The sequence below is a fragment of the Methyloceanibacter superfactus genome (genome assembly GCF_001723305.1).
In the GTDB taxonomy this organism is placed as follows: Bacteria; Pseudomonadota; Alphaproteobacteria; order Rhizobiales; family Methyloligellaceae; genus Methyloceanibacter; species Methyloceanibacter superfactus.
This window is the reverse complement of record NZ_LPWF01000003.1, coordinates 1-55002: the sequence shown is the minus strand read 5'-3', so window position 1 is coordinate 55002 and position 55002 is coordinate 1. Positions and strand designations below refer to the sequence as shown.

The following is a 55002-nucleotide window of genomic DNA, read 5'->3' as shown; positions in this document are numbered from 1 at the left end:
GGTTCTCGAACTGGCCGCCCCATACAAGGCGGTATCCTTGCGGGAGCGGCACTTGCTCCGCGACGGCGCGCTGCGCATCCTCGACAAATCCAACGAGGTCGCGGCCGGAGACATAGGCCTGCACAAACGCAAACCGCGAGGCGTTTTCGCGATCGATCTTGATCGGGCCCGCCACGCGTTCGAGCCTGGCAACGTCGCCAACGCGTACAAGCCCACCATCGCCGGCGGCGAACTGCGTCACGGCGAACACGTTCGGGTCTTCGCGAACGGACGGCGTGCCGCGAATAACAATGTTCGTGCGCCTGCCCGGCTCTGCGACGAGCCCGGCCGGTGCGCCCTCAATGATCGAGCGCAACTCGTCCTGCAGGCGGGTGACGGAGAGGCCCGTGCGTCCCGCCGCTAGACGATCGACGTCGATTTGCATGTACTCGACGCTGTCGTTCGCCACCGTCGAAACCTCGGCGGCACCGGGCACCTTACGCAGCGTCCCCTGTATCTTGGCGGCGAGGTCGGACAGGGTTCCGAGATCAGGCCCGAAGATCTTGATAGCCAGATCACCCCGCGAACCCGTCAGCATCTCGGCGGTGCGCATCTCGATCGGTTGAGTGAAGGCAAACTCGTATCCTGGGAGGTCGGCCAAGGTCATCCGCAGTTGCTCGATCAGCCACTCCTTGTCCGGCACGCGCCATTGATCCTTAGGCTTGAGAACCAAGAACGTGTCGGTTTCGTTCAGACCCATGGGATCGAGACCGAGTTCGTCGGACCCCACGCGCGCAAAGACGCGCTCGATCTCCGGGACCTTGTCCTTGAGGGCGCGCTGGATAAGCAGATCGCCGTCGACGCTCGCTTGCAGATTGATGGAGGGGTGCTTGGTGACCTGTATGATCGTTGCCCCCTCGTCCATGGTCGGCATGAAGGTCTTGCCGATCGCGCCGTAGGCGACGACGAGCAGTCCGAGCCCGGCGGCTGCAAGCAGGTACACCGGCAGCGGAAAGCGCAGGCAACCCTTGAGCAGCGCACGGTAGCCGCGCGTCATCACGCGCATCAGCCACGGATCGGCATGTGCACCTGATTTGAGGACAAGGGACGACAGGACCGGAATGAGCGTCAGTGACAGAATGAGCGAGCCGCTCAGCGCGATGATCATCGTCAGCGCCACGGGACCGAACATCTTGCCTTCCAATCCGGTGAGCGAAAGGAGGGGGAGGAACACCAAACAGATGATGACGATGCCCGCGGCCACGGGCGTGGCAACCTCGCTGGCCGCGCGGTAGACCTCATGAAGCTTGGGCACGCGAGAGTCGGACTTGGCGTGCTGAAGCCGCTCGACCGTGTTCTCGACCACGACCACCGCTCCATCGACGATAAGACCGATGGCGATGGCGAGCCCGCCGAGGCTCATGAGATTGGCGGTCATGCCGAACCACTGCATCATGACAAACGTCATGAGCGCCGCGAAAGGCAGCGTGACGGCCACGACGAAAGCGGCGCGCAGGTTCCCGAGAAATGCCACCAGAAGGATGACAACCAAAACAGTTGCTTCCATGAGCGCCTTGCTTACCGTTCCGACGGCGCTGGAGATCAGGTCGGAGCGGTCATAGAACACGTTGATGCTGACGCGCGGGGGAAGACTCGGCTTTAGCTCGTCGAGCCGAGCGCGGACCGCCTTGACGATGGCGCTGGCATCGGCGCCGCGTAGCGACAGCACCAGTCCCTCGACAGCCTCACGCTTGCCATCCTCGGTCACGGCGCCGTAACGCGTCAGGTTGCCGATCTTGACCGTGGAGACGTCGCCGAGGCGAAGCACGCGCTCGCCGTCCATCTTGAGGACGATCTGCTCCAGATCGCTCGGGGTGGTGATGGCGCCCTCCGAGCGCACGACCAGTGCTTTCTCACCCTCGCTGAGCCGACCTGCGCCGTCATTGCGGTTGCTGGCCTCGATGGCCGTCACCAGATCGGAAACACCGAGGCCGGCGGCGGCGAGCGCCGCGCCGTTAGGGGTGACCTCGAAGGTGCGCACCATGCCGCCGAGCGCGTTCACGTCCGCCACGCCCGGTATGGTGCGGAGCGCTGGCCGGATGGTCCAATCCAAGAGGCTGCGCCGATCTTCGAGCGACAGGTCGCCACCTTCGATCGTGAACATGAAGACCTCGGACAGCGGGGTGGAAACGGGCGCGAGGCCGCCGGTTACGCTGGCAGGGAGGTCGCCGCGAACGCCAGCGAGCCTTTCCGCAACCTGCTGGCGGGCCCAGTAGATGTCGGTGCCTTCCTTGAAATCGAGGGTGATATCGGCCAAGCCATATTTCGCAGCCGACCGCAGGATGGTCTGTCCGGGAATGCCAAGCAGTTCCATCTCGATCGGGGTAGTGACGCGCGTCTCCACCTCTTCTGGCGTCATCCCCGGCGCTTTCAGGATCATCTTCACCTGAACGGGCGAAATGTCCGGAAACGCGTCGATGGGAATCGTGCGGAAGGCATAGACGCCCGCACCTGCCACGAGCGCGTACACGAGCAGAATGAAGACGCGCTGCGTCAGGGAGAATTCGATCAGGCGGCGCAGCATCGTCTATTCCCCCTGCAGCATCTGTTCGAGCTGTGGGAGGCCGCTTGCTGCGACCTGCGCATCCGGCGGTAAGTCGCCGACAATCGTGGCGACTTCCATAGACTTGCCGCGCAACTCGACCATTTTGATCGTGAAGCCGGTGTCGCTGCGTACAAACACGGCGCTCTTGCCCGCAATGCGGGCGACAGCTTTGGCTGGAACGGAAACGGCGCCAGGCACCGCGGGCCGTTCGAGCTGGATCGACACCAGCTGACCCGCCATGAGTCCGCTGGAGGCGGGGATCGACGCGTAGAGAAGCGCAGATCGTGTCATCCCCTGGAGCGCGGTGCCGACCGACACGACGCGCCCTCGGGCCCACCAACAACCTGAATGACGGTGCCTGGTTGATAAGCGGAACGATGCTGGCCGGTACTTGGGCTTCAACCCACAGCTCGTTGCTCGTATCGACCGTCACCACGGCGTCCATCGCGTCGATCATGTCGCCGGGCATGGCGTTGACCTCGACGACCACGCCGTCCTGGGTGGCTGGAATAGAGTATTCCCCGTTCTGTCCCAGCGAGATGCCGTTGAGCGATAGCGTCTTCTTGTGCTGCTCGATGACGGCTTTGATCTTGGTGACCTGGGCCTCGGCTTCTTCAGCGACGACCGGGTTCTGGAACTTCTTGTCGGCGAGCAGCCGTTTGCGCCGTGCGATCGCATCGGCCATTTGCAGTTCGGCCTCGGCCTGCGAGAGTTGGCTCTGGACGTCGAGCAGCTCGCGGCTGGAGATCGTGGCCACGGTGGCCCCCTTGCTCACAGGCTGTCCGGGCAGCGCGTGAACCTGCGTCACGGTTCCCGCAAACGGGGCTGTCGCAACGATGCGCGAGTTCAGGGGCGGAATAACGGTTCCCGGAAGTACCGCTATTGCCTCGACCTTGGCGGGGCGCACGGGCTCCACCTTGATGTCGAGGCTCCGCACCTGCTCCGCTGTCAGGGCCACGGTGTCGGTTTCAGCTGAAGCTGAAGCGGTGCTGGCCGCGATGACGGCTAAAATGAAAATCCTCGTTAAGGACAACACGCGCATGACCTGCTCCGTCCCGGCTGCGAATCTCTTGGCTAAAGGGGTGTGGAGCACCTACTGAAACCAACCTGAACGGAAGCTTGCGGCTCCCTGACAGGACTTTTCAGGTTCATTTCAGCTACCGCGTGCTAGACGGACGGCGCACTCAAAGCGCGAGGACGCCCCATGCGCATCCTGCTCGTCGAGGATGATGAGGATATTGCCCAACGACTGAGCGCCGGCCTGACCCAGGCCGGCTTTACGGTCGAGCGCGCCGATAACGGTGCAGACGGCTACACGATGGGATTAGACGAGACATACGCGGCGGCGGTTCTCGATCTCGGATTGCCGCAGATGCAGGGCATCGACGTGCTCAAGCGCTGGCGATCGGCCGGTCGCAAGCTGCCCGTCCTGATCCTCACGGCGCGCGGCACCTGGGCGGAGAAAGTCGACGGGCTGAATGCCGGCGCTGACGACTACGTTACAAAGCCGTTTCACGTACCAGAGGTCGCCGCACGCCTTAAGGCACTGATCCGCCGCTCATCCGGTTTGGCGAGTGCCGTCCTCACCCATCGCGATATCGAGCTAGATGCAGGTTCGAACCGCGTCATGCTGAACGGGACGCCCGTCGAGCTCACGGCCAGCGAACTAAAGATTCTGACATACTTCCTGCATCGTATCGGCCGCATTGTCTCCCAGGCGGAGCTGATCGACCACCTTTACGCACTCGATGACAGTCGAGAGTCGAACACCATCGAAGTCTATGTCAGCCGCCTTCGGCGAAAGCTGGGAGCAGACCTCATCACGACGGTCCGCGGTCTCGGCTACCGGTTGGACTAGAATGCTCAGGACCAGCCTCAAGAGCCGCTTGATCGCGGCCGCCGTGTTGTGGATCGCGATTGGCATGGTTGGCGCCGGCGTGATGCTGTCAGCGGTCTTCAAGCATCATGTCACCGAGCAGTTCTATGACGAGCTGCATGTCCATCTCGCCGAGCTGCAGCGGCTTTCGGAATTCCATACGGACGGCAGTCTACATTTGCAGCACCCCCTGAGCGATCCGCGCTACGACGTTCCTCTTTCTGGTTTTTATTGGGAAATCCAAAAGAAGGGTGACGTCCTGGCCCGGTCAGCGTCGCTCGAAGGTCCACCGCTGCACATGCCACCCGACACGCCAAAGGATGTCGGGGTGCACACTCATTTGATTGAAGGGCCAACTGGCCCTCTCATCGTGGCGGAGAAGGCGGTTTGGACCAATCCCAGCGCGGCGCCCGATAGATTCATTATCGGGACAGATGAACGCCATCTCGACGCGGTGGTCTCGAGCTTCAATACGACGCTCGCCGTTTCCTTGGCTGCCTTCGGCTTGTCACTGGTCGCCGCTGCCACGCTTCTGATTCTGTATGCGCTCAGGCCGCTGGGGCAGCTACGAACGGCCTTGTTTGAGGTCCGCCACGGAAAAGAGAAACAGCTTAGCGGCCGGTTTCCTGCCGAGGTCGTGCCTTTGGTGGACGACCTCAATACGCTTCTCACATCGACGGCCGACCTCATCCAGCGCGCCCGAACGCAGGCCGGAAATATGGCTCACGGTTTGAAGACACCGCTCGCCATCATCACGGATGAAGCCTATCGCCTGGAGGATCAGGGGCTCGACCAAGCGTCCTCGACGATCCTGAAAGAATGCCGGAAAATGCAATCGCACATCGACTACCAGATTACCCGCGCGCGGGCTGTCGCTATGCGCTCAGCGCCTGGAGTCGTCGCCGGTGCGCGCAAGGCGGCTCTCGAGGTCGCTTCGGCGCTCGGCCGGCTCTACGCGCACAACAACACCAAGATGGACGTCGATGTCCCCGAGGGCCGCTCTTGGCCTGCGATCCCGCCGATCTCAACGAGATGCTGGCCAACTTGGTCGACAATGCCTGCAAGCATGCCAAATCGACGATCAGAATCGGCTGGACCGATGGCATGGATGCTGCGTTTGACAGTCGACGACGACGGTCCGGGCCTTCCTCCGGAGGCCCGGGAAGTGGTCTTCAACATTGGCGAGCGTTGGGATTCCCGTGCGGCGGGATCCGGATTGGGTCTTGGGATTGTGCGCGACTTGGCGCGTCTTTATGGCGGCGATGTGAGACTTGGAGAGTCAAGCTCGGAGGACTGCGCGTAGAGCTGGTCCTGCCATTGAAGAATTGAACTTTGCAGACTCAGTGAGTGACGCCGGACCTGCCGTCTCGTGGTCAGACTTGCACACTACAACGATATTTGTATCATAGCAGGATGAGAGATCATGCCGCTGTCGAAATGCTCAGTGCCTTGGCGCACGAGCACCGCGTCAAAATCGTTCGCCTCCTGGTCAGGGCTGGTCCCTCGGGGGTGCCTTCGTCAGAGATAGCCAATGCTGTCGGAATCAGCCCAACGGGAGCATCGTTTCATCTCAAGGAGCTGGATCGGGCCGGGCTCATCGCGTCGACGCGGCAGGGGCGGTTTATCCGCTACGCGATCCATGACGGTGGCATCCGCCAATTGCTCGCCTACCTCACCGAGGATTGCTGTCAGGGGCAGCCCGAGCTTTGCGGCGATGCGTTCAAGAAATCAAAGACGATGTGCAGATAAGGGTGGAGCGCTCTCGGCGGCCGGCATTGTCCGGATGCCTAAAGGGGTGTCCATCAAGTCAGCGAGACACGCTGGTGAACCTGACGGAGTACAGCCATGTCGATCACTATTTTTCACAACCCGGCCTGCGGCACCTCCCGCAACACACTGGCCATGATCCGTCAGAGCGGCGAAGATGTCCGTGTCATCGAGTATCTCAAGACACCGCCGAGCCGGGACGCGTTGATCGGCTTGATCCGCGCCATGGGGATTTCTCCGCGTGCGCTTCTGCGCCAGAAGGGCACGCCCTATGACGCCCTCGATCTCGGCAATCCCAAATGGAGCGACGACGAGCTTATCGACGCCATGCTCAAGGATCCGATCCTCATCAATCGCCCGATCGTGGTGACTCCGCTCGGCACGCGGCTTTGCCGACCGTCTGAGGCCGTGCTCGATATCCTGCCGAATCCGGACATCGGCGCGTTCACGAAAGAAGGCGGCGAAGTCGTCATGGATGAGAAGGGCGAACGCGTGTCCGAACTTGATCTCAGCCTGCCCAATATCCGCACGGATGCGTTTCCGGGGTCCGGCACGGACACGCTTCGCAACCCGCTGCTGTCGACCCACAAGCCCCGCATTCTCATGCTCTATGGCTCCGTGCGGGCGCGCTCCTACAGCCGCTTTCTCACTCAAGAAGGCGCGCGGCTGCTTCATCATCTGGGCGCGGAACCACGCATTTTCGACCCGAGCGGGCTGCCTCTGCCGGACGACGCGCCCGAGGATCATCCGAAGGTGCGCGAGCTCCGCGATCTCGCCGCGTGGTCGGAGGGTCAGGTGTGGACGTCGCCGGAGCGGCACGGGTCCATGAGCGCGATCCTGAAAACGCAGATCGACTGGATCCCCCTCCGCTCCGGCGCGATCAGGCCGACCCAAGGAAGCGCTCGCCGTCATGCAAGTCAGCGGCGGCTCGCAGTCTTTCAACGCGGTCAACCAGATGCGCGTGCTGGGCCGCTGGATGCGGATGCTGACCATCCCCAACCAGTCGTCGGTGGCGAAGGCCTTTCAGGAATTCGACGAGGCGGGACGCATGAAGCCCTCGGCGTTCTACGACCGCGTGGTCGACGTGATGGAGGAGCTGGTCAAGTTCACCTTGCTCACGCGCGACGTCTCCGACCATCTGACGGACCGCTACAGCGAGCGGGTCGAGACGGCGGAGGAACTGTCGGCGCGGGTGAACCTCAACCGGGCCGCCGCTGCGAATAAATAATAATGAAAATGGTGCCGGCTGGAGGATTCGAACCCCCGACCTACTGATTACAAATCAGCCGCTCTACCAACTGAGCTAAGCCGGCTTTCTGGCGATGCCGGGACGGCACGGCCTAGATGGGATCGCGGGCCCCGGCGATCCTGAGCCTTTATCCTCGCTTTCCCGCATGCACTCAAGCGGCGGCTCCTGGGCCCGGGCCAGACGGGGATCGGGCTAGAAGGTGTCGAAGCGATAGGTGACGTTGCCGAAGACGCCCAAGCGCTCGGAGGTGAAATCCTCGAGCTGCGAGGTGACGTTGAGATGGACGAAGTCGGAGTCGCCGTTGGTCTCGGCGTACCAGTAGCGGACGCCGGCGCCGAAGGCCCAATGCCGGGTGAGATCGAGCCGCACTTCCCCTTCGAGCTGATAGCCCCAGCCGGTGCCGCTATCGACGATATTGGGGGTGGACCCGAGATCGGCGCGCAGATGGTGGCTGTCCTCGTTCCACAGATAGGCGGCCGGGATGATGGCCGCGTCGCCGCGCAAGGTGAGGCGGTCCCAGAGCTTCGCCTTGAGCTCGGCGCCGAGCCGGAGCGAGGCCCAGCTCTGCTTGTTGGTGATCACCTTGGTGGAGAAGGGAACGGCGGTCGAGCCGGTCGGCCCGCAGAAGAAGCCGCCCACATCGTCGGCGTTGCAGCGGGCGCCGTAGCCCTCCACGGTCTCTTCCCAATAGTTGAAGCCGACGAAGGGGCTGAGCACGACCCTGGCGCGATTGTCGATCAGGGTGAAGTCCTGGCCCACGTCGATGGTACCGTAGACGAGGCCGTCGCCGTCGAGTTTGCTGTAGGTGTCGGAGAACTTGATCTGGCCGGCGAAGAAGTCCTCGTCGTCGAGGCTGCCGCCGTCGAGCCAACCGCCGCCGACAAAGCCCTTGGCGAAGGTATCGGTCTCGTTGCGGGCGCTCCACACGAATTCGAGCGCGTTGGCGCTGATGTCGTCATAGGTGAGCGTCGAGGTGGGATTGCCGTAGATGGCGCCCAGCCGACTCGAGTTGAGGTCGAAGCGCGTCGAGCCTTCGCTCCACCAATAGCGCATCCCCAGTTCCCATTGCGGCTCGTCGTTGGCGTTCGGGGGCAGGGGAATGGCGTAAGGGCGCGGCACCTCGGCGACTTGTGCGTGAGCGCCGCCCGCGATGCAGGCGGTGGCCAGCAACATCAGACACAAGCCTCGCAGCATGATCGGCCGCCTTGCCCTTGGGTTGGAAGAATGAGCTCTTCGCTTTCCCCAAGGGTGCAAGGCGTGTGGTTAAGACAGGATTAAGATGCGTCCCGGAATGGGACGTTCCCTAGGTCAGCGGCGCCGGCTGGCGAGCAGGCCGGCGGCGAACGCGACGGCCAGCAGCGTGAGCGGGCCCACCTGCTTCATCGCCTTGCCCACGCCCTGATCGATCATGGCCATGCCTTCGGCGGGCGCGTTGACGAGACTTTGCGTCTGCTCTTTCGGCCGGCTGACGAGGGGCAGGAAGGCGAGGACGATGAGACCGAGCGCGACCAGCGCGCCGGCGACGATGCCCGCGGCCTCAAGGGACGTGAAGTCGTAGACGATCAGCGCCTGATAGGCGGCGACCAGTCCGAAGGCGATGGCGAACAGAAACACCACGGCGGCGATGGCGATGACGACCGCCTTCTTCACCGAGCGTTCGATCGCATCCTTGATGCGCGCCCCGATCTGAAGAGACGAGACGAGCGACAGGACGATGCGGAGCATGGATCTATCCTAGCGGCGGGTGAAGACGCCGAACAGGAAGCCGAGACCCGCGGCGATGGCGACGGCTTGCAGCGGATTGCGCTTGATGGCGTCCTCGGCTTCTTGCGCGGTTTCCATCGCCTTGCCTTGCGCCCGGTTGATCTGGGTGTTGGCAATGCGGCTGACGGTCGAGCTCAAATTCTGCATGTCGGCGCGGATCGCATCGATCTGATCGGCCAAGGCTTCGGCTTGGGCGCTGCGCTTGCCAGCGGTGTCGGCCATGGGGGGTCTCCTTCCTGAAAACGATTGTTGGGCGGGTACAGAAGCAACCCAATACCAAGGGCTTTCGTTCCGCGCACCGGTTGTGACACTTGCGACTCTGCCCGGTTTCCGAGTTGAGGGACCGGCGCGCGTCGCTGTCAAGACATGTCGCGCGAACTTCACATTGCGCGACCATTCGTTGCCGGAGCCTTGCGTTGATTGGGGTCCTCTTTTTGTTTAGAGTCTGATTGCTTAACAGGGGTGCCCGAGGGGGAATCGGCATGAGCGACTTCAGGCTTTGGCTCGCTGCATGCGCGGCCGTCGGCCTATTTGCGGCCGTCCCGCACGGACCGGCACAGGCCACGATGGCGGCGCGGCCCTTGGCTCTCGCGGGCGCTGATTCGCAGCTGGTCGTCGATGCCGCCCAAGACGGCGCACGCTTTCACGGCAAGCGGGCGCAAGCCATGTACTGCTTGAAGCGGAATTATTGGTGGTTCTATCGGCCCTACACCACGGCGCCGGAGGACTTCCCGCGCTGCGAGCCCTATTTCCATTATCTCGAGCCGGTCGACGGCCGGCGCGGTGCCCGGACCGAGAGATACATCAAATAAAGCTGCATAGCTGAAGACCAAGTCCGCGAAGACTCCCCAAAGTCTCTCTGCGCGAATTACTCCGATCCCATCGTTCTGTCCCATTTTGTGTCAGTGGTTAGGGACTTTGTAATGTCTCGGCTTGGGTAAACAGGGCTTCATTAACTTAGACGATACTTGCGCTCCCTTAGGGTTGGGCAAGCCTTCGCTGGCCGGAGACGCGCCAGGAGGGGTACCCCTAGCCCGAGTGGAGTCCCAAGATGAAAGTCCTGTTGAGTGTTGCTGCCGCCCTGGCGCTGGCGGTTGGCTTCAACCTTACGGTGGTCGACGACGCGACGCATGGTGCGGCGGCGGTTGGCGCTGCAATAGCGCCGTGATGGTTCCCGCACCGAATCCGATTCCGTTGCGCCGCGCGCGCCGCGCCGTCATCGTGGCGCCTGCGCCGTGCGTGTCGCCTTGCGGTGCGCCCGTCGCTGTGGCCCCGCCGCCTTGCGTTTCGCCCTGCGGTCTGCCGCCGGGGCCGACCGCGTATCGCTACCGGTCGCCGAACTACTACGCCTATTACAAGCAGCCGGCTTACGCGGGCGAGTGCGGTCTCAGCACTTGCAACACCTATTGGCGCCGGAACTGCTGGTACGATTCGTTCGGCCGCCGCTTCTGCAACTGAGTTTTCGATCTTCCGGCGCATGCCGGCTGATTTCCCGGGAGCGAGGGGGAAGGGGCGCGCCTCTTTTCCCTCGTTTTCGTTCGAGGACTCTATTCGGTGCCTCGCGCCTTGAGGCTCGCCCAATGCATGGCGATGGCGGCGGCGTTCGACACGTTGAGGCTCGCCAGCGCGCTCGTCGTCGAGATGCGGCAGATGCGGTCGCACCGTTCGCGGGTGAGATGCCGCAAGCCTTTGCCTTCGGCGCCGAGCACGAGCGCCAGCGGTTGGGTGAGGCGGGTGGCTTCGAGAGGCTCATCGCCATCTTCCGCCAAGCCGATGCGCAGCACGCCGCGCTCGCCGAGCTCGGTGTGAGCCGCTTGGCTCAGATTCTTGACCAGCACGATGGGCACGAGGTCCAGCGCGCGCTGGGCCTTGGCCAGCACGCCCGAGAGCGGCGGGCTGTGCCGCTCGGTGAGGACGAGACCGGACGCTCCGAAGGCCGCGGCCGAGCGAAGCGCGGCGCCGACATTATGCGGGTCGGTCACTTGGTCGAGCACGAGCAGGGTGCCGTTCGTATCGACATCGTCGAGGCCGATGGGCTCGAGCGGCCCGGCTTCCAGCGCCACGCCTTGATGCACGGTGTCGGGGCCGAGCAGCCGGTCGAGATCCTTCGGGGTGGCGGGCTCCGGTGTGAGCTTGCGTTTGGCGATGAGCGGGGCCAGGCGATGGGCAGCATTGTCGGTGGCGAGCAGGCGCAAGACGGGCCGGTCCGGATTGCCGAGGGCGGCTTCGACGGCGTGCAGGCCGAAGATAAGGATGCGGGCGGTGTCGGCGCTGCGCCCGGAATGCCGCGGCTTGCCCCGCGGCGCTTGGGTGAAGGGCTTGGAATGGCTCGGTTTTTGGCGCCGCATGAGGGGGGTGGCCTTTTCGCAAGGGGTGGTGGTAAATGCGCGGGCGGTGGGATAAAACCAAGGAATTCCAGCCCGCTCGCCCTGATTTACAGTTGACAGAGACCAAATGGCTACCCATAAACGCGGCTATTGCGGACCCTGCCGGCCGACGGCGGGGTGTTTTTGCTTGGTTACAATCACCAGTCAATCCATCTGAGCTCTCAAGGAGGGGTGCCCGAGTGGCTAAAGGGGACGGGCTGTAAACCCGTTGGCTATGCCTACGTTGGTTCGAATCCAACCCCCTCCACCACCACTCTGTTGAGCCGGATGGATGCGGGTGTAGCTCAATGGTAGAGCAGCAGCCTTCCAAGCTGAGGACGAGGGTTCGATTCCCTTCACCCGCTCCAGCAAGTTAGGCCGCGAGGCGATTGATTTGGAATTGAAATTTTATTTTGAAGGTGAACTAGAGCAGGCCTTAGGAGTGTAGCTCAACTGGCTAGAGCACCGGTCTCCAAAACCGGGGGTTGGGGGTTCGAGTCCCTCCACTCCTGCCACGGTTGGGGCCATGAGTGCCGCGGTTAGGAGCTCGAGACGAAAGAAGCGGCGCCGGAAGTGCCCGCGGCAAGGACAGAGATGGCGAGAACGAATCCCTTTGTGTTTCTCCAGCAAGTGCGCACCGAGGTGTCCAAGGTCACCTGGCCGTCGCGCAAGGAGACGGTGATCACCACGATCATGGTGCTCATCATGTCGGTTGCCGCCGCGCTGTTCTTTCTCGGCGTCGATTGGGTGTTGAGCACGGCAGTCCAGCTCATCTTGGGCATGGGCCGCTAGGAGGTCGAAACTACAATCCGATGGCTATGCGCTGGTACATTGTTCACGCCTACTCGAACTTCGAGCGGAAGGTCGCCGAATCCATCAAGGAGCGCGCTGTCGCTGCGGGTCTCGGCGACAAGTTCGAGGACGTTCTCGTGCCGATGGAAGAGGTCGTGGAGATGCGGCGCGGCCGGAAGGTCGCCTCGGAGCGGAAGTTCTTTCCGGGCTATGTGCTCGCCAAGATGGAGCTCAATGACGAGACCTACCATCTGATCAAGAACACGCCGAAGGTCACTGGCTTTCTCGGCACCGACAACAAGCCGATCCCGATCACCGAGGAGGAGGCGGGACGCATCCTCCAGCAGGTGCAGGAAGGCGTCGAGCGGCCGAAGCCGTCGGTCACCTTCGAGATCGGCGAGCAGGTTCGCGTCGCCGACGGTCCGTTCGCTTCGTTCAACGGCCTCGTGGAAGAGGTCGACGAGGAGCGGGCGCGGCTCAAGGTGGCGGTGTCGATTTTCGGCCGGGCAACGCCGGTCGAGCTTGAATATGCACAGGTGGAGAAGCTCTGAGGTTTGAGCTTCCCGAAGTTAAGCGGAACACGCGGGACGAGTAGGCATGGCGAAGAAGATTGACGGTTACATCAAGCTGCAGGTGCCGGCGGGGCAGGCGAACCCTTCGCCGCCGATCGGGCCTGCGCTCGGCCAGCGCGGGGTGAACATCCCCGAGTTCTGCAAGCAGTTCAACGCGGCGACGCAGAAGCTCGAAGCGGGCTCGCCCATTCCGACGGTGATCACGGTCTATGCGGACCGCTCCTTTACTTTCGAGATGAAGACGCCGCCGGCGTCCTTCCTCCTGAAGAAGGCGGCGAGCATCGGCAAGGGCGCCAAGGAGCCGGGCCGCGGTGTCGCGGGGCGCGTGACGCAAGATCAGCTGCGTGAGATCGCAGAGGTCAAGATGCAAGATTTGAACGCCAATTCCGTCGAGCAAGCGATGAAGATCATCGCCGGATCCGCCCGCTCGATGGGTCTTGAGGTCCAGGAGTAGACGATGAGCAAGCCCGGCAAGAGGTTCCGCGCCGCATCCGAGACGGTGGAGCACGACAAGCTCTACGACATCGAAGAAGCGGTGAAGCTGGTCAAGGACGCGGCGAAGGCCAAGTTCGACGAGACCATCGAGGTCGCCATGAATTTGGGCGTCGATCCGCGCCACGCCGATCAGATGGTGCGCGGCGTGTGCGCGCTGCCGCACGGCTCGGGCCGCAAGCTGCGCGTCGGCGTGTTCGCCAAGGGCGACAAGGCCGACGAGGCGAAGAAGGCCGGTGCCGATGTGGTCGGTGCCGAGGATCTCGTCGAGCAGGTGCAGAAGGGCGTGATTGAGTTCGACCGCTGCATCGCCACGCCGGACATGATGCCGCTCGTCGGCCGTCTCGGTAAGGTGCTCGGGCCCCGCGGCCTGATGCCGAACCCGAAGGTTGGCACGGTGACCACCGATGTCGCCGCCGCGGTCGCCGCGGCCAAGGGCGGCGCCGTGGAGTTCCGCGTCGAGAAGGCCGGCGTGATCCATGCCGGCGTCGGCAAGGCGAGCTTCACCGAGGACGCGCTGGTGGCCAACATCCGGGCCTTCACCGATGCGGTGATCAAAGCCAAGCCGAGCGGCGCCAAGGGCACGTTCGTGAAACGTATCGCCGTGACCTCGACCATGGGTCCTGGCGTCAAGGTTGAGCCTGCCAGTCTCGGCAGCGCTTAGGTGCAAGAGTTTCGGGACCGGCGTTCGGTCCCGGAGGATCGCTTGGCAGACCAAGCGGTCCAAACCTGTCCGAGATTGCAGGTGCGGGAAACCGCTTAAGCCTTTTGGGCCTGCATGAGACGGGAGACGAACGGTTCGATGGTAGCGGGAACACCGCCGCAACCTGGAGATCGGTTTGAACCTCGTATGTGGCTCTAGCGTATTTCGCGCGCGAGCGGGACAGGCAACAGAGCGCCGCGCGAATGCGCGGGGTGGCTTTTTGCTTCGCCCCGCACTTCTCGTGGCTCGTGTGGCCTAAGGCCGCGAGCGTTGCTTGCGGCTTATTGAGAGACGGAGTGAGCATGGAAAGAGCTCAGAAGCGCGAAGTTGTGACGGCGCTTCACGATGTCTTCGCCAAGACCGGCGTGGTTGTCGTGGCTCACTATGCGGGCCTTTCGGTTGCCGACATGACCAAGCTGCGCAGCGACATGAGAGACGCTGGCGGGCAGGTCAAAGTGGCGAAGAACAAGCTCGTGAAGCTCGCGCTCGATGGTACCGACGCCAAGGGAATTTCGGATCTTATGACGGGGCCGACCTGCCTCGCTTATTCCGACGATCCCGTCGCGGCGCCGAAGGTGCTCGTCAAGTTTGCCAAGGCCAAGGACAAGTTCGTGATCCTTGGCGGCACGATGGGCACCACGGTACTCGATGCAAAGGCGGTGAGTTCGCTCGCCGACCTGCCTTCGCTCGACGAACTCCGTGGCACGCTGATTGGCCTCCTTCAGCGCCGGCGACGAAGATCGCCCGCACCGTGAAAGAGCCCGCCGGTCAGCTGGCGCGTGTGTTCGCAGCCTATGGCAGCAAGGAAGCAGCGTGACGCTGGAAACCCAATACGAGAGTTGAACGTACAAGGATAAGACAATGGCAGATCTTCAGAAAATCGTAGACGACCTTTCGGGCCTGACGGTGCTCGAGGCGGCCGAGCTCGCCAAAATGCTCGAAGAGAAGTGGGGCGTTTCCGCCGCCGCGCCGGTGGCCATGATGGCCGCGGGTGGTGGTGGTGCCGCCGAGGCCGCCGAGGAGCAGACCGACTTCACCGTCGTTCTGACCGCAGCCGGCGCCCAAAAGATCAACGTCATCAAGGAGGTGAGGGCGATCACCAGCCTTGGCCTGAAAGAGGCCAAGGACCTTGTCGAAGGCGCGCCGAAGCCGGTGAAGGAAGGCGTTCCGAAGGACGAGGCCGAGAAGATCAAGAAGCAGCTCGAGGCCGCAGGCGCGACCGTCGAACTGAAGTAGCCTGGGTTGAAGTAAGTCCGGGCGGATACCATATATCGGTGTTCGCCCGGGCTTCCGACCCACCTAAATCGAGTGACGTGACAGTTCACCAGAGACCCCGCCGCAAGGCGGAGTTTCCGGCGAGCCGTCGCGACGAGCCTTGAGAGGACCACATGGCGCAGCAGACTAACGGTCACAAGCGATATCGTAAGTTTTTCGGTCACATCCACGAAGTGGCTGAGATGCCGAACCTCATCGAGGTTCAGAAGCAATCCTATGATCAGTTCCTGATGGTCGACGAGCCGGAGGGCGGCCGCCTCGACGAGGGGCTGCAGTCCGTGTTCCGCTCCGTGTTCCCGATCCGGGACTTCGGTGAGCGCGCCCAGCTCGAGTTCGTCCGCTATGCCTTCGAGCAGCCGAAATACGACGTCGAGGAGTGCCAGCAGCGCGGCATGACCTTCGCCGCGCCGTTGAAGGTGACGCTTCGCCTGATCGTGTTCGATGTCAACGAGGAGACCGGCGCCCGTTCGGTCAAGGACATCAAGGAGCAGGACGTCTATATGGGCGACATGCCGCTGATGACCATGAACGGCACGTTCGTCATCAACGGCACCGAGCGCGTCATCGTCTCGCAGATGCATCGCAGCCCGGGCGTGTTCTTCGACCATGACCGCGGCAAGACCCATTCGTCCGGCAAGCTGCTGTTCGCCGCGCGCATCATTCCCTATCGCGGCTCGTGGCTCGATTTCGAGTTCGACGCCAAGGACGTCGTCTATGTGCGTATCGACCGCCGGCGCAAGCTGCCGGTGACGACGCTGCTCTATGCGCTTGGCCTCGACGACGAAGAGATCCTGTCGACCTTCTACGATCGCATCGTGCTCAAGGCGAGCAAGGAGGGATGGCGCATGCCGTTCCGCCCCGATCGCATGCGCGGCATCAAGCCGAGCACCGATCTCATCGACGCCAAGACCGGCAAGGTGGCGATCGAGGCCGGCCGCAAGGTGACGGCGCGTCTCGCCAACAAGCTCGCCGAGGAAGGCCTCAAGGAACTGCTCATCAGCGACCAGGATCTTTATGGGCGCTACCTGGCGCAGGACATCGTCAATCTGGAGTCCGGCGAGATCTATGGCGAGGCCGGCGAGGAGATCGAGGAGAAGCTGCTCGAGACGCTGAAGGATCTGGGTCTCAAGGAGATTCCGATCCTCGACATCGACCACGTCAATGTCGGCGCCTTCATCCGCAACACGCTCGCCATCGACAAGAACTCGAACACCGACGAGGCGTTGCTCGACGTTTACCGGGTGATGCGCCCGGGCGAGCCGCCGACGCCGGAGGCGTCGCAGACGCTGTTCAACGGCATCTTCTTCGACTCCGAGCGTTACGACCTGTCGGCCGTGGGCCGGGTGAAGATGAACATGCGCCTCGACCTCGATGCGCCGGACACGATGCGCACGTTGCGCCGCGAGGACATTCTCGCGGTCATCAAGACGCTCGTGGGCTTGCGCGACGGCCGTGGCGAGATCGACGATATCGATCATCTCGGCAACCGCCGGGTGCGCTCGGTCGGCGAGCTCATGGAGAACCAGTATCGCGTCGGCCTGCTGCGCATGGAGCGCGCCATCAAGGAGCGCATGAGCTCGGTCGATATCGACACGGTGATGCCGCAGGATCTGATCAACGCCAAGCCGGCGGCCGCCGCGGTGCGCGAGTTCTTCGGCTCCTCGCAGCTGTCGCAGTTCATGGACCAGACCAACCCGCTGTCGGAGATCACCCATAAGCGGCGCCTGTCGGCGCTCGGGCCGGGCGGTCTGACGCGGGAGCGCGCCGGCTTCGAGGTGCGCGACGTGCATCCGACGCATTACGGGCGCATCTGCCCAATTGAAACGCCGGAAGGTCCGAATATCGGCCTCATCAACTCGCTGGCGACTTTCGCGCGCGTCAACAAATACGGCTTCATCGAGAGCCCGTACCGCCGCGTGGTGAAGTCCAAAGTGACGGACGAGGTGGTCTATCTGTCGGCCATGGAAGAGGCGCGCTACGTGATCGCCCAGGCCAACGCCCAGCTCAATCCGAATGGCACCTTCGCCGAGGATCTCATCGTCTGCCGTCATGCGGGCGACGTGGAGCTGTACCCCCGCGAGAAAGTGGACCTCATCGACGTGTCGCCGAAGCAGCTCGTGTCGGTGGCCGCGGCGCTCATTCCGTTCCTCGAGAACGACGACGCCAACCGCGCGCTGATGGGTTCGAACATGCAGCGTCAGGCCGTGCCGTTGATCACGGCGGAAGCGCCGCTGGTCGGCACCGGCATGGAAGAGGTCGTGGCGCGCGATTCGGGTGCCGCCATCGGCGCACGCCGCACCGGCGTGGTCGATCAGGTGGACGCGACCCGTATCGTCATCCGGGCCACGGAGGAGACCGATCCTTCGAAGTCCGGCGTCGACATCTACAATCTGCGCAAGTTCCAGCGCTCGAACCAGAACACCTGCATCAACCAGCGGCCGCTGGTGCGCGTGGGCGACAACGTCCAGGCCGGCGAGATCATCGCCGACGGCCCGTCGACCGATCTCGGCGAGCTGGCGCTGGGCCGCAACGTGCTCGTCGCGTTCATGCCGTGGATGGGCTACAACTTCGAGGACTCCATCCTCATCTCCGAGCGCGTCGTGCGCGATGACGTGTTCACCTCGATCCATCTCGAGGAGTTCGAGGTCATGGCCCGCGACACCAAGCTCGGGCCGGAGGAAATCACCCGCGACATCCCGAACGTCTCGGAAGAGGCGCTCAAGAATCTCGACGAGGCGGGCATCGTCTATATCGGCGCCGAGGTGCAGCCGGGCGACATCCTGGTGGGCAAGATCACGCCCAAGGGCGAGAGCCCGATGACGCCGGAAGAGAAGCTGCTGCGCGCCATCTTCGGCGAGAAGGCCTCCGACGTGCGCGATACGTCGCTGAAGCTGCCGCCCGGCGTCGCCGGCACGGTGGTCGAGGTGCGCGTGTTCAACCGCCACGGTGTGGAGAAGGACGAGCGCGCCATGGCGATCGAGCGCGAGGAGATCGAGCGGCTCGCCAAGGACCGCGACGACGAGCTCGCGATCCTCGACCGTAACGTCTATGGCCGTCTCCGCGACGTGCTCCTGCACAAGCAGGTGTCGAAGGGTCCGAAGGGGCTCAAGAAGGACGCCAAGATCACCGAGGCGATCCTCGACGATATCCCGCGCAGCCATTGGTGGGAGATCGCGCTCAAGAACGACAAGGCGATGAGCGAGGTCGAGGCCATTGGCCGTCAGTACGAAGAGGCCAAGAAGCGGCTCGAGCAGCGCTTCGTCGACAAGGTCGACAAGCTGCAGCGCGGCGACGAGCTGCCGCCTGGCGTGATGAAGATGGTCAAGGTCTTCGTCGCGGTGAAGCGCAAGATCCAGCCCGGCGACAAGATGGCCGGCCGCCACGGCAACAAGGGCGTGATCAGCCAGATCGTGCCGATCGAGGACATGCCGTATCTCGAAGACGGCACGCCGGTCGACATCGTGCTGAACCCGCTCGGCGTGCCGAGCCGCATGAATGTGGGGCAGATCCTCGAGACGCATCTCGGCTGGGCCTGCCGCGGCTTGGGCGTCAAGGTGGGCGACGCGCTGCACGAGTATCAGGAATCGAACAAGCCGAAGCCGTTGAAGGATCTGCTCAAGACCATCTACGGCGACGACAAGGCGGTCGCGGCGCTCAGGGACGATCAGCTCATCGAGGTGAGCCAGAGTCTGTCGGCGGGTGTACCGGTGGCGACGCCGGTGTTCGACGGCGCGCATGAGGGCGACGTCTCCGAGCTGCTCGAGCTCGCAGGGCTCGATTCCTCGGGTCAGGTGACTCTGTTCGACGGCCGCTCGGGCGAGGAGTTCGAGCGCAAGGTGACCGTGGGCTACATCTATATGCTGAAGCTCCACCATCTCGTGGACGACAAGATCCACGCCCGTTCGATCGGACCGTACAGCCTAGTCACCCAGCAGCCGCTGGGCGGTAAGGCGCAGTTCGGCGGTCAGCGTTTCGGCGAGATGGAGGTGTGGGCGCTCGAAGCCTATGGCGCCGCCTACACGCTGCAAGAGATGCTGACGGTCAAGTCCGACGACGTCGCTGGCCGTACCAAGGTGTACGAGGCGATCGTCCGTGGCGACGACACGTTCGAGGCCGGTATCCCGGAGTCATTCAACGTTCTCGTCAAGGAGATGCGGGCGTTGGGACTGAATGTCGAGTTGGTGCAGCCGAAACCCGAGGAGCAGCAGCCGCAACGGGCGCGGCTGCCGCGACCCGCGGCCGAATGAGCTTAGGCCTTATCGGCTCACGTTAAAGACGGACACGATCAACCGAAGGGCGGCCAGCCCGCCCGGTGGGAGACACCAGAATGAACCAAGAACTGACCAATCTCTTCAGTCCTCAGGTCCAGCAGCAGAATTTCGACCAGATCCGCATCGGCATCGCCAGCCCCGAGAAGATCCTGTCGTGGTCGTTCGGTGAGATCAAGAAGCCGGAGACGATCAACTACCGGACCTTCAAGCCCGAGCGCGACGGCCTGTTCTGCGCGCGCATCTTCGGGCCGGTGAAGGACTACGAGTGCTTGTGCGGCAAGTACAAGCGCATGAAGTACAAGGGCGTCATCTGCGAGAAGTGCGGCGTCGAGGTGACTCTCGCCAAGGTGCGGCGCGAGCGCATGGGCCATATCGAGCTCGCCGCGCCCGTCGCCCATATCTGGTTCCTGAAGTCGCTGCCGTCGCGCATCGGCCTTCTGCTCGACATGACGCTGAAGGATCTCGAGCGCGTCCTTTACTTCGAGAACTACATCGTGCTCGAGCCGGGCCTGACCTCCCTGAAGCCGCTGCAGCTCCTCTCCGAGGACGAGTATATGCAGGCGCAGGAGGATTTCGGCGAGGACAGCTTCACCGCTGCGATCGGCGCCGAGGCCATCCGCGAGCTGCTCAAGGGTCTCGATCTGGAGAAGATCGCCGCCGACCTGCGGGTGGAGATTGCCGAGTCCACGACGGAACTTAAGCCCAAGAAGCTCGCCAAGCGTCTGAAGGTGGTCGAGGCCTTCATCCAGTCCGGCAATAAGCCGGAGTGGATGATCCTGACCGTGGTGCCGGTGATTCCGCCGGAGCTTCGGCCGTTGGTGCCGCTCGACGGCGGCCGCTTCGCCACGTCGGACCTCAACGATCTGTATCGCCGCGTCATCAACCGGAACAACCGCCTGAAGCGGCTGATGGAGTTGCGCGCGCCGGACATCATCATCCGCAACGAGAAGCGCATGCTGCAGGAGTCGGTCGATGCGCTGTTCGACAACGGCCGCCGCGGCCGCGTCATCACCGGTGCCAACAAGCGTCCGCTGAAGTCGCTCGCCGACATGCTCAAGGGCAAGCAGGGCCGGTTCCGTCAGAACCTGCTCGGCAAGCGCGTCGACTATTCGGGCCGCTCGGTCATCGTGGTCGGGCCTGAGCTGAAATTGCATCAGTGCGGCCTGCCGAAGAAGATGGCGCTCGAGCTGTTCAAGCCGTTCATCTATTCGCGGCTCGACGCCAAGGGCCACGCCGCCACGGTGAAGCAGGCGAAGAAGCTGGTCGAGAAGGAGAAGCCGGAAGTCTGGGATATCCTCGATGAGGTGATCCGCGAGCATCCGGTGATGCTCAACCGCGCGCCGACGCTCCATCGCTTGGGCATTCAGGCCTTCGAGCCGGTGCTCATCGAGGGCAAGGCCATTCAGCTGCATCCGCTCGTCTGCGCGGCGTTCAACGCCGACTTCGACGGCGACCAGATGGCCGTGCATGTGCCGCTGTCGCTCGAAGCGCAGCTCGAGGCGCGCGTGCTGATGATGTCGACCAACAACATCCTGCATCCGGCCAACGGCTCGCCGATCATCGTGCCGTCGCAGGATATCGTGCTCGGCCTCTATTACCTGTCGCTGATCATGGACAACGAGCCGGGCGAGGGCATGATCTTCGGCAACGTGGCCGAGATCCATCACGCGCTCGATTCCAAGGCGGTGACGTTGCACGCCAAGGTCAAGGGCCGCTACATCACCCGCGACGAGGACGGCAATTGGGTGTCGTATATCTACGACACGACGCCCGGCCGCATGCTGCTCGGCGAGCTGTTGCCGCGGAAGGCGGAGGTCAGCTTCGACCTGGTCAATCGGCTCCTCACCAAGAAGGACATCTCCAACATGATCGACGTGGTCTATCGCCACTGCGGTCAGAAGGAGACGGTCATCTTCTGCGACAAGATCATGGGCCTCGGCTTCCGCTATGCCTGCCGCGCCGGCATCTCGTTCGGCAAGGACGACATGGTGATCCCGGAGACCAAGGACGAGATCATCCACAAGACGACCGAGCTCGTGCGCGAATACGAGCAGCAGTATAATGACGGCCTCATCACCCGGGGCGAGAAGTACAACAAGGTGGTCGACACCTGGACCGAGTGCACGGAGCTCGTCGCCAAGGAGATGATGAAGCGCATCTCGTCGGTGCAGATCGACGAGGAGACCGGCCGCGAGAAGCCGATCAACTCGATCTTCATGATGTCCCATTCGGGCGCGCGTGGTTCGCCCGCCCAGATGAAGCAGCTGGCCGGCATGCGCGGTCTGATGACCAAGCCGTCGGGCGAGATCATCGAGACGCCGATCATCTCCAACTTCAAGGAGGGGCTGTCGGTGCTCGAGTACTTCAACTCGACCCATGGCGCCCGTAAAGGCTTGGCCGATACGGCGCTCAAGACGGCGAACTCGGGCTACCTCACGCGGCGTCTCGTCGACGTGGCGCAGGACTGCATCGTCACCGAAGAGGATTGCGGCACCAAGGAGGGCATCACCGCCCGCGCCATCCTCGAGGCCGGCGAAGTCACCGTGTCTCTCGGCCATCGCGTGCTGGGCCGGACCCCTTGCGACAACGTCAAGGACCCGTCCACCGGCAAGGTGATCGTCAAGGCCGGCGATCTCATCGGCGAGGAAGACGTCGAGGCGATCGAGAATGCGCGGGTGCAGGAGATTCGCATCCGCTCGGCGCTGACCTGCGATACCCGCAACGGCATTTGCGGCAAGTGCTACGGGCGCGATCTCGCCCGCGGTACGCCCGTCAACATGGGCGAGGCCGTCGGTGTCATCGCGGCCCAGTCGATCGGCGAGCCGGGGACCCAGCTCACCATGCGCACCTTCCATCTGGGTGGCGTGGCGAGTTCCAAGGTCGTCGATCAGTCGTCGCTGGAGTCGAACTTCGAAGGCACCGTGAAGATCAAGCAGCGCAACGTCGTCGAGGACTCTCAGGGCCGGATGATGGTCATGGGCCGGAACACCGCCATCGTCGTCGTCGATGAGGACGGCACGGAGCGTGCGGTCCATCGGGTGCCGTACGGCACGCATCTGCGGGTCGACGAGGGCGCCCATGTGAAACGCGGTGATCGTCTCGCCGAGTGGGATCCCTATACGCGCCCCGTGCTGACGGAGATCGAGGGCATCGTCGAGTTCGAGGACCTGGTCGAAGGCGTGTCGGTCTCCGAGCAACGCGACGAGTCCACCGGCATCACCAACAGCGTGATCATCGACTGGCGCGCTTCGCCGCGCGGCGCCGATCTCAGGCCGGCGATGGTGATCAAGGACAAGAAGGGCAATATCGGCAAGCTCAGCCGGGGCGGCGAGGCGCGTTACCTGCTTCCCGTCGACGCGGTCCTGTCGGTCGAGCCTGGCAGTGAGGTGAAGGCCGGCGACGTGTTGGCCCGTATCCCCATGGAGAGCGCCAAAACCCGCGACATCACGGGCGGTCTGCCGCGCGTGGCGGAGCTGTTCGAGGCGCGGCGTCCCAAGGATCACGCCATCATCGCCGAGATCTCGGGCGTGGTGACGCTCGGCCGCGACTATAAGAACAAGCGGCGCATCACCATCACGCCGGACGACGAGACCCAGGAGCCGGTGGAGTTCCTGATTCCGAAGGGCCGGCATCTGACCGTGCAAGAGGGCGACCGGATCGAGAAGGGCGAGTACCTGCTCGACGGCCATCCCGCGCCGCACGACATCCTGGCCATCAAGGGCGTGGAGGAGCTGGCCAACTACCTGGTCAACGAGATCCAGGAGGTCTACCGGCTGCAGGGCGTGACCATCAACGATAAGCATATCGAGGTCATCGTCCGGCAGATGCTCCAGAAGACGGAAGTGGGCGATCCGGGCGACACCGAGTTCCTCAAGGGCGAGCAGGTCGACCGTATCGACTTCGAGGATGCCAATATCGCGGCCGAGGCCGCCGGCGGCCGCAAGGCCGAAGGCCAGCCCGTGCTGCTCGGCATCACCAAGGCCAGCCTACAGACGCGGTCGTCATCTCTGCGGCCTCGTTCCAGGAGACCACGCGGGTGCTCACCGACGCCGCCGACGGCAAGTCGGATGCTGTGGAGGGCCAGGAAGAACGTCATCGTCGGCCGGCTGATCCCGGCAGGCACCGGCGGCATGCTCACCAGGCTCAACCGGATCGCCACCCATCGTGACGAGCTGATCCTCGAGGAGCGGCAGCGCGCCAGCGACGAGGCGCTCGCTCACGAGGAGGCCGAAGCCGCGCCTGAAGCCGGAGATGACGATTCGACGGCGGAAGAGGGGGCCTCGGCGTAAGAGGCCGGATCAAAATCGGGGCTGGGTGCCTCTGGGATGCTCAATCTGGCGCTCAGCCCCTGAAATCCGGCACTTCTGCCCTTGACGTTATGAGAAACCGGCTGGTAAAACGCGCCAGCTTTCTCGGCAGGCGGTAGCCCAACTTTTTGGTTGCCCTACGGGCGCGGGTTAGACGCTGCTGGACTAACCGGGATTAAATCGGGGTCAAGATCTTGGGGGTGAAACCCCTCCAAGATCCTCTGTATGAGGCGCTGAAGGACGCGGGGGTCACCTCGCACACTTCGGCTCTAGTGATGTGGGCATTCGCCCACCTGGATGATTGGACGTAAGGGCGCACATGCCGACGATTCAGCAGTTGATCCGCAAGCCGCGCAAGCAGCCGGTGAAGCGCAACAAAGTTCCCGCCATGCAGGCCTGTCCGCAGAAGCGGGGAGTTTGCACGCGCGTCTACACCACGACCCCGAAGAAGCCGAACTCGGCGCTTCGTAAGGTTGCTCGCGTGCGGCTGACCAATCAGCTCGAAGTCACGAGCTACATCCCCGGCGAGGGTCACAACCTGCAAGAGCATTCGGTGGTGATGATCAGGGGCGGCCGCGTCAAGGACCTTCCGGGCGTGCGCTACCACATTATCCGCGGCGTGCTCGACACCCAAGGCGTCAGCGCCCGTCGGCAGCGGCGTTCGAAATACGGAGCCAAGCGGCCCAAATAGTTGGGTCGTTTTTGCGTTTTTACAGAGACGGATAGGACGATATGTCGAGGCGGCACAAAGCGGAAAAGCGCGAGATCATTCCCGATCCCAAGTTCGGCGATATGGTGCTTACCAAGTTCATGAACAGCATCATGAAGGAAGGCAAGAAGTCCGCCGCCGAGCGGATCGTCTATGGCGCGCTCGACCAGATGGAGAGCAAGGCCAAGCAGAACCCGATCGAGATGTTCCACCAGGCGTTGCAGAACGTCATGCCGGCGCTCGAGGTTCGCTCGCGCCGCGTCGGTGGCGCCACCTATCAGGTTCCGGTCGAGGTCAGGCTGGACCGCCGTCAGGCGCTCGCCATTCGCTGGATCATCTCCGCGGCGCGCGGGCGTAACGAGAACACCATGGTCGAGCGGCTCTCGGGTGAGCTGCTGGACGCCGTCAACAATCGCGGGACTGCGGTTAAGAAGCGTGAAGACACGCACCGCATGGCGGAGGCGAACCGCGCCTTCTCGCATTACCGCTGGTAAGCAGTTCAAGGATTCCTACGATGCCCCGAGTCACACCCCTCGAGGACTACCGCAATATCGGGATCATGGCGCATATTGACGCCGGCAAGACCACGACCACCGAGCGTGTGCTCTACTACACGGGTAAGAGTCATAAGATCGGTGAGGTCCACGACGGCGCCGCGACCATGGACTGGATGGAGCAGGAGCAAGAGCGCGGCATCACGATTACGTCCGCCGCGACGACTGCGTTCTGGAAGGACAAGCGCGTCAACATCATCGACACGCCCGGCCACGTGGATTTCACCATCGAGGTCGAACGGTCCCTGCGCGTGCTCGACGGCGCGGTCGCGCTGCTCGACGCCAACCAGGGCGTAGAGCCGCAGACCGAGACGGTGTGGCGTCAGGCCGACAAGTACCACGTGCCGCGCATGATCTTCGTCAACAAGATGGACAAGATCGGCGCCGACTTCTTCATGTCGGTCAAGATGATCAAGGAGCGCCTCGGCGCGAAGCCGCTGGTCATTCAGCTGCCGATCGGCGCGGAGACGGATTTCCTGGGTATCGTCGACCTCGTCCGCATGAAGGCGGTCGTTTGGGACGACGAGTCCCTCGGCGCGACGTTCCGTGACGAGGAGATCCCGGCCCATCTCGTGGACCAAGCCAAGGAGTATCACGGTCAGCTCGTCGAGATGGCCGTCGAGCTCGATGAGGCCGCCATGGAGGCCTATCTCGAGGGCAAAGAAATTTCGGTCGAGACGCTGCAGGCTCTGATCCGCAAGGGCACGATCAATCTCGATTTCGTTCCCGTGCTGTGCGGCTCGGCGTTCAAGAACAAGGGCGTGCAGCCGCTGCTGGATGCCGTGGTCGATTACCTGCCGTCGCCGCTCGACGTGCCGGCCATCAAGGCGATCGACGTGAAGACCGAGGAAGAAGTAGCCCGGCCGCCGTCCGACGACGCGCCGCTCTCGATGCTCGCCTTCAAGATCATGAACGACCCCTTCGTCGGCTCGCTCACCTTCTGCCGCATCTATTCGGGCAAGGTCGAATCCGGCCAGACGCTGTCGAACACGGTGAAGGACAAGAAAGAGCGGATTGGCCGCATGTTGTTGATGCATGCCAATCACCGCGAGGATATCAAGGAAGCCTTCACGGGCGACATCGTGGCCATCGCCGGCCTCAAGGACGTGACCACCGGCGATACGCTGTGCGATCCGAACAAGCCGGTGATCCTGGAGCGCATGGAGTTCCCGGAGCCGGTCATCGAGGTCGCCGTCGAGCCGAAGACCAAGAGCGACCAGGAGAAGCTCGGCGTGGCGCTGAACCGTCTCGCCCAGGAAGATCCGTCGTTCCGCGTGTCCGTCGATCACGAGTCCGGCCAGACCATCATTAAGGGCATGGGCGAGCTGCATCTCGACATCATCGTCGATCGCATGCGCCGTGAGTTCAAAGTCGAGGCCAATGTCGGCGCGCCGCAGGTCGCTTATCGCGAGTCCGTGTCGAAGAAGGCCGAGATCGACTACACCCACAAGAAGCAGACCGGCGGTTCGGGCCAGTTCGCCCGCGTCAAGCTCACTATCGAGCCGAACGAGCAGGGTGCCGGCTATGAGTTCATCAACAAGGTCGTCGGCGGCAATGTGCCCAAGGAGTACATCCCGGGCGTGCAGAAGGGCGTGCAAAGCGTCATCGATGCAGGCGTGCTGGCCGGCTTCCCGATCCTCGATGTGAAGGTGACGCTCACGGACGGCGCCTATCACGACGTGGATTCGAGCGTTATGGCGTTCGAGATTGCGTCCCGCGCGCTCCTCCGCGAGGGCGCTTTGAAGGCCGGGCCGAAGCTGCTCGAGCCGATGATGAAGGTCGAAGTGGTGACGCCGGAAGACTATGTCGGCGGCGTTATCGGTGACCTGACAAGCCGTCGCGGGCAGGTGCGGGGCCAAGAGAGCCGGGGCAATGCCGCGGTGATCAACGCCATGGTGCCGCTCGCCAACATGTTCGGTTACGTGAACACGCTGCGTTCGATGAGCCAGGGCCGCGCCCAGTTCACGATGCAGTTCGATCATTACGCGCAGGTGCCGCAGGCGGTCGCCGAAGAGGTGCAAGCCAAGTTTGCCTGAGGCGTCAGGTATCTAGATTTCGCTTTTGGTGAGAAGAATGGAGAGCCAACATGGCTAAGGCAAAATTCGAGCGGAACAAGCCGCATTGCAACATCGGAACCATCGGTCACGTCGATCACGGCAAGACAACGCTAACGGCCGCGATCACCAAGACCCTGGCCGAGACGGGCGGCGCGACGTTCACCGCCTATGACCAGATCGATAAGGCGCCGGAAGAGAAGGCGCGCGCAATCACGATCTCCACGGCCCATGTGGAGTACGAGACGCCGAACCGGCATTACGCCCACGTCGACTGCCCCGGCCATGCCGACTATGTGAAGAACATGATCACGGCGGCGGCGCAGATGGACGGTGCCATCCTCGTGGTTTCGGCCGCGGACGGTCCGATGCCGCAGACCCGCGAGCACATCCTGCTCGCCCGTCAGGTCGGTGTGCCGGCTCTCGTGGTGTTCATGAACAAGGTCGACCAGGTCGACGATCCGGAGCTCCTCGATCTCGTCGAGCTCGAGGTGCGTGAGCTGCTGTCCAAGTACGAGTTCCCCGGCGACGATATTCCGATCGTCAAGGGCTCGGCTCTGGCCGCGCTGGAAGGCAAGGATGACGAGATCGGCCAGAAGTCGATCCTGGCGCTGATGGAGGCCGTGGACTCTTACATTCCGCAGCCCGAGCGTCCGAAGGATCAGCCCTTCCTGATGCCGATCGAGGACGTGTTCTCGATCTCCGGCCGCGGTACCGTGGTCACCGGCCGTATCGAGCGTGGCGTGGTCAAGGTCGGCGAGGAAGTCGAGATCGTCGGTATCAAGCCGACGACCAAGTCGACCGTCACCGGCGTCGAGATGTTCCGCAAGCTGCTCGATCAGGGCGAGGCGGGCGACAATGTCGGCTGTCTGTTGCGTGGTGTCGATCGCGAGGGCGTGGAGCGCGGCCAGGTGCTGTGCAAGCCCGGCTCGATCAAGCCGCACACCAAGTTCAAGGCCGAGGCCTATATTCTGACCAAGGAAGAGGGCGGCCGTCATACGCCGTTCTTCGGCAACTATCGTCCGCAGTTCTACTTCCGCACCACCGATGTGACCGGCGTCGTTCAGCTGCCGGAAGGCACCGAGATGGTGATGCCGGGCGACAACATCGCCATGGAAGTGACGCTGATCGTGCCGATCGCCATGGAAGAGAAACTCCGTTTCGCCATTCGCGAAGGTGGCCGCACCGTCGGCGCCGGCGTGGTGTCGTCGATCATCGAGTAACGAAAGACCCTGGAGCGCGTCGCGAGAAGCGGCGCGCTCCTTAATTTGAGGCCGTCGAGATGCAGAGCCAGAACATAAGAATCAGGCTGAAAGCCTTCGATCATCGGATTCTCGATGCGTCGACCAAGGAAATTGTCAACACGGCCAAACGCACGGGTGCGGAGGTGCGCGGGCCTATTCCGCTGCCGACCCGCATCGAGAAATTCACCGTGAACCGCTCACCTCACATCGACAAGAAGAGTCGTGAGCAGTTCGAGATGCGCACCCATAAGCGGCTGCTCGACATTGTCGATCCCACGCCGCAGACCGTCGATGCGCTGATGAAGCTCGATCTCGCCGCCGGCGTTGACGTCGAAATCAAGCTCTAGTCGGGCACGGGACGAGGCAAGGAACAAGTTCGATGCGATCAGGTGTCATCGCGCAGAAGGTCGGCATGACCAGGATCTTCACCGATGCCGGGGAGCACATTCCCGTCACGGTGTTGCGTCTCGACAAGTGTCAGGTCGTCGGCCAGCGCACCGCCGAGAAGAACGGCTATACGGCCGTGCAGCTCGGCGCCGGTCACCGCAAGGTGAAGCGGCTCACGCGCTCCGAGCGCGGCGGGTTCGCCGTGGCCAATGTGGAGCCGAAGCGGAAGGTCGCGGAGTTCCGCGTGAGCCCGGAGAACCTCATCGACGTGGGCGCGGAGATCACCGCCGACCATTTCGTCGAGGGCCAGTTCGTGGACGTTTCCGGCACCTCGATCGGTAAGGGCTTTGCCGGCGCCATGAAGCGTCATGGCTTCGGCGGCTTGCGGGCCAGCCATGGTGTGTCGGTCAGTCATCGCAGCCACGGTTCGACCGGTAACAGCCAGGACCCCGGCAAGGTGTTCAAGGGCAAGAAGATGGCCGGCCATATGGGCGATGTCAGCGTCACCACGCAGAATTTGCGGGTGGTGAAGACGGACCCGGAGCGGGGCCTGATCATGATCCGCGGCGCGGTGCCCGGTTCGAAGGGCGGCTGGGTGCTGTTGCGGGATGCCGTGAAGCGCGCGCTTCCCGACGCGGCGCCGAAGCCTGGTGCGTTCCGCAAGGGTGCGGGCGACGAGTCGAAGCCTGCAACGGAGGCTCAAGCCGCGCCGGCCGATGATACGGCGGCCGAGGCGCAGAACGCCGAAGTGCAGAGCGGGGATAAAGAGTGATGAAGGCGGACGTAACAACGCTCGACGCCAAGAAGGCGGGCACGGTGGATCTGTCGGACGAGGTGTTCGGCCTGGAGCCGCGCGCGACCTGCTCCATCGCATGGTGCGCTATCAACTCGCCAAGCGCCGGAGCGGCACGGTCTCGGTCAAGGACCGCTCGGAGATCAACGCGACCACTGCCAAGATGTACCGGCAGAAGGGAACGGGCCGGGCGCGTCACGGCAGCAAGAAGGCGCCGATTTTCCGCGGCGGCGGCAAGGCTTTCGGGCCGAAGCCGCGCAGCCACGCGATCGAGCTGCCGAAGAAGGTCCGGGCGCTGGCGCTGAAGCATGCGCTGTCGTCCAAGGTGAAGACCGACATGCTGGTCGTCCTCGACAACTGCGAGCTTAAAGAGGGCAAGACCAAGGAGCTCAAGTCGCGCTTCGCCAAGCTTGGCTTTCAGTCGGTGCTGATCATCGACGGCGCGGCGGTGCAGGACGAGTTCGCCCGCGCGGCGCGCAACATTCCTCGCGTCGATGTGCTGCCGGTGCAGGGCATCAATGTGTACGACATTCTGCGGCACGATAAGCTCGTGCTGACCAAGGCCGCCGTCGAGGCGCTGGAGGCACGGTTCAAATGAGCTCTCTTGCTGCATATGACGTGATCCTCTCGCCGGTCATCACCGAGAAATCGAGTGAGGCCTCGGAGGCGAACCAGGTGGTGTTCAAGGTGCGCCGCGATGCCACCAAGCCTGAGATCAAGAAGGCGATCGAGACGCTGTTCGGCGTCAAGGTGCTGGCGGTGAACACGCTGATCCGCAAGGGCAAGACCAAGCGCTTCCGCGGCATCAAGGGACGCCAGCAGGACGTGAAGAAAGCCGTCGTCAAGCTCGCCGAAGGCGACAAGATCGACGTGACGACGAGGATTTGACGACATGGCGCTGAAAACATTCAAACCCACGACGCCGAGCCAGCGGTCGCTGGTGCTCGTCGACCGCGGTCATCTGTGGAAGGGCAAACCCGTCAAGGCGCTCACCGAAGGCTTGAGCAAGTCGGGCGGACGCAACAACACGGGCCGTGTGTCGGTGTGGCATCGCGGCGGCGGTCACAAGCGCACCTATCGCATGGTGGACTTCAAGCGCCGCAGCAAGTTCGGCGTGCCGGCGACCGTGGAGCGGCTGGAATACGATCCCAATCGGACCGCGTTCATTGCCCTGATCAAATACGCCGACGGCGAGCTGTCCTACATCCTGGCGCCGCAGCGTTTGGCCGCCGGCGACACGGTGATCGCCGACGAGAAGACGGACGTGAAGCCCGGCAACGCGATGCCGCTGGCCAGCATGCCGATCGGCACCATCGTCCACAACGTGGAGATGAAGACCGGCAAGGGCGGCCAGATCGCGCGCGCGGCGGGTACCTATGTTCAACTCGTGGGCCGCGATGCGGGCTATGCGATTCTCCGGCTGAATTCCGGCGAGACGCGCATGGTTCAGGCGGACTGCATGGCGACCGTTGGCGCGGTCTCCAATCCCGACAACTCCAACGTATCGTTCGGCAAGGCCGGCCGCATGCGGTGGAAAGGGCGGAAGCCCGTGGTTCGTGGCGTGGTCATGAACCCTGTCGACCATCCGCATGGTGGTGGTGAGGGCCGCACGTCGGGTGGCCGCCATCCGGTCACCCCATGGGGCAAGTCGACCAAGGGCAAGAAGACGCGCACGAACAAGGCCAGCAGCAAGTTCATCCTGCGCAGCCGCCATCAGAAGAAGAAGGGGTAACGCACGTGGCACGCTCTATCTGGAAAGGCCCGTTCGTCGACGGTTATCTCTTGAAGAAGGCGGAGAAGGCGCGCGGCAGCGGGTCCAACGCCATCATCAAGATGTGGTCGCGTCGCTCGACCATCCTGCCGCAATTCGTGGGGCTGACCTTCGGTGTCCATAACGGCCAGAAGCACATTCCGGTGCTCGTGACCGAGGACATGGTGGGGCACAAGTTCGGTGAGTTTTCGCCGACGCGGACGTTCCACGGCCATGTCGCCGACCGTAAGGCGAAGAGGACCAAGTAATGAGCAAGCCGCAGCGCGAGCGCGCGCTCAAAGACACAGAGGCGAAAGCCGTGACGCGACTCATTCGCGTGAGCCCGCAGAAGCTCAACCTGCTTGCCCAGCTGATCCGCGGCAAGAAGGTTGACCGTGCGCTCGCCGATTTGACCTTCTCGCGGAAGCGCGTGGCCCAGGACGTCAAGAAGACGCTCGAGTCGGCCATCGCCAACGCCGAGAACAACCACGACCTCGATGTGGACGCGCTCGTCGTGTCCGAGGCCTATGTGGGCAAGAACATGGTGATGAAGCGGCTTCGCGCGCGGGCGCGCGGACGAGGCGCTCGCATCGATAAGCCTTTCGCGCAGATGACGGTAATCGTGCGCCAAGTTGAGGAGTCCGCCTGATGGGACATAAGGTCAATCCGATCGGGCTTCGGCTCGGTGTGAACCGCACCTGGGACTCTCGTTGGTTTGCCAGCGGCGCCGAGTATGCGCAGCTCCTGCACGAGGATCTGAAGATGCGCGAGCATATTCTCTCCTCGCGCAAGCAGGCCGGCATCTCCAAGGTGGTTATCGAGCGTCCGCACAAGAAGTGCCGCGTGACCGTGTACACCGCGCGTCCGGGCATCCTAATCGGCAAGAAGGGCGCGGACATCGAGAAGCTGCGCCGCGAGCTGGCCGCGCTGACGGATTCCGACGTGCATCTGAATATCGTCGAGGTGCGCAAGCCCGAGGTCGACGCCACGCTGGTGGCGGAAGGCATCGCGCAGCAGCTGGAGCGCCGCATCGCGTTCCGCCGCGCCATGAAGCGCGCCGTGCAGTCGGCCATTCGCATGGGCGCGCTCGGTATTCGCATCAATTGCTCGGGCCGGCTCGGCGGCGCGGAGATCGCGCGCATGGAGTGGTACCGCGAGGGCCGCGTGCCGCTGCACACGCTGCGCGCCAATATCGACTACGGCACGGCGCTGGGACGTACGGCGTACGGCATCATCGGCATCAAGGTTTGGATCTTCAAGGGCGAGATCATGGAGCACGACCCCATGGCCCAGGAGAACAAGGCCCTTGAGGCGCAAGAAGGCGGCCGTTCGACCGGGCGCCGCGAACCCGCTCAGGCGCAGGGCTAAGGGCGAGGGCAAGGCTTAAAGTTATGCTGCAACCGAAAAGAACAAAGTTCCGGAAAGCCCATAAGGGCCGGATCAAAGGCACCGCCAAGGGTGCGACGGACCTCGCGTTCGGTACGTTCGGGCTGAAGGCGCAAGCGCCGGCCCGCATCACCGCGCGGCAGATCGAGGCGGCGCGCCGCGCCATGACCCGCCAGATGAAGCGCGCGGGCCGTGTGTGGATCAGGCTGTTCCCCGACGTGCCGGTGTCGAAGAAGCCGACGGAAGTGCGCATGGGTAAGGGTAAGGGTACGCCGGAGTTCTGGGTGGCCAGGGTCAAGCCGGGCCGCATCATGTTCGAGATCGACGGCGTGACCGAGGCGACTGCGCGTGAGTCCCTGCGGCTTGCCGCCGCCAAGCTGCCGATCAAGACGCGCGTTGTCGCGCGCATCGAGGGCTAAGCGATGAAGGGAAGCCAGGTGCACGACATGACGCCGGACCAGCTCAACGACGAGTTGGTCAAGCTGAAGAAAGAGCAGTTTAATCTGCGCTTCCAGGCGGCCTCCGGGCAGCTTGAGAACACGGCGCGGGTGAGACAGATCAGGCGCGATATCGCGCGCATCAAGACGGTCGCGCGGGCGAAAAGCGCCGCGGCGAAGGCATAAGGGTCAGTTCGATGCCGAAAAGAATTCTGCTTGGGGTCGTGGTCAGCGACAAGAACGACAAGACCGTGGTGGTCAAGGTCGAGCGCCGCTTCACGCATCCCCTGTTCCGTAAGACGGTGCGCCGGACGAAGAACTATCACGCCCATGACGAGATGAACGAGTTCAAGGTGGGCGAGAAGGTTCGGATCGAGGAATGCGCGCCGATCTCGCGACAGAAGAAATGGAAAGTGCTGCCGCGTGAGCAGGCAGCGGTTTAGCGAAGTTAGATGTGCTGGCCCGGTTAGGGCCTGAGCAAGGGCAAATGCCATGATTCAGATGCAGACCAATCTCGATGTTGCCGACAACTCCGGTGCAAAGCGTGTGCAGTGCATCAAGGTGCTCGGCGGCTCGAAGCGCAAATACGCTTCGATCGGCGATACCGTCGTGGTCAGCGTCAAGGAAGCGATCCCGCGCGGCCGCGTGAAGAAGGGCCAGGTCATGAAGGCCGTGATCGTGCGCACCGCCACGGGCGTGCGCCGTCCGGACGGCTCGGTCATTCGCTTCGACCGCAACGCGGCGGTGCTGGTCAATCCGCAAGGCGAGCCGGTCGGCACGCGTATCTTTGGCCCGGTCACCCGCGAGCTCAGAGCCAAGAAGCACATGAAGATCGTGTCTCTCGCGCCGGAGGTTCTGTAGATGCCCAAGTTGAAGATCAAGAAGGGCGACCACGTCGTGATGCTCACCGGCAAGGACAAGGGCAAGAAGGGCGAGGTGCTGAAGGTGATGCCGGCGGAGAACCGCGCCATCGTCAAGGGCGTGGCCATGGTGCGCCGTCATCAGCGTCAGACCGCGAGTCAAGAGGGAGGCATCATCAACAAGGAAGCCCCCGTTCATATCTCCAATATCGCGCTCGAGGATCCCAAGGACGGGAAACCGACGCGCGTCGGTCACAAATTTCTAAAGGACGGGCGCAAGGTGCGTTTCGCCAGGCGCTCGGGTGAGGTTATCGATGTCTGAGCAGGCTTACATTCCGCGGCTCAAGACGCAGTATCTGGACGTCATCAAAGGCGAGCTCACCAAGGAGTTCGGCTACAAGAACGTCATGCAGGTGCCGCGCCTCGACAAAGTGGTGCTCAACATGGGCGTGGGCGAGGGTGTCGCCGACTCCAAGAAGGTCACGGCGGCCGCCGCGCATCTGGGGCTGATCGCCGGCCAGCGGCCGGTCATCACCAAGGCGCGCAAGTCCGTCGCCACCTTCAAGCTGCGCGAGGGCATGCCGGTCGGCGCCAAGGTCACGCTGCGCAAGGACCGCATGTACGAGTTCATCGACCGGCTGGTGAACATCGCCCTGCCGCGCGTTCGCGACTTCCGTGGGCTGAACCCAAAAAGCTTCGACGGAAGAGGCAATTATTCGATGGGGTTGAAGGAGCACATCATCTTCCCCGAGATCGATTACGACAAGGTCGAGGACGTGCTCGGCATGGACATCATCGTGTGCACCACGGCGCAGAGCGATGACGAGGCACGCGCCTTGTTGAAGGGTTTGAACTTTCCGTTCCGCAGCGAAGGCAAGTGAGCTTGCCCGAGCGGCGACAGGAGGACTGAATGGCTAAGACGAGCATGATTGAGCGGAATAAGAAGCGGCAACGCCTCGCCAAGAAGTTCACTTCCGGCGTACGCGTTTGAAGGAGATTGCCGCGGACCGCTCTCTGCCGGCCGAGGAGCGCTTTGCGGCGAGGCTGAAGCTCGCCGAGCTGCCGCGCAACTCCTCGCCGACGCGCATTCGCAATCGCTGCGATCTCTCCGGGCGGCCCCGCGGTTATTACCGCAAGCTTCGCATGTCGCGCATTGCCTTGCGCGATCTGGGAAGCAACGGGCTGATCCCTGGCATGGTTAAGTCGAGCTGGTAAGGACGACGATGAGCATCAACGATCCTCTAGGCGACATGCTGACCCGTATCCGCAATGCGCAGATGCGGCATAAGGCCAAGGTGACGACGCCTGCCTCCAAACTGCGCGAGCACGTTCTCGAAGTGCTGGCGGAGGAGGGCTATATCCGCGGCTATGCGCGTGTCGAATATAACGGCGGCAAGTCCGAGTTCGAAATCGAGCTGAAATATTTCGATGGCGAGCCCGTGATCAAGGACATCAAGCGGGTGTCGACCCCCGGGCGGCGTGTGTATTCCTCGGTGAGGGATCTGCCGACGGTGGCCAACGGTCTCGGCGTCGCCATACTCTCGACGCCCAAGGGCGTCATGTCGGATTCCCGCGCACGTAACGAGAATGTCGGTGGCGAGATTCTCTGCAACGTGTTTTAGCGGCGGCTACTGAAGCGAAGGTTGATCAATGTCGCGCATCGGCAAGAAACCAGTGGCAATTCCCGGCGGTGTTACCGCCGCGGTTGATGGCCAAGAGGTCAAGGTGAAGGGCCCCAAGGGCGAGCTCAGGCATGTGCTCGTCGATGAGGTCATCGCCAAGGCGGATAAAGACGGCATCGAAGTCACCATGCGCGAGGATACGAAAGAGGCGCGCGCCATGTGGGGCATGTCGCGCACGCTCGTCGCCAACCTCGTCACCGGCGTGACCGACGGCTTTACCAAGACACTGGAGATCACCGGTGTCGGCTATCGCGCCGCGGTTCAGGGCCAGGCCCTGCAGCTGCAGCTCGGCCATAGCCACGATATCGCTTATGTCGTGCCGGACGGCATTCAGGTGGCGTGCCCGAAGCCGACGGAGATCGTGATCAGCGGCATCGACAAGCAGAAGGTCGGCCAGGTCGCCGCCGAGATCAGACGGTATAGGCCGCCGGAGCCTTACAAGGGCAAGGGCGTGCGGTATGCGGGCGAGTACATCCTCCGCAAAGAAGGCAAGAAGAAGTAGCGAGATAGACAATGAGCGCGTTGAATACATTTATGCGGCGTGCGCGCCGGGTTCGTCACTCGTTGAAGCGGGTGGCCAACGGACGTGCGCGTCTGTCCGTGTTTCGCTCTTCGAAGCACATTTATGCTCAGGTGATCGACGACCGCGACGGCAAGACCCTGGCGGCCGCCTCGAGCCTGGACAAGGACCTCAAGGGGGCGTTGCCCAAGGGCACCGATCTGGCGGCGGCGCAGGCCGTCGGCAAGCTCGTTGCCGAGCGTGCGGTGAAGGCCGGCGTCAAGGACGTCGTGTTCGACCGCGGCGGCTACATCTATCATGGGCGCGTCAAGGCGCTCGCAGACGCGGCCCGCGAGGCCGGTCTGAACTTCTAGGTTTCGAAGGAAAGGGTCTGACACGTGGCACGAGGTCACCAATCACGCGGCGGTCCGCAAGGCAGAGACCGGGACGATCGCGATAGCGAGTTTATCGACAAGCTCGTCCACATTAATCGCGTGGCCAAGGTGGTCAAGGGCGGCCGTCGCTTCGGCTTCGCCGCGCTTGTCGTGGTCGGCGATCAGAAGGGCCGGGTCGGTTTCGGTCATGGCAAGGCGCGCGAGGTACCGGAGGCCATTCGCAAGGCCACCGAGGCGGCCAAGCGCGGTCTGGTCAAGGTGCCGTTGCGCGAAGGCCGCACGCTGCACCATGACGTGCGCGGTCAGCACGGGGCGGGCAAGGTGATCCTGCGGGCGGCGCCGGCCGGTACCGGCATCATCGCCGGCGGTCCGATGCGCGCAGTGTTCGAGACGCTCGGCATCCAGGACGTGGTGGCGAAGTCGCTCGGCAGCTCCAATCCCTACAACATGGTGCGCGCCACTTTCGATGCGCTGCGCCATGAGGACAGCCCGCGTGGCGTTGCCGCACGGCGTGGCAAGAAGGTCAGCGAGATCGTGTCCCGCCGCCGGGATCAGGCCGGCGAGGGCGCCGAGGCGCAGGCCTAGGTTTTAAGGCCTAAGCTTGAAGAACAAGGTTGAAGAGAGATGGCCGACAACAGAAAGACAATCGTCGTGGAGCAGATCGGTAGCCCGATCCGTCGTCCCGGCGTGCAGCGCGCGACCCTGATTGGGCTCGGCCTCAACAAGATGCACAAGCGGCGGACGCTGGTCGACAGTCCCCAGGTGCGCGGCATGGTGGCCAAGATCGCCCACCTGGTGCGCATTGTTGAGGACGAGGCCGGAGCCTAAGGAAGAATATCATGCGACTGAACGAGATCAGGGATCTGCCGGGCGCGACCAAGTCGCGGAAGCGGGTCGGCCGCGGCCCCGGTTCGGGACTCGGCAAGACGTCCGGCCATGGCGTGAAGGGCCAGAAGGCCCGCTCCGGCGTGGCCATCAAGGGCTTCGAGGGCGGTCAGATGCCGCTGCATCGGCGTTTGCCGAAGCGTGGCTTCAACAACATCTTCGCCAAGGACCTGAACGAGGTGAATGTCGGCCGGGTCCAGGCGGCGATCGACGCCAAGAAGCTCGACGGCAAGACCCCGGTCACGGTCGAGGCGCTGCTGGCCGCCGGGATCATCAAGCGGGTGCGCGACGGCGTGCGCCTGCTCGGCCACGGTGAGATCAAGACAAAGCTGGCCTTCGAAGTCACGGGGGCGTCGAGTGGCGCGGTGAAGGCGGTCGAGGCGGCCGGTGGCACCGTGACGCTGACGCCGATGCCGCAGCGGGCTGCCAAGCCCGAGGGCGAGGGCAAGCCCAAGAGGCGCGCGCCGCCAAGCCGGCCAAGTCTGCGTCGGAAAAGAGCGCGCCGAAGAAGGCCGCGGCGAAGACGCCCCGCGCCAAGAAGGACAAGTCCGAGTGATCTGAGGCGGCCGTTTTCGCGGCCGCCTGATCGTTTCGGGGAAGGGAAGAGCGCCGATGGTCTCCGCCGCAGAACAGCTCGTCTCCAATCTGAACTTCGCGGCTTTCGCCAAGGCCGACGAGCTGAAGAAGCGAATCTGGTTCACGCTGGGCGCGCTCGTGATCTATCGGCTCGGCACCTATATCCCGATTCCGGGCATCAACCCGGAAGCGCTCGCCGATGTGTTCCGTCAGCAGCAGTCCGGCATCCTCGGCATGTTCAACATGTTCTCGGGCGGTGCGGTCGGGCGCATGGCGATCTTCGCGCTCAACATCATGCCGTATATCTCGGCGTCGATTATCATTCAGCTGCTGACCACTGTCTCACCGCATCTTGAGCAGCTCAAGAAGGAAGGCGAGCAGGCCCGGCGGCAGATCAACCAATATACCCGCTACGGCACCGTGCTCCTGGCCGCGCTTCAGGGCTACGGCATCGCCGTGGGTCTGGAAGGCGCCGGCAATGTGGTCGTGGACCCGGGCTGGTTCTTCCGCATCACCACCGTCATCACGCTGGTCGGCGGCACCGTGTTCCTCATGTGGCTCGGCGAGCAGATCACCGCGCGGGGCGTCGGCAACGGCATCTCGCTCATCATCTTCGCCGGCATCGTGGCGCAGCTGCCTCATGCCTTGGTCGGCACGCTGGAGCTCGGCCGTCAGGGCGCGCTGTCGGCCGGTCTGATCATCGGCCTATTCATCATGGCCGTCGCGGTGATCGGCGTCATCGTGTTCATGGAGCGGGCCCAGCGCCGGCTGCTGGTGCAATATCCAAAGCGACAAGTCGGCAACAAGATGTTCCAGGGCGATGCCTCGCATCTGCCGCTGAAACTCAACAGCGCCGGCGTGATCCCGCCGATCTTCGCCTCGTCGCTGCTGCTGCTGCCGATCACGGCGGCCAATTTCTCCGCCGGGCAAGGGCCGGAATGGCTCAACACCATCACCGCCATGCTCGGTCGCGGTCAGCCGCTGCATATCCTCATCTATGTGTCGCTGATCATCTTCTTCGCCTTCTTCTATACGGCGGTGGTGTTCAACCCGAAGGACACGGCCGACAATCTGAAGAAGTATGGCGGCTTCCTGCCCGGCATCCGGCCCGGCGAGCGCACGGCTGAATATATCGACTACGTGCTCACGCGGATCACCGTGGTCGGCGCGCTCTATCTGGCGGCGGTCTGCGTGCTGCCGGAGATCCTCATCTCTTACGCCGGCGTGCCGTTCTATTTCGGCGGGACGTCGCTCCTTATCGTGGTCAGCGTCACCATGGATACGGTGGCACAGATACAGAGCCACTTGCTCGCTCATCAATATGAGGGGCTGATCAAGAAGGCCAAGCTTAGAGGAGCGCGGCGGCGATGAACCTGGTCCTGCTCGGCCCTCCGGGCGCGGGTAAGGGGACGCAGGCGAAGCGGCTGGAAGACCGGCACGCCCTGGTCCAGCTTTCCACCGGAGACATGTTGCGGGCGGCGGTCGCCGCCGGCACGGAACTCGGCCGCCAGGCGGGCGACATCATGGAGCGGGGCGCCTTGGTGCCCGACGCGCTGGTGATCGGGCTGATCGCCGAAAGCATGGATCGTCATGAGGGCGGCAACGGCTTCATTCTCGACGGTTTTCCGCGGACCATCGGCCAGGCCGAGGCGCTGGACCGCCTGCTGGACGGGCGCGGCGAGCAGGTCGACCGGGTGATCGTGATGGCGGTGAACGACGATGCCCTGGTAGCGCGGATCATCGGGCGCTTTACTTGCGCCACGTGCGGCGAGGGCTATCACGACCAATATAAGATGCCTAAGGTCGCCGGGGTTTGCGACCGCTGCGGCGGCACCGAGTTCAGCGCCCGGGCCGACGACACCGAGGAAGTGGTGCGGTCCCGGCTCAAGGCCTATCACAGCCAGACCGAGCCCCTGATCGGATATTACCAGGGGCAAGGGAAGGTCAGGACGGTCGACGGCATGGCCGATATTGAGACAGTACAAAAGGAGATCGACGCGGCGCTGGAGGCGGCGTGAGGCTTGACTCAGGGAGGATTGGCCCATACGGCCAGTTGACCTTGTCAAGCGGAATCGCTACATAACGGCGTCACATTGCTTGACGGACTGACCGGTCCCGGGGGTAGAGCCTGTCCGCGGTCGGTCTTGTCGTGTTCCAATTTGGTAATATGGCTTTAATTTCAGCACGTTAGCACGTGCTACGCGAGGAGACGACTACGTGGCCCGAATTGCAGGCGTAAACATCCCGACCAATAAGCGGGTCGAGATCGCGCTGACCTATATCCATGGCATCGGCGATACCTTTGCCAAGGACATCTGCTCCAAGGTTTCCATCCCGTCCGAGCGGCGGGTGAACGAATTGACCGAGTCCGAGGTGATTCAGATCCGCGAGGTGATCGACCGGGATTATGTGGTCGAGGGCGATCTCAGGCGCGATGTTTCCATGAATATCAAGCGGTTGATGGACCTCGGTTGCTACCGTGGTTTACGTCATCGCCGCGGTCTTCCGGTCCATGGTCAGCGGACGCATACCAATGCGCGCACGCGCAAGGGCCCGGCGAAGCCGATCGCCGGCAAGAAGAAGTAGACAGCTCAACGCGCGGCCGAGCTCTTCCAGGCTTTCGCCGGCGCCAATTTTGAATAGCGGGAATAGAGCATGGCCAAGGAAAAGACGCGCGTCCGTCGCCGCGAAAAGAAGAACATCACGTCGGGCGTCGCCCATGTGCATGCAAGCTTCAACAATACGATGATCACCATCACCGACGCGCAGGGGAATGCGATTTCCTGGTCGTCGGCCGGTGCCATGGGGTTCAAGGGTTCGCGCAAGTCGACGCCCTATGCCGCGCAGGTCGCGGCCGAGGATGCCGGCAAGAAGGCCGCTGACCACGGCATGAAGAATCTCGAGATCGAGGTCAGGGGACCTGGGTCGGGCCGGGAGTCGGCGTTGCGGGCGCTGCAGGCCTCCGGTTTCAACATCATCTCGATCCGCGACGTCACGCCCATTCCGCATAACGGCTGCCGGCCGCGTAAGCGCCGGCGCGTGTAACGAAAAGCAAGGCCACTCCTAAATGTTGGACGAGGACATTCGGACGCCGGGGCAGGCTGCCCCGCTCCACGATCAAGAAAGGGCTCACCCGGTGCTGCAAAAGAACTGGCAAGATCTCATCAAGCCCACCAAGCTCAATATCCTTCCTGGCCGTGACCCGGCCCGGTTCGCCACGGTTGTCGCCGAGCCGCTCGAGCGCGGCTTCGGCCTGACCCTCGGCAACGCGCTGCGCCGCGTGCTGCTGTCGTCGCTGCAGGGCTCCGCCATCACCTCGGTGCATATCGATGGCGTGCTGCACGAGTTCTCGTCGATCCCCGGCGTGCGTGAGGACGTGACCAACATCGTCCTCAACATCAAAGAGATCGCCATCAGCCAGCATTCGGAAGGCGTCAAGCGCATGGTCCTCCAGAAGGAGGGTCCGGGCGTGGCCACCGCCGGCGATATCCAGGGTGGTGCCGAAGTCGACATTCTCAACCCCGAGCATGTGATCTGCACGCTCGACGAGGGCGCGGCGATCCACATGGAGTTCACCTCCTCCTCGGGCAAGGGCTATGTGCCGGCCGAGCGCAATCGTCCCGACGACGCGCCGATCGGCTTCATCCCAGTCGACTCGCTGTTCAGCCCGGTGCGCAAGGTCTCCTATCGCGTGGAGAACACCCGCGAGGGACAGATCCTCGACTACGACAAGCTCACCATGGAAATCGAGACGGACGGCTCGGTGCGCCCCGACGACACGATCGCGCTTGCCGCCCGCATCGTCCAGGATCAGTTGTCGGTGTTCGTCAATTTCGAAGAGCCGAAGAAGGAGCAGACCTACGAGCGTCAGCCGGAGCTGGTGTTCAACGCGGCGCTGCTCAAGAAGGTCGACGAGCTCGAGCTGTCGGTACGCTCGGCCAACTGTCTGAAGAACGACAACATCGTCTATATCGGCGATCTCATTCAGAAGACGGAAGCGAGAATGCTGCGGACGCCGAACTTCGGCCGCAAGTCGCTGAACGAGATCAAGGAGGTGCTTGCCTCCATGGGTCTGCATCTCGGCATGGAAGTGCCGGACTGGCCGCCGGAGAATATCGAAGAGCTGGCCAAGCGGTTCGAGGACCATTACTAGGCTGGACAATTATCCGGCGCCGATCGTCCGGCGCGCGTTGCACCCTGGGAGGGGGCGGTAAATGAGACATCGTAAAGCCGGGCGGAAGCTGAACCGCACCGCAACCCATCGCCGGGCGCTGTTCGCGGCCCTTGCCAATGCGCTCATCAAGCATGAGCAGATCGCCACGACTCTGCCCAAGGCGAAAGAGCTTCGCCGGGTGGCGGATCGGCTGATCACGCTGGCCAAGCGCGGCGACCTGCATGCGCGCCGTCAGGCTTTCGCCCGCATCCGGGACGAGGCCACGGTGTCGAAGCTGTTCGAGACGCTGGGCCCGCGCTACGCGGCACGCCCCGGCGGCTATACCCGCGTGATGAAGGCCGGCTTCCGCTACGGCGACAGCGCCCCCATGGCGGTGATCGAGCTGGTGGACCGCGACGAGGATGCCAAGGGCCTCGATTCGGGCCCGGTGCAGGAGCATGGCGGCGAGGCCGAGCACGCCGCGGCGTAAAGGCTTCCCGGTCATCCGGACAAAATTAAAGGCGCGCCGCTTCAAGCGACGCGCCTTTTTGATTCAAGGCGAAGCGTTCGAGGATCGGGACTAGTTCTTGTCCTTGTCGATGTCCTCGCGGCCCTTCATCACCGGATTGCCGGCGGCCGCTTCGCGCTTGTCGTAAGCCTCGATGGCGGCCGTCTTGATGCCGCTCACGCCGTCGTTGAAAATACCGACGATGATCTTCTCGGCCTCGGCGTCCTCGACGCCGTCCGCGTCGAACTCGGCCTCCCATTCGATCTCGACGCGGTCGTCCTCGTCGTCCTCGCCGACCTCGAGCGTCGCCGTGTAATTCTTCACCGGCAGCGGACCCTCGACGATCTCGTAGCTGTAGCTCGTGTCGTCGGACGCGGTCAGCTTCTCCTTGATCTTGCCGCCGTCCCCGAGGGTGAGGAGCCGGTAGGTGTCGCCGCCTTCTTCGATCTGCTCGCATTCCACGACGGCGGGATGCCAATCCTTGATGGCGCAGAAATCGCCGACCACGGCCCAAACTTCCGCCGGTTTGCCGGGCGCTTCGCGTCTCTTCTTGACCTCGATGGCCTCGGCCGCTGCGCTCCAGGCGAAGGTCGCCGTCACAGCAATCAGGGTCAGCTTGATTCCATGCATGCGTTTCTCTCCACTTTTTTACCGTTATGAAGGGGCAAAGATGCCGTTGGCCCGGCATCTTAGTTGAACCAGGTAGTGCGGCAACCAAGTTTCCCTTGATTCCCGCCGCAAGAAGGCCAGTTTTCTTTGGGAGACCGCCTCCCAAGGCTGGTATATCGGGGTTGCCTTTCAGCCTTCTTGTCGATCCCTAACAGGGCGAGCGATGACGCTTTTGGAAAATCTCTCCAGGAAAAATGGCATGTCTTGGGTGGTCGGCGCGGCCCTGTCCGGCGCCTGCCTTCTGGGCCTCCTGCCTGTGGCCGACGCGGGCGCCCAGCAGCGGGTCGTCCCCGAGAGCCAGGCCGCCATCAAGCAATCCTTCTCGTCCGTGGTGAAGCAGGCGGCGCCGGCCGTGGTGAACGTCTATGTGCGTCACCGGGTCAAACAGGTGGTATCGCCCTTCGCCAACGATCCGTTCTTCCGGCGCTTCTTTGGCGAGAATTTCGGGGTGCCGCGGGAGCGCATCCAGAACTCGCTCGGCTCCGGCGTGCTCGTCGCCGCCGAAGGGGTGGTGGTCACCAATTATCACGTGATCCGCGGTAGCAGCGATTCCGAGATCACCGTCGCGCTGGCCGATGGGCGCGAGTTCCCGGCGAAGCTCATCCTCAAGGACGAGCAGACGGATCTGGCGGTACTGCGGCTCGACAGTGACGGCGAGACTTTCCCCTCGATCAAGTTCGCCAATTCGGACGATCTCGAAGTGGGCGATCTGGTGCTCGCCATCGGCGATCCGTTCGGCGTCGGCCAAACGGTGACGAGTGGCATCGTGTCGGCGCTGGCGCGGACCAAGGTCGGCATCTCCGACTATCAGTTCTTCATCCAGACCGATGCCGCGATCAATCCCGGTAATTCCGGCGGCGCGCTGGTCGACATGGACGGGCGGCTCGCCGGCATCAACACGGCGATCTTCTCAAAGAGCGGCGGTTCGCACGGCATCGGATTCGCGATTCCTTCCAACATGGTGCGGCTGGTCGTTCAGTCGGCACTCAAGGGCGGCAAGGTGCAGCGTCCGTGGTTCGGCGCGTCCTTGCAGCCGCTGACGTCGGATATCGCCGAGTCCCTGGGGCTCGACCGGCCGGCCGGCGCGCTGGTCACCAGCCTGCACGACAAAGGCCCCGCGCAGCTGCGGGCTTGCAAGTGGGCGACGTGGTGATCAGCGTCGACGACAAGATCGTGCAGGATCCGGAAGCCTTGCAGTACCGCTTCGTGACCAAGGGCGTGGGCGGCACGGTGGAGCTTGGCCTGTTCCGCAAAGGCAAGACTTTGCGGGCGACGATCTCCTTGCTCGCACCGATCGAGGACCCGCCGCGCGACACGCGCGATCTGACCGGGCGGCATCCGCTCGCCGGTGCGCAAGTTGCCAATCTGTCGCCTGCCGTGGCGCAGGAGCTCGGCATGGAAGGCGACGACAGCAAAGGCGGCGTGGTCGTGCTTGGGGTGGAGCGCGGCTCGAACGCGGCGCGGCTCGGGGTGCGGCGCGGCGATCTCATCGTCGGCGTCAACAACGAGGAGATCACCTCGGTCAAGGGTCTTGCCACGATGCTCGAACTCGGCGGCGGCGCGTGGCGGCTCGCGGTCGAGCGCGGCGGCAAGGTCTTCAATCTCGCCATTCAGGGCTGATCCATGAAGAAGGGCGCGGCCACGCTGTTCGACGCCGCGGGGCTTTCCGATCAAGCGCCGCGGCCTTTGGCGGACCGTTTGCGCCCCAAGACTCTCGACGAGGTCATCGGCCAGGATCATCTCCTGGGGGACGGCATGCTGGGCCGCATGGTGCGGGCCGGGCGCCTCGGCTCCGTGGTGTTCTGGGGCCCGCCTGGCACCGGCAAGACCACGGTGGCGCGGCTTCTCGCGGAAGTCACCGACCTCCATTTCGAGCAGCTCTCGGCGATCCAGTCCGGTGTCGCCGACTTGCGCAAGGTGTTCGATCAGGCCAAGGCACGGCGGGAGGAGGGGCGCGGCACGCTGCTCTTCATCGACGAGATCCACCGCTTCAACCGCTCGCAGCAGGATGCCTTCCTGCCGCATATGGAGGACGGCACCATCGTGCTGGTGGGCGCGACGACGGAGAACCCGTCCTTCGAGCTCAACTCGGCGCTGTTGTCGCGGGCGGGCGTGCTCACCTTCAAGCGGCTCGACGACACGGCGCTGGAATCCTTGCTGGAGCGGGCCGAAGCCCATGAGGGGCGCAAGCTGCCTCTGACCGACGATGCCCGCAGCGCCCTGATCGGCATGGCCGACGGCGACGGGCGCGGCCTCATCAATCTGGCCGAGGACGTGTTCCTCAGCCAAGGGCCGGACGCGAAACCGCTCGATCGCGAGGCGCTGGCGACGCTCGTGCAACGGCGCGCGCCGCTCTACGACAAGGGCCAGGACGGTCATTACAATCTCATCAGCGCCCTGCATAAATCGGTGCGCGGCTCGGACCCGGACGCGGCGCTCTATTGGCTGGCGCGCATGCTGGCCGGCGGCGAGGACCCGCTCTATATCGCCCGGCGGCTGGTGCGCATGGCGGTGGAGGATATCGGTCTCGCCGATCCGGCGGCGCTGCTCCAGGCAAACGCCGCCAAGGATGTCTACGACTTTCTCGGCAGCCCTGAGGGCGAGCTGGCGCTGGCGCAAGCCACCGTCTATCTCGCCTCCGCGCCGAAATCGAATGCCGCCTACATGGCGTTCAACGCGGCGATGCGCGTGGCGAAGGAGGGGGGATCGCTTCTGCCGCCGAAGCACATCCTCAACGCGCCGACCACGCTGATGAAGCAAGAAGGCTATGGCCGCGACTACGCCTACGATCACAACGAGAAGGAGGCGTTCTCGGGCCAGAACTATTTCCCGGAAGGGATGGAGCGGCAGCGCTTCTACACGCCGACCGGGCGCGGCTTCGAGCGCGACATCAAGGAGCGGCTGGACCGCTGGGCCGAGATCAGGGCCAAGAAGGGAGCCGGCCGGTGAGAGCTTGGGGGGACTCGGTGTGAAGACTCTGCTGTTCGTGGCTGCCGGCGGGGCGCTTGGTGCCTCCGCGCGCTATTTGGTGGGCGTCGCGTCGGGGCGCCTGCTCGGCTTCGGCTTTCCGTGGGGCACGCTGACGGTCAACGTGCTCGGCTGCTTCATCATGGGCCTGCTGATCGAGGCCATGGCCCTGCGCTGGTCGGTGTCGAACGAACTGCGGGCCTTTCTCACGGTGGGCGTGCTCGGCGGCTTCACCACCTTCTCCGCCTTCTCCGTGGACTTCGCCTTGCTATACGAGCGCGACGCCTATGTCAGCGCCGGCCTCTATCTCCTGGCGTCGGTCGGCCTGGCCATCGCGGCCCTGTTCGCCGGCCTCGCCATCATCCGCGCGCTTTAGCTCATGCCCCCCGTCGAGACCCGCAATGTCAGCGACGAGGAGGACAACATGCGCCTCGACCGCTGGTTCAAGACCCATTACGCGGGCCTGCCCCATAGTCGGCTGGAGAAGCTGTTGCGCACGGGCCAGATCCGCGTCGACGGCGGTAGGGCCAAGGCGAGCACCCGCCTCGTGGCCGGCCAGAGCGTGCGCGTGCCGCCGCTGCCCGACGTGGCGCCGCCGCCCGGGCCGAAGCAGGCTCTGTCCAAGGCCGACCGCGCGTTTCTCGAAGACATCACGCTCTATGAGGACGACGACCTGCTCATCCTCAACAAGCCGCCGGGCATCGCCGTGCAGGGGGGCACCAAGACCACGCGCCATATCGACCGGCTGCTCGAAGGCTTGGGCGACAGTCCCGACACACGGCCGCGGCTGGTTCACCGGCTCGACCGCGACACCTCGGGCGTGCTGGTGATCGCCAAGCGGCGCGCCGTGGCCGCCAAGCTCGGCCGCGCCTTCCAGACCCGCTCGGTGCGCAAGATCTACTGGGCGATCGTCCAGGGCGTGCCGAAGCCGCCGCAAGGCAAGATCGAGGCGGCGCTCGTCAAGGCGGCGACGCCCGCAGGCGACCGGGTGCGAAAGGCGCGGGCGGGAGAGCAGGACCGGGCGCAGAGTGCTGTGACCTATTACGCGGTGGTCGACCGGGCCGGGCAGAAGGTGGCCTTCGTGTCGCTGAAGCCGGTCACCGGGCGCCAGCATCAGCTCAGAGCCCATATGGCGATTCTCGGCTATCCCATTCTAGGGGATGAGAAATATCCGAGTGGGGTGGAGATTCCCGAAGGCATCGACCCGATGCTGCATCTGCATGCGCGGCGCATCTGCTTTCCCCATCCGAGCGGCGAGGGCGTGGTGGATGTGACGGCGCCGCTGCCGCCCCATATGGAGAAGGCGTTCGCCGCTTTCGGCTTCGCGCTCAAGGACGGCGAGGCGGACGACCTCGACTGATCGTTCTCGGCCCGGAGACCCGACGGGAACCAACGGTTGAAGCGATTGTTCATTCTCCGCCGTTAAATCCCTTTTTGGCAGGGGCTCGCAGTCTCGAGCCACAGCGGCATCGGTGATGGCGCGAGAATGAGGACGTCACATGGCTCCGAAAACCAGTTGGTTCACGCATTTCGCACAACTTGCCTCGCATATTACCGGCCGTCCGCTGAGCTTCATCCTGGCCGTGGCGGTGATCCTCGTTTGGGCGGTCACCGGTCCGCTGTTCGGCTATACCGACACGTGGCAGCTTGTGATCAACACGGGCACCACGATCGTGACCTTCCTGATGGTGTTCGTCATTCAGAACACGCAAAACCGGGACACGGCCGCCATGCACATCAAGCTCGACGAGTTGATCCGGGTGTCGCGGGGAGCACGCAATGTCTTGCTCGACCTCGAAGAGCTGGAAGACAAGGATCTGGAAGGGCTCCGGCGGGAATATGAGCTTCTGGCGGAAAAGGACAGAAGCAAAGACCCAAACCAGTCGCCGCCCGCGGCCGCGAAGCCACCACGCAAGACCGCAAGCGCGGCACGGAAAAAGCAAACGTGAGCGAACAAGAGAGCAAGGCGAACGGCGCGGCCGGACCCGGAAAGCGGAGTCTTCCCAAGCGCTTCTACAAGGATGTCACCGTCGAGGATGACGGGGGCAGGGCAGCGCTCCTGCTCGACGGCAGGCCGGTCAAGACGCCGGGCAAGGCGCCGCTGTCGGTGCCGGGACGGACACTGGCCGAGGCGATCGCCGAGGAATGGCGGGCGCAAGGCGACCATATCGACCCTCACACCATGCCGCTCACCAAGCTCGCCAACACGGCCATCGACGGCATCGAGGGACGCAGCGACGCGGTCGTGGACGACATCATGGCTCATGCGCGCAGCGATCTCCTTTGCTATCGGGCGGACGGGCCGGAGGGATTAGTGGCGGCGCAAGGCCAGCATTGGGACCCGGTGATCGCTTGGGCCAAGGACGCGCTAAAGGCGCCGCTTCTCCTGGCTGAAGGCATCGTTCATGTGGCTCAGGATGACGCCGCCATGGAAGCCATCCGCAAGCGGGTGGCGGGCTTCGATGCGTTCGGCCTGGCGGCGCTGCATATGATGACGGCGCTCACCGGCTCGGCGCTCCTGGCGCTGGCGGTCGCCTTGAAGCGGATCTCGCCCGACGAGGCGTGGGATGCGGCCCACGTGGACGAGGACTGGCAGGCCGGTAAATGGGGCGAGGACGCCGAAGCCAAGGACCGCCGCAAAGCCCGCCGGGCGGAGTTCGACGCGGCGGCGCGGGCGCTCCAACTTTCGGAGTCCTGAGAGTCGGTTACGGCCGCTCCTTGCGACGCCGGTCGAACCCCGAGGCCATGTCGGCGATCTTCTCGCAATAGGCCCACATCCCGCGGATCTCGTCGCCGCGCAGGCGTCTGGCAATGGGGTTGGCGCGCAGATCGTAGACCCGGGCGCATTGGATGGGGGCGAGGCGGATGCCCGACGTGGTGGCCGGGTCGTCGGGGTTCGCAAGCTGCTCCTCGGTGACGAGGCGGGCGCGGATGTCGTCCAACTCCTGGCCGACCCGATAATAATAGTATCCGAGCCCGGCCAGGGCGGCGGCGGCGAGCAGCACGGCGGCGGCGATCACCAGTCTCATGGGACGCCCCTCCCAAGGGCCAGAACCCGGCCAGGATGCCCCGTTTGGGGGCTTGCGGCAATCGCGGTTCAATCGCGGTTCGGAGCCCGGATTTCGCCCCGGAATGGGCCCGGCGGGGCCCGTGGCTACTTGCCTCTTTTTCGCCCCATGCTATTCACCTTCACGGCAGCGTCACCTCGGGGAGCGGTTATGAAGGAAGTCGTTGAAGAGCTTGAAATTCGCCGGGCAAAGGCCCGCGACGGCGGCGGTCAGCGGCGCATCGAGGCGCAGCATAAGCGCGGCAAGCTCACGGCCAGGGAGCGGCTGGCGCTCCTGCTCGACGACGGCTCCTTCGAGGAGTTCGACATGTATGTCGAGCACCGCTGCATCGATTTCGGCATGGAGAAGAACAAGTTCCCCGGCGACGGCGTCGTCACCGGCTGGGGCACCATCAACGGCCGCGTGGTCTATGTCTTCGCCAAGGACTTCACGGTGTTCGGCGGGTCGCTGTCGGAAGCCCACGCCAACAAGATGATCAAGATCCAGGACATGGCGCTTCGGAGTAGGGCGCCGGTCATCGGCCTGTTCGACGCGGGCGGCGCGCGCATCCAGGAGGGCGTGGCGGCGCTCGGCGGCTATGGCGAGGTTTTCCTGCGCAACGTGCTGGCCTCCGGCGTCATCCCGCAGATCAGCGTCATCATGGGTCCGTGCGCCGGCGGCGACGTCTACTCGCCGGCCATGACCGACTTCATCTTCATGGTGAAGGACACCTCCTACATGTTCGTCACCGGCCCCGACGTGGTGAAGACGGTGACCAAGGAGGAGGTGACGGCGGAGGAGCTCGGCGGCGCCGTGGTGCACACCACCAAATCGTCCATCGCCGACGGCGCCTACGAGAACGACGTCGAGACGCTGCTTCAGATGCGCCGGCTGATGGACTTTTTGCCCACGAGCAATCTCTCCGGCGTGCCGGAGCTACCGACCCGCGATCCGTGGGACCGTATCGAGCCGTCCCTCGACACGCTGATCCCCGACAATCCGAACAAGCCCTACGACATCAAGGAGCTGATCCATAAGGTCGTGGACGAGGGCGACTTCTTCGAGATCCAGGAGAGCTTCGCCCGCAACATCGTGGTGGGCTTCGCCCGCATGGAAGGGCGCACCATCGGCATCGTCGCCAATCAGCCGATGTTCCTCGCCGGCGTGCTCGACGCGGACGCCTCCCGGAAAGCGGCGCGCTTCGTCAGGTTCTGCGACTGCTTCTCGATCCCGATCGTCACCTTCGTCGACGTGCCGGGCTTCCTGCCGGGCACCGATCAGGAATATGGCGGCCTCATCAAGCACGGCGCCAAGCTGCTGTTCGCCTTCACCGAGGCGACCGTGCCGAAAGTCACGGTCATCACCCGCAAAGCTTATGGCGCGGCCTACGACGTCATGTCGTCAAAGCATATCCGCGGCGACGTGAACTATGCCTGGCCCACGGCCGAGATCGCCGTGATGGGCGCCAAGGGCGCGGTCGAGATCCTCTACCGCGCCGACCTCGGCGATCCGGAGAAGGTCAAGAAGCGCATCGACGAATACACCGAGCGCTTCGCCAATCCGTTCGTGGCGGCGGAGCGGGGCTATATCGACGAGGTGATCGCGCCGCGCGGCACGCGGATGCGGGTCGCCCGCGCGCTCCAGATGCTGCGCAACAAGCATGTCGAGAACCCCTGGAAGAAGCACGACAACATTCCGCTTTAGGGACTCTCACTGTCGTCATGGCCGGGCTTGTCCCGGCATCCACGTCTTTCAATGCAGCAGCGCCTAAATCGTGGATGCCCGGCACAAGACCGGGCATGACGAGGAGTAGGCTAGGCTTCGCGCTATTGCGCGGGCGGCTCCGCCGGTATGAGGAAGCGATCGTAGATCCAGCCGGTCGTGGAGGTCGCGGGATCGGTCACCTGCACCCACCGCCTGTCGCGCCCGGTGACCCGAACCTTGAGGCCGCCGTCGGCGACCTTCACCGTCTCCGAGGATTGCTCGGCCTTCGCGTGCATGTCGACCGCGGTCTTGGTCTCCATCCACTCGGCGGCCGGTTGCGGCTCGGCCGGTGACCCCAAGGCCATCGCGCCATCATATGGCACCGTCTCGCGCGGCGGCGCGATGGCCACCGTCTTGACGGTGTTGACCTTCACCGCTGGCCTCCGCTGCGGGGCCGGAGCCGCTTCGACGATGGACCCGGTCGCTTCGGCTTGTGCGATCTCCTCTGCGGGCGGCGCGCTTTCCGGCCCGTCGACGGCGGCATCCGCTGCCGGAGTGGGGAGGGCCAAAGACTCATCGGCCGTTGCAACCGTTTCGGGAGCGGTCCAGGCCTCGTCGGCGTCGCGACCGCTGCGGGCAATGGCAGGCTCGCGGGCATGTCGACCGTGGCGACCTGAGGAGGCTCCGGGCTGATGCTCGGCCGCGTCGCGGTCTCGACGCCGTCCGGGGCGGCGAGAGCGGCTTCCGAGGTGCTCGCGCTTTGCGCCGGTTGAACGACCGGGTCCGGAGCGGGCGCGCTCTCCACGGTCAGGATCTGGGAGGGCCCCTTATCCTGGGGCGCGGAGTCTTGCCACCACAGGAAGAACAGGAAGGATATCGGCACGAGCATGACGCCGGCCAGCACCGAGACCACGGAACCGAGGGTCAGGCGGCTCTTAGCAGTGGCCGTTGGCGCGAGCGCTGCCGCCGGCATTTTCCGCCGCCCGGCTCCGTCAGGTCTCGCCGGATCAGTGCCGCGGGGCAGCGCGGGTTGCGCTGTGAAGGGTGCCGCGCGTGCCGCCTCGCTCGGGCTTTCGTTGAAACGCTCGAGCAGTGTCGCAAGGCCCGGGCCCGAAAACCCCGGAGAGAGCTTGGCGGCCTCGTCGCGAAGCGGCGGCAATTTGTGCGCGTATTTGGGTGCGGACGGCTGCATGTCTTTCTCCTGGCGTGCCCTGAGGGCGTGCCAATTCGATCACTGTCAAGCCCGATCAATTACCCCCGAAAATGGACCGGAATGTGGGGGCCTCCAACGCCAGGAGCAGGCCGTCGGCGCCCGCGAGCAGAGACAAGAAGCACGACAACATCCCGCTTTAGTGGGATAGAGTTCCTGTCCATCGACAGGGGGGAGCGATGAGTCTCGTCACGATCTATCTGTGTCTGGCCGGCGCCATCGTCGCCGAAACGATCGCCACCATCGCGCTGGCGCAGTCTGAAAGCCTGACCAAGCTTGTGCCGAGCATCATCTCGGTGATCTGTTTCGTCGCCGCCTTCTGGCTCCTGGCCTTTCCGCTTCGGGTGATGCCGGCGGGGCTCGTCTACGCCATCTGGTCGGGGCTTGGGATCGTCCTCATCACGGCGGTCGCCTGGGTCTGGTACAAGCAGGTGCTCGACGCCCCGGCGCTAATCGGCTTGGCCTTCATCACGGTCGGCGTCGTCATCATCAACGTGTTCTCGAAATCCGTGATCGAGTAGGCGCGGCGGCCTCCGTCCATGTCGCCTGCCGGGCAAGCGGGGAGGCTCAGCGGGGGCGGGACCCGCCCAAGCCATCGTGATAGTCTCGGCCCGCACTTCACGCGGGAGAAAACGATGCGGCTGACGCCCCCAACACGGTATGTCTTCTTCTCATCGGTCGTCTTGGCAGTGGCGGCGCTCGTCCTTTACGTCCTCGGCCTCTTCCAGGTGATCGACGGCGCGGCCCATTTCGCGTTCTGGGTCGCCTTCGTGGCGTGGCTGGCGATGACGGCCGGCGTCGCGGCCAAGGGCGTCTAGGACCGGAGACCTCAAACATTCCCTGTGAGTGTTGCCCGGCTGCAATTGCTGCGGTGCAGCGCTTCCTATAACAAGACGCGACTGCAATCTGACAATACGAGGGGGATGAGATGCGTCTTGGCGCCGGTGGGTGGATTCTGGCCTGTTGCGTGGTGGCGATGTCGGGAAGCGCGTTCGCCGTCAGCCTGTCGCATTCGCTCAAGAACTACTACGCGGAGTACGAGATCGTCCTCCACTGCCAGACCCTGTCGCAACTCAGCGCCGACGACGCCGAGGCGGCCAAGTCCGCCATCGCCAAGATCGAGACTTATTATCTGAACAAGGATTCCTCGATCGACAAAGCCCCGCTGCTGAAAGCGGCCATTGCCGACAAGGACGAGGCTTCCGGATCCTGGCGCGGAGCGGCCCGTCGGGCCTGCGGCCCTATTGCCGCCAGTCGCTGCATGAGCTCTTGACCAAGGTCGAGGAGATCGGCCCGGTCGCCAGCGGGCAATAGGGACCTGCCCCCAGCGCTTCAGGTCATTTCGGGCTCCCCGGCCTTGCCGTTTCATGCGATCAAGAGGCTTGGCGCGGCAACCGAACCCGGCGGTGATCTATGAGACCTCAAGCCTGGACGTTCTCTGCGGCCTTGCTTTTTGCCGCGGCCGCATCGTCGAGCGCTTGGGCGTATCAGGCCGGCTGGCGAGCCACGGGCCTTTATGAGGCGATCGTCGCCGCCGATTGCAGCGATTGCGAGGAAGAGCTCGGCATCATCATCGCCTGCAAGGGGAACGGCCTGCCGGCCGAGGTGACCGTCAACGCCGCGGCCAGCCAGTCAGGCCAAGACGGCGCCGAGGCGCCCGTCACCTTCACCATCGATGGCGAGGATTTCACCCGCACGGCGCGGACCGTGGAATACGGCCTGATCGGCTTCACGCCGGTGTTCAGCCTGCCGCCGGACGATCCGATCGTGGAGGCGCTCCAGGGCGGCTCCCGCGCCTTCGTCTCGTTCAACGGCGCGCGCGCCAAGCTCGGCCTCAAGGGCTCGCGCGAGGCGCTCGACATCTTCAAGGCCCATTGCGGCTGGACCGAAGCCGGGTTCCTGCAAAATCAGGCGCGCGCCGCCGCGCAAGCCGCCAGCGCGCCACCGGCGCCAGCACCCGTTGGCGATGCGGGCGCAAGCCAGACGGCCACGGGCAAGCCGATCGCCACGGCGATCTATCGCTGTGAAGGAAATAAGGGGATCGACGCCACCTACTATCCCGACTCCGTCGAGCTGACGCTGACCGACGGGCGGAGCCTCGCGCTGCCGCAGGTGATCTCCGGCTCCGGCGCGCGCTATGCCAACGCGGACGAGAGCTTCGTGTTCTGGAACAAGGGCGACACCGCCTTCATCACCGAAGGCTCGGACGAGAACATCACCTTCAAGGATTGCGCTGCCATCCAGTGAGGGTGCTGGACGCGGGGAAATTCGCGCCGCTTATCCCCGCCCGCTTCTTTGTGGGCTGCCGCGCTTCTATTGGCCCTACGGGCCTTCGGCCTGTTTGAGGGCGGCGCGACTCAAACGCGGTTATCCCCGCCCTCCGAGGCTGCGGTACAATCATCCATCCCTCGTCCATGAGGACGCGAGCTGCAGACCGTCTGTGTCTCGGGGTGAGGGACGCGGCGCCCGAGGTGGCGCGGTACGCATGGGTCATCGTGGACAGGAAGAGCCACCA

Annotated in this window: 58 protein-coding genes, 4 tRNA genes and 9 pseudogenes (1 of these 71 only partly in view); 60 read left to right on the top strand and 11 right to left on the bottom strand. The window is 63.9% G+C overall.

Features of this window, described 5'->3' with window-relative positions:
* The 3 genes and pseudogenes from AUC69_RS00890 to AUC69_RS18080 form a co-directional block, all read right to left on the bottom strand.
* Positions 1-2563 carry the 5' portion of an efflux RND transporter permease subunit gene (locus AUC69_RS00890; RefSeq protein WP_069440486.1) on the bottom strand. Its footprint begins 602 nt before the window's first position, so 2563 of the gene's 3165 nt are visible here — the first part of the coding sequence; the start codon lies at positions 2561-2563; its stop codon lies beyond the left edge, outside the window.
* A gap of 3 nt (positions 2564-2566) precedes the next feature.
* On the bottom strand, positions 2567-2902 hold the full coding sequence (locus AUC69_RS18085; protein WP_244500026.1) for an efflux RND transporter periplasmic adaptor subunit: 336 nt from the start codon (positions 2900-2902) through the stop codon (positions 2567-2569).
* A gap of 166 nt (positions 2903-3068) precedes the next feature.
* A pseudogene (locus AUC69_RS18080) lies at positions 3069-3626 on the bottom strand (efflux RND transporter periplasmic adaptor subunit); the annotation flags it as partial.
* Between the two features lie 162 nt (positions 3627-3788).
* Between AUC69_RS18080 and AUC69_RS00880 the strand changes: the two are divergent.
* The 5 genes and pseudogenes from AUC69_RS00880 to arsH all read left to right on the top strand — a co-directional run bounded on the left by AUC69_RS00880 (position 3789) and on the right by arsH (position 7455).
* Positions 3789-4442: a response regulator transcription factor gene (locus AUC69_RS00880; RefSeq protein WP_069440485.1), complete on the top strand. Its 654-nt coding sequence runs from the start codon at positions 3789-3791 to the stop codon at positions 4440-4442.
* Between the two features lies 1 nt (position 4443).
* A complete protein-coding gene (locus tag AUC69_RS00875) occupies positions 4444-5763 on the top strand; it encodes an ATP-binding protein (RefSeq protein WP_244500024.1) in 1320 nt (439 codons plus the stop codon).
* Positions 5764-5873: 110 nt separating this feature from the next.
* Positions 5874-6209, top strand: a complete 336-nt coding sequence (locus tag AUC69_RS00870; RefSeq protein ID WP_069440484.1) for an ArsR/SmtB family transcription factor — start codon at positions 5874-5876, stop codon at positions 6207-6209.
* Positions 6210-6305: 96 nt separating this feature from the next.
* Positions 6306-6722: pseudogene (gene arsC / locus AUC69_RS17800) on the top strand (arsenate reductase (glutaredoxin)); the annotation flags it as partial.
* A pseudogene (arsH, locus tag AUC69_RS15805) lies at positions 6699-7455 on the top strand (arsenical resistance protein ArsH). The pseudogenes arsC and arsH, both read left to right, overlap by 24 nt.
* A gap of 9 nt (positions 7456-7464) precedes the next feature.
* On the opposite strand, the gene AUC69_RS00860 reads toward arsH, so the two are convergent.
* The 4 genes from AUC69_RS00860 to AUC69_RS00845 all read right to left on the bottom strand — a co-directional run bounded on the left by AUC69_RS00860 (position 7465) and on the right by AUC69_RS00845 (position 9462).
* A tRNA-Thr gene (locus tag AUC69_RS00860) sits at positions 7465-7540 on the bottom strand.
* A gap of 128 nt (positions 7541-7668) precedes the next feature.
* Positions 7669-8670: a hypothetical protein gene (locus AUC69_RS00855; RefSeq protein ID WP_141700511.1), complete on the bottom strand. Its 1002-nt coding sequence runs from the start codon at positions 8668-8670 to the stop codon at positions 7669-7671.
* 114 nt (positions 8671-8784) lie between these two features.
* Entirely contained in the window at positions 8785-9201 is a 417-nt protein-coding gene (locus AUC69_RS00850; RefSeq protein WP_069440482.1) for a hypothetical protein, read from the bottom strand.
* A 9-nt stretch (positions 9202-9210) separates the two neighbouring features.
* Positions 9211-9462, bottom strand: a complete 252-nt coding sequence (locus tag AUC69_RS00845) for a glycine zipper domain-containing protein (protein WP_069440481.1) — start codon at positions 9460-9462, stop codon at positions 9211-9213.
* Between the two features lie 260 nt (positions 9463-9722).
* Between AUC69_RS00845 and AUC69_RS00840 the strand changes: the two genes are divergently transcribed.
* Both AUC69_RS00840 and AUC69_RS00835 read left to right on the top strand, forming a co-directional pair.
* A complete protein-coding gene (locus AUC69_RS00840; protein WP_069440480.1) occupies positions 9723-10052 on the top strand; it encodes a hypothetical protein in 330 nt (109 codons plus the stop codon).
* A 355-nt stretch (positions 10053-10407) separates the two neighbouring features.
* Positions 10408-10698, top strand: a complete 291-nt coding sequence (locus AUC69_RS00835; RefSeq protein WP_069440479.1) for a hypothetical protein — start codon at positions 10408-10410, stop codon at positions 10696-10698.
* Between the two features lie 89 nt (positions 10699-10787).
* On the opposite strand, the gene AUC69_RS00830 is transcribed toward AUC69_RS00835, so the two are convergent.
* Positions 10788-11588: a TrmH family RNA methyltransferase gene (locus AUC69_RS00830; protein ID WP_069440478.1), complete on the bottom strand. Its 801-nt coding sequence runs from the start codon at positions 11586-11588 to the stop codon at positions 10788-10790.
* 204 nt (positions 11589-11792) lie between these two features.
* Between AUC69_RS00830 and AUC69_RS00825 the strand changes: the two genes are divergently transcribed.
* The 42 genes and pseudogenes from AUC69_RS00825 to rplQ all read left to right on the top strand — a co-directional run bounded on the left by AUC69_RS00825 (position 11793) and on the right by rplQ (position 42872).
* Positions 11793-11877 (top strand) — tRNA-Tyr (locus AUC69_RS00825).
* 23 nt (positions 11878-11900) lie between these two features.
* Positions 11901-11974 (top strand) — tRNA-Gly (locus AUC69_RS00820).
* Between the two features lie 70 nt (positions 11975-12044).
* A tRNA-Trp gene (locus AUC69_RS00815) sits at positions 12045-12121 on the top strand.
* 100 nt (positions 12122-12221) lie between these two features.
* A complete protein-coding gene (gene secE, locus AUC69_RS00810) occupies positions 12222-12398 on the top strand; it encodes a preprotein translocase subunit SecE (protein ID WP_342018468.1) in 177 nt (58 codons plus the stop codon).
* 20 nt (positions 12399-12418) lie between these two features.
* Positions 12419-12949, top strand: coding sequence for a transcription termination/antitermination protein NusG (gene nusG, locus AUC69_RS00805; RefSeq protein ID WP_069440477.1), 531 nt, complete (start codon positions 12419-12421; stop codon positions 12947-12949).
* Between the two features lie 46 nt (positions 12950-12995).
* Positions 12996-13424, top strand: coding sequence for a 50S ribosomal protein L11 (gene rplK, locus AUC69_RS00800; protein ID WP_069440476.1), 429 nt, complete (start codon positions 12996-12998; stop codon positions 13422-13424).
* Between the two features lie 3 nt (positions 13425-13427).
* The gene (gene rplA / locus AUC69_RS00795; protein WP_069440475.1) at positions 13428-14126 is read left to right on the top strand and encodes a 50S ribosomal protein L1; all 699 of its coding nucleotides are present in this window, start codon (positions 13428-13430) and stop codon (positions 14124-14126) included.
* Positions 14127-14467: 341 nt separating this feature from the next.
* Positions 14468-14982: pseudogene (gene rplJ, locus AUC69_RS00790) on the top strand (50S ribosomal protein L10).
* A 44-nt stretch (positions 14983-15026) separates the two neighbouring features.
* The gene (gene rplL, locus AUC69_RS00785; RefSeq protein ID WP_069440474.1) at positions 15027-15401 is read left to right on the top strand and encodes a 50S ribosomal protein L7/L12; all 375 of its coding nucleotides are present in this window, start codon (positions 15027-15029) and stop codon (positions 15399-15401) included.
* Between the two features lie 152 nt (positions 15402-15553).
* Positions 15554-19687 (top strand): DNA-directed RNA polymerase subunit beta, encoded by a 4134-nt coding sequence (gene rpoB, locus AUC69_RS00780; protein ID WP_069440473.1) that lies wholly within the window; start codon positions 15554-15556, stop codon positions 19685-19687.
* 80 nt (positions 19688-19767) lie between these two features.
* A pseudogene (gene rpoC, locus AUC69_RS00775) lies at positions 19768-24000 on the top strand (DNA-directed RNA polymerase subunit beta').
* Positions 24001-24337: 337 nt separating this feature from the next.
* A complete protein-coding gene (gene rpsL / locus AUC69_RS00770) occupies positions 24338-24709 on the top strand; it encodes a 30S ribosomal protein S12 (RefSeq protein WP_069440472.1) in 372 nt (123 codons plus the stop codon).
* Positions 24710-24750: 41 nt separating this feature from the next.
* Positions 24751-25221 carry a 30S ribosomal protein S7 gene (rpsG, locus tag AUC69_RS00765; protein WP_069440471.1) on the top strand — a complete coding sequence of 157 codons (471 nt, stop codon included), beginning with the start codon at positions 24751-24753 and terminating at the stop codon, positions 25219-25221.
* A gap of 20 nt (positions 25222-25241) precedes the next feature.
* The gene (gene fusA / locus AUC69_RS00760; RefSeq protein ID WP_069440470.1) at positions 25242-27317 is read left to right on the top strand and encodes an elongation factor G; all 2076 of its coding nucleotides are present in this window, start codon (positions 25242-25244) and stop codon (positions 27315-27317) included.
* A 50-nt stretch (positions 27318-27367) separates the two neighbouring features.
* On the top strand, positions 27368-28558 hold the full coding sequence (gene tuf, locus AUC69_RS00755) for an elongation factor Tu (protein WP_069440469.1): 1191 nt from the start codon (positions 27368-27370) through the stop codon (positions 28556-28558).
* Between the two features lie 59 nt (positions 28559-28617).
* Positions 28618-28926 carry a 30S ribosomal protein S10 gene (gene rpsJ / locus AUC69_RS00750; protein WP_069438070.1) on the top strand — a complete coding sequence of 103 codons (309 nt, stop codon included), beginning with the start codon at positions 28618-28620 and terminating at the stop codon, positions 28924-28926.
* Positions 28927-28958: 32 nt separating this feature from the next.
* Positions 28959-29738 (top strand): 50S ribosomal protein L3, encoded by a 780-nt coding sequence (gene rplC / locus AUC69_RS00745; protein WP_069440468.1) that lies wholly within the window; start codon positions 28959-28961, stop codon positions 29736-29738.
* Positions 29738-30357: pseudogene (gene rplD, locus AUC69_RS00740) on the top strand (50S ribosomal protein L4). Before rplC ends, rplD begins: the two are co-directional and overlap by 1 nt.
* On the top strand, positions 30354-30647 hold the full coding sequence (locus AUC69_RS00735; RefSeq protein WP_069440467.1) for a 50S ribosomal protein L23: 294 nt from the start codon (positions 30354-30356) through the stop codon (positions 30645-30647). The pseudogene rplD and the gene AUC69_RS00735 overlap by 4 nt, the downstream one beginning before the upstream one ends.
* A 4-nt stretch (positions 30648-30651) precedes the next feature.
* A complete protein-coding gene (gene rplB / locus AUC69_RS00730) occupies positions 30652-31491 on the top strand; it encodes a 50S ribosomal protein L2 (RefSeq protein WP_069440466.1) in 840 nt (279 codons plus the stop codon).
* Positions 31492-31496: 5 nt separating this feature from the next.
* Positions 31497-31778: a 30S ribosomal protein S19 gene (rpsS, locus tag AUC69_RS00725; RefSeq protein ID WP_069440465.1), complete on the top strand. Its 282-nt coding sequence runs from the start codon at positions 31497-31499 to the stop codon at positions 31776-31778.
* Positions 31778-32158: a 50S ribosomal protein L22 gene (rplV, locus tag AUC69_RS00720; protein ID WP_069440464.1), complete on the top strand. Its 381-nt coding sequence runs from the start codon at positions 31778-31780 to the stop codon at positions 32156-32158. The genes rpsS and rplV overlap by 1 nt, the downstream gene beginning before the upstream one ends.
* Positions 32158-32877 (top strand): 30S ribosomal protein S3, encoded by a 720-nt coding sequence (gene rpsC, locus AUC69_RS00715; protein ID WP_069440463.1) that lies wholly within the window; start codon positions 32158-32160, stop codon positions 32875-32877. Before rplV ends, rpsC begins: the two co-directional genes overlap by 1 nt.
* A 23-nt stretch (positions 32878-32900) precedes the next feature.
* Entirely contained in the window at positions 32901-33314 is a 414-nt protein-coding gene (gene rplP / locus AUC69_RS00710) for a 50S ribosomal protein L16 (protein WP_069440462.1), read from the top strand.
* A 3-nt stretch (positions 33315-33317) separates the two neighbouring features.
* The gene (rpmC, locus tag AUC69_RS00705) at positions 33318-33518 is read left to right on the top strand and encodes a 50S ribosomal protein L29 (RefSeq protein WP_069440461.1); all 201 of its coding nucleotides are present in this window, start codon (positions 33318-33320) and stop codon (positions 33516-33518) included.
* A gap of 11 nt (positions 33519-33529) precedes the next feature.
* A complete protein-coding gene (rpsQ, locus tag AUC69_RS00700; RefSeq protein ID WP_069440460.1) occupies positions 33530-33775 on the top strand; it encodes a 30S ribosomal protein S17 in 246 nt (81 codons plus the stop codon).
* A gap of 49 nt (positions 33776-33824) precedes the next feature.
* Positions 33825-34193, top strand: coding sequence for a 50S ribosomal protein L14 (gene rplN, locus AUC69_RS00695; protein WP_069440459.1), 369 nt, complete (start codon positions 33825-33827; stop codon positions 34191-34193).
* Positions 34194-34514: a 50S ribosomal protein L24 gene (gene rplX, locus AUC69_RS00690; RefSeq protein ID WP_069440458.1), complete on the top strand. Its 321-nt coding sequence runs from the start codon at positions 34194-34196 to the stop codon at positions 34512-34514.
* Positions 34507-35073 carry a 50S ribosomal protein L5 gene (gene rplE, locus AUC69_RS00685; RefSeq protein ID WP_069440457.1) on the top strand — a complete coding sequence of 189 codons (567 nt, stop codon included), beginning with the start codon at positions 34507-34509 and terminating at the stop codon, positions 35071-35073. The genes rplX and rplE overlap by 8 nt, the downstream gene beginning before the upstream one ends.
* Positions 35074-35102: 29 nt before the next feature.
* Positions 35103-35407 (top strand): annotated as a pseudogene (gene rpsN, locus AUC69_RS00680) (30S ribosomal protein S14).
* A gap of 8 nt (positions 35408-35415) precedes the next feature.
* Positions 35416-35814: a 30S ribosomal protein S8 gene (rpsH, locus tag AUC69_RS00675; protein ID WP_069440456.1), complete on the top strand. Its 399-nt coding sequence runs from the start codon at positions 35416-35418 to the stop codon at positions 35812-35814.
* A 28-nt stretch (positions 35815-35842) separates the two neighbouring features.
* The gene (gene rplF / locus AUC69_RS00670; protein ID WP_069440455.1) at positions 35843-36376 is read left to right on the top strand and encodes a 50S ribosomal protein L6; all 534 of its coding nucleotides are present in this window, start codon (positions 35843-35845) and stop codon (positions 36374-36376) included.
* Positions 36377-36387: 11 nt separating this feature from the next.
* Positions 36388-36747 (top strand): 50S ribosomal protein L18, encoded by a 360-nt coding sequence (rplR, locus tag AUC69_RS00665; RefSeq protein ID WP_069440454.1) that lies wholly within the window; start codon positions 36388-36390, stop codon positions 36745-36747.
* A 24-nt stretch (positions 36748-36771) separates the two neighbouring features.
* Entirely contained in the window at positions 36772-37353 is a 582-nt protein-coding gene (gene rpsE, locus AUC69_RS00660; RefSeq protein ID WP_069440453.1) for a 30S ribosomal protein S5, read from the top strand.
* 39 nt (positions 37354-37392) lie between these two features.
* Complete coding sequence (gene rpmD / locus AUC69_RS00655) at positions 37393-37596, top strand: 50S ribosomal protein L30 (protein WP_069440452.1); 204 nt, start codon at positions 37393-37395, stop codon at positions 37594-37596.
* A gap of 11 nt (positions 37597-37607) precedes the next feature.
* Positions 37608-38054 (top strand): annotated as a pseudogene (rplO, locus tag AUC69_RS00650) (50S ribosomal protein L15); the annotation flags it as partial.
* Positions 38055-38265: 211 nt separating this feature from the next.
* Positions 38266-39600, top strand: a complete 1335-nt coding sequence (secY, locus tag AUC69_RS00645; protein WP_069440451.1) for a preprotein translocase subunit SecY — start codon at positions 38266-38268, stop codon at positions 39598-39600.
* Positions 39597-40247 (top strand): adenylate kinase, encoded by a 651-nt coding sequence (locus tag AUC69_RS00640; protein WP_069440450.1) that lies wholly within the window; start codon positions 39597-39599, stop codon positions 40245-40247. The genes secY and AUC69_RS00640 overlap by 4 nt, the downstream gene beginning before the upstream one ends.
* Before the next feature lie 199 nt (positions 40248-40446).
* A complete protein-coding gene (rpsM, locus tag AUC69_RS00635; protein WP_069440449.1) occupies positions 40447-40815 on the top strand; it encodes a 30S ribosomal protein S13 in 369 nt (122 codons plus the stop codon).
* A 69-nt stretch (positions 40816-40884) separates the two neighbouring features.
* Positions 40885-41274 carry a 30S ribosomal protein S11 gene (gene rpsK / locus AUC69_RS00630; RefSeq protein WP_069440448.1) on the top strand — a complete coding sequence of 130 codons (390 nt, stop codon included), beginning with the start codon at positions 40885-40887 and terminating at the stop codon, positions 41272-41274.
* 91 nt (positions 41275-41365) lie between these two features.
* Positions 41366-42382 (top strand): DNA-directed RNA polymerase subunit alpha, encoded by a 1017-nt coding sequence (locus AUC69_RS00625; RefSeq protein WP_069440447.1) that lies wholly within the window; start codon positions 41366-41368, stop codon positions 42380-42382.
* A 61-nt stretch (positions 42383-42443) separates the two neighbouring features.
* Positions 42444-42872 carry a 50S ribosomal protein L17 gene (rplQ, locus tag AUC69_RS00620; protein ID WP_069440446.1) on the top strand — a complete coding sequence of 143 codons (429 nt, stop codon included), beginning with the start codon at positions 42444-42446 and terminating at the stop codon, positions 42870-42872.
* A gap of 90 nt (positions 42873-42962) precedes the next feature.
* Here rplQ and AUC69_RS00615 read toward each other — a convergent pair whose 3' ends face one another.
* Positions 42963-43520 (bottom strand): SRPBCC family protein, encoded by a 558-nt coding sequence (locus AUC69_RS00615; protein ID WP_069440445.1) that lies wholly within the window; start codon positions 43518-43520, stop codon positions 42963-42965.
* A 238-nt stretch (positions 43521-43758) separates the two neighbouring features.
* On the opposite strand from AUC69_RS00615, the pseudogene AUC69_RS00610 reads away from it, so the two are divergent.
* The 6 genes and pseudogenes from AUC69_RS00610 to AUC69_RS00585 all read left to right on the top strand — a co-directional run bounded on the left by AUC69_RS00610 (position 43759) and on the right by AUC69_RS00585 (position 49224).
* Positions 43759-45179, top strand: a pseudogene (locus AUC69_RS00610) (DegQ family serine endoprotease).
* Positions 45180-45182: 3 nt separating this feature from the next.
* Positions 45183-46508, top strand: a complete 1326-nt coding sequence (locus AUC69_RS00605) for a replication-associated recombination protein A (RefSeq protein WP_069440444.1) — start codon at positions 45183-45185, stop codon at positions 46506-46508.
* Between the two features lie 19 nt (positions 46509-46527).
* A complete protein-coding gene (crcB, locus tag AUC69_RS00600) occupies positions 46528-46902 on the top strand; it encodes a fluoride efflux transporter CrcB (protein WP_069440443.1) in 375 nt (124 codons plus the stop codon).
* A gap of 3 nt (positions 46903-46905) precedes the next feature.
* Positions 46906-47886, top strand: coding sequence for an RluA family pseudouridine synthase (locus tag AUC69_RS00595; RefSeq protein WP_069440442.1), 981 nt, complete (start codon positions 46906-46908; stop codon positions 47884-47886).
* 139 nt (positions 47887-48025) lie between these two features.
* A complete protein-coding gene (locus tag AUC69_RS00590) occupies positions 48026-48475 on the top strand; it encodes a low affinity iron permease family protein (protein ID WP_069440441.1) in 450 nt (149 codons plus the stop codon).
* On the top strand, positions 48472-49224 hold the full coding sequence (locus tag AUC69_RS00585) for an ATP12 family chaperone protein (protein ID WP_069440440.1): 753 nt from the start codon (positions 48472-48474) through the stop codon (positions 49222-49224). Before AUC69_RS00590 ends, AUC69_RS00585 begins: the two co-directional genes overlap by 4 nt.
* A 7-nt stretch (positions 49225-49231) precedes the next feature.
* On the opposite strand, the gene AUC69_RS00580 is transcribed toward AUC69_RS00585, so the two are convergent.
* Positions 49232-49555, bottom strand: coding sequence for a hypothetical protein (locus AUC69_RS00580; RefSeq protein ID WP_069440439.1), 324 nt, complete (start codon positions 49553-49555; stop codon positions 49232-49234).
* A gap of 189 nt (positions 49556-49744) precedes the next feature.
* Between AUC69_RS00580 and AUC69_RS00575 the strand changes: the two genes are divergently transcribed.
* On the top strand, positions 49745-51277 hold the full coding sequence (locus AUC69_RS00575) for an acyl-CoA carboxylase subunit beta (RefSeq protein ID WP_069440438.1): 1533 nt from the start codon (positions 49745-49747) through the stop codon (positions 51275-51277).
* A 122-nt stretch (positions 51278-51399) separates the two neighbouring features.
* Here AUC69_RS00575 and AUC69_RS00570 read toward each other — a convergent pair whose 3' ends face one another.
* A complete protein-coding gene (locus AUC69_RS00570) occupies positions 51400-51846 on the bottom strand; it encodes an SH3 domain-containing protein (RefSeq protein ID WP_141700510.1) in 447 nt (148 codons plus the stop codon).
* Between the two features lie 820 nt (positions 51847-52666).
* Here AUC69_RS00570 and AUC69_RS00560 point away from each other — a divergent pair.
* From AUC69_RS00560 to AUC69_RS15800, 4 genes are all read left to right on the top strand, one after another.
* Positions 52667-53008: an SMR family transporter gene (locus tag AUC69_RS00560; RefSeq protein ID WP_069440435.1), complete on the top strand. Its 342-nt coding sequence runs from the start codon at positions 52667-52669 to the stop codon at positions 53006-53008.
* 114 nt (positions 53009-53122) lie between these two features.
* Positions 53123-53305 (top strand): hypothetical protein, encoded by a 183-nt coding sequence (locus tag AUC69_RS16760; RefSeq protein ID WP_141700509.1) that lies wholly within the window; start codon positions 53123-53125, stop codon positions 53303-53305.
* 110 nt (positions 53306-53415) lie between these two features.
* Positions 53416-53760 (top strand): hypothetical protein, encoded by a 345-nt coding sequence (locus AUC69_RS00555; RefSeq protein WP_141700508.1) that lies wholly within the window; start codon positions 53416-53418, stop codon positions 53758-53760.
* A 140-nt stretch (positions 53761-53900) separates the two neighbouring features.
* Positions 53901-54734, top strand: a complete 834-nt coding sequence (locus AUC69_RS15800) for an MliC family protein (RefSeq protein WP_083238948.1) — start codon at positions 53901-53903, stop codon at positions 54732-54734.
* Positions 54735-55002: the final 268 nt, after the last annotated feature.

Bases quoted from the DNA above. Each gene is read 5' to 3' on its own strand.
- AUC69_RS00880 (WP_069440485.1), top strand. From the start codon at position 3,789: ATGCGCATCCTGCTCGTCGAGGATGATGAGGATATTGCCCAACGACTG.
- AUC69_RS00875 (WP_244500024.1), top strand. From the start codon at position 4,444: ATGCTCAGGACCAGCCTCAAGAGCCGCTTGATCGCGGCCGCCGTGTTG.
- AUC69_RS00870 (WP_069440484.1), top strand. From the start codon at position 5,874: ATGAGAGATCATGCCGCTGTCGAAATGCTCAGTGCCTTGGCGCACGAG.
- AUC69_RS00855 (WP_141700511.1), bottom strand. From the start codon at position 8,670: ATGCTGCGAGGCTTGTGTCTGATGTTGCTGGCCACCGCCTGCATCGCG.
- AUC69_RS00850 (WP_069440482.1), bottom strand. From the start codon at position 9,201: ATGCTCCGCATCGTCCTGTCGCTCGTCTCGTCTCTTCAGATCGGGGCG.
- AUC69_RS00845 (WP_069440481.1), bottom strand. From the start codon at position 9,462: ATGGCCGACACCGCTGGCAAGCGCAGCGCCCAAGCCGAAGCCTTGGCC.
- AUC69_RS00840 (WP_069440480.1), top strand. From the start codon at position 9,723: ATGAGCGACTTCAGGCTTTGGCTCGCTGCATGCGCGGCCGTCGGCCTA.
- AUC69_RS00835 (WP_069440479.1), top strand. From the start codon at position 10,408: ATGGTTCCCGCACCGAATCCGATTCCGTTGCGCCGCGCGCGCCGCGCC.
- AUC69_RS00830 (WP_069440478.1), bottom strand. From the start codon at position 11,588: ATGCGGCGCCAAAAACCGAGCCATTCCAAGCCCTTCACCCAAGCGCCG.
- nusG (WP_069440477.1), top strand. From the start codon at position 12,419: ATGGCTATGCGCTGGTACATTGTTCACGCCTACTCGAACTTCGAGCGG.
- rplK (WP_069440476.1), top strand. From the start codon at position 12,996: ATGGCGAAGAAGATTGACGGTTACATCAAGCTGCAGGTGCCGGCGGGG.
- rplA (WP_069440475.1), top strand. From the start codon at position 13,428: ATGAGCAAGCCCGGCAAGAGGTTCCGCGCCGCATCCGAGACGGTGGAG.
- rplL (WP_069440474.1), top strand. From the start codon at position 15,027: ATGGCAGATCTTCAGAAAATCGTAGACGACCTTTCGGGCCTGACGGTG.
- rpoB (WP_069440473.1), top strand. From the start codon at position 15,554: ATGGCGCAGCAGACTAACGGTCACAAGCGATATCGTAAGTTTTTCGGT.
- rpsL (WP_069440472.1), top strand. From the start codon at position 24,338: ATGCCGACGATTCAGCAGTTGATCCGCAAGCCGCGCAAGCAGCCGGTG.
- rpsG (WP_069440471.1), top strand. From the start codon at position 24,751: ATGTCGAGGCGGCACAAAGCGGAAAAGCGCGAGATCATTCCCGATCCC.
- fusA (WP_069440470.1), top strand. From the start codon at position 25,242: ATGCCCCGAGTCACACCCCTCGAGGACTACCGCAATATCGGGATCATG.
- tuf (WP_069440469.1), top strand. From the start codon at position 27,368: ATGGCTAAGGCAAAATTCGAGCGGAACAAGCCGCATTGCAACATCGGA.
- rpsJ (WP_069438070.1), top strand. From the start codon at position 28,618: ATGCAGAGCCAGAACATAAGAATCAGGCTGAAAGCCTTCGATCATCGG.
- rplC (WP_069440468.1), top strand. From the start codon at position 28,959: ATGCGATCAGGTGTCATCGCGCAGAAGGTCGGCATGACCAGGATCTTC.
- AUC69_RS00735 (WP_069440467.1), top strand. From the start codon at position 30,354: ATGAGCTCTCTTGCTGCATATGACGTGATCCTCTCGCCGGTCATCACC.
- rplB (WP_069440466.1), top strand. From the start codon at position 30,652: ATGGCGCTGAAAACATTCAAACCCACGACGCCGAGCCAGCGGTCGCTG.
- rplV (WP_069440464.1), top strand. From the start codon at position 31,778: ATGAGCAAGCCGCAGCGCGAGCGCGCGCTCAAAGACACAGAGGCGAAA.
- rpsC (WP_069440463.1), top strand. From the start codon at position 32,158: ATGGGACATAAGGTCAATCCGATCGGGCTTCGGCTCGGTGTGAACCGC.
- rplP (WP_069440462.1), top strand. From the start codon at position 32,901: ATGCTGCAACCGAAAAGAACAAAGTTCCGGAAAGCCCATAAGGGCCGG.
- rpmC (WP_069440461.1), top strand. From the start codon at position 33,318: ATGAAGGGAAGCCAGGTGCACGACATGACGCCGGACCAGCTCAACGAC.
- rpsQ (WP_069440460.1), top strand. From the start codon at position 33,530: ATGCCGAAAAGAATTCTGCTTGGGGTCGTGGTCAGCGACAAGAACGAC.
- rplN (WP_069440459.1), top strand. From the start codon at position 33,825: ATGATTCAGATGCAGACCAATCTCGATGTTGCCGACAACTCCGGTGCA.
- rplX (WP_069440458.1), top strand. From the start codon at position 34,194: ATGCCCAAGTTGAAGATCAAGAAGGGCGACCACGTCGTGATGCTCACC.
- rplE (WP_069440457.1), top strand. From the start codon at position 34,507: ATGTCTGAGCAGGCTTACATTCCGCGGCTCAAGACGCAGTATCTGGAC.
- rpsH (WP_069440456.1), top strand. From the start codon at position 35,416: ATGAGCATCAACGATCCTCTAGGCGACATGCTGACCCGTATCCGCAAT.
- rplF (WP_069440455.1), top strand. From the start codon at position 35,843: ATGTCGCGCATCGGCAAGAAACCAGTGGCAATTCCCGGCGGTGTTACC.
- rplR (WP_069440454.1), top strand. From the start codon at position 36,388: ATGAGCGCGTTGAATACATTTATGCGGCGTGCGCGCCGGGTTCGTCAC.
- rpmD (WP_069440452.1), top strand. From the start codon at position 37,393: ATGGCCGACAACAGAAAGACAATCGTCGTGGAGCAGATCGGTAGCCCG.
- secY (WP_069440451.1), top strand. From the start codon at position 38,266: ATGGTCTCCGCCGCAGAACAGCTCGTCTCCAATCTGAACTTCGCGGCT.
- AUC69_RS00640 (WP_069440450.1), top strand. From the start codon at position 39,597: ATGAACCTGGTCCTGCTCGGCCCTCCGGGCGCGGGTAAGGGGACGCAG.
- rpsK (WP_069440448.1), top strand. From the start codon at position 40,885: ATGGCCAAGGAAAAGACGCGCGTCCGTCGCCGCGAAAAGAAGAACATC.
- rplQ (WP_069440446.1), top strand. From the start codon at position 42,444: ATGAGACATCGTAAAGCCGGGCGGAAGCTGAACCGCACCGCAACCCAT.
- AUC69_RS00615 (WP_069440445.1), bottom strand. From the start codon at position 43,520: ATGCATGGAATCAAGCTGACCCTGATTGCTGTGACGGCGACCTTCGCC.
- AUC69_RS00605 (WP_069440444.1), top strand. From the start codon at position 45,183: ATGAAGAAGGGCGCGGCCACGCTGTTCGACGCCGCGGGGCTTTCCGAT.
- AUC69_RS00595 (WP_069440442.1), top strand. From the start codon at position 46,906: ATGCCCCCCGTCGAGACCCGCAATGTCAGCGACGAGGAGGACAACATG.
- AUC69_RS00590 (WP_069440441.1), top strand. From the start codon at position 48,026: ATGGCTCCGAAAACCAGTTGGTTCACGCATTTCGCACAACTTGCCTCG.
- AUC69_RS00580 (WP_069440439.1), bottom strand. From the start codon at position 49,555: ATGAGACTGGTGATCGCCGCCGCCGTGCTGCTCGCCGCCGCCGCCCTG.
- AUC69_RS00575 (WP_069440438.1), top strand. From the start codon at position 49,745: ATGAAGGAAGTCGTTGAAGAGCTTGAAATTCGCCGGGCAAAGGCCCGC.
- AUC69_RS00560 (WP_069440435.1), top strand. From the start codon at position 52,667: ATGAGTCTCGTCACGATCTATCTGTGTCTGGCCGGCGCCATCGTCGCC.
- AUC69_RS16760 (WP_141700509.1), top strand. From the start codon at position 53,123: ATGCGGCTGACGCCCCCAACACGGTATGTCTTCTTCTCATCGGTCGTC.
- AUC69_RS00555 (WP_141700508.1), top strand. From the start codon at position 53,416: ATGCGTCTTGGCGCCGGTGGGTGGATTCTGGCCTGTTGCGTGGTGGCG.
- AUC69_RS15800 (WP_083238948.1), top strand. From the start codon at position 53,901: ATGAGACCTCAAGCCTGGACGTTCTCTGCGGCCTTGCTTTTTGCCGCG.